The sequence below is a fragment of the Binatus sp. (SeqCode) genome (assembly GCF_035272065.1).
Classification (GTDB): Bacteria; Desulfobacterota; Binatia; order Binatales; family Binataceae; genus Binatus.
The window spans coordinates 1-56,567 of the sequence record NZ_DATEQZ010000033.1; the positions used below are offsets into that span (position 1 = coordinate 1).

Here is a 56,567-nt window from a genome sequence, read left to right on the forward strand (position 1 = left end):
GAGCCTCAATCTGATCACCGGATTTTCGCTCATCCCGATCCAGATGCTGAGCATGACGGGGATTGGAATTTCAGTGCTCGCTACGATGATGGCTGTCGTGCTCCTTGCGCATCGCGTGATCTACGGCCCACAAGAAGAGGGCGCGCTGTGGACGCTGTTCGCGGTCCTGTTCTTTTTCATCGGGATGATATTCCTGGCGCTCGGACTAATCGGCGAATACGCGGGGCGCATCTATATCGAAGTGCGGCGCCGTCCCACCTACATCGTACGCGCCGTGCATGGAGTTGACCGCGAGCAGGTCGACTCGGACGGCGACTGACGAGCAATCGTGGAGTCTGTGAAATCGGCGCGATGCGTCCTGTTCGCGTATCACGACATGGGCTACGCGTGCATGGAGGCGTTGCTGAAGATGGGCGCGCCGGTAGCGGCACTGTTCACGCATCGCGACGATTCGCATGAAGAGATATGGTGGCGGTCGTGCGCAGAATTGGCCGCGCGCCACGGTATCCCGGTGCATATTGATGAGAGCGTCGAAGCACTGGGCGCGAAGATCGGCGCGCTGAAGCCGGCCGTGATCTATTCCTTCTCGTACCGCCATCTGATTCCCGCGAGCGTGTTCGAACCGGCACCGCTGGGTGCATTCAATCTGCACCCGTCGTTGTTGCCGGCGTACCGTGGACGCGCGCCGGTGAACTGGATGCTCGTGAATGGAGAACGCGAGGCGGGCGTTACGCTCCATCATATGGTTGTGCGCGCGGATGCGGGCGATATTGTCGGGCAGCGTGCGGTCGCGATCGACGATAGCGACAACGCGCTGACGTTATATCGCAAGCTGGTGCCGCTGGGCGTCGAGTTGATCGAGGAGCTGCATCCGAAAATCGTCGCCGGCATCGCGCCGCGGCGAAAAATGGATATCTCGAAAGGTAGCTACTTCGGGCGCAGAAAGCCGGAGGACGGGCGAATAGTCTGGCAATGGCCGGCCCGAAGGATCTTTAATCTCGTGCGGGCCGTGACGCATCCGTATCCCGGCGCGTTCTGTTTCGTTGGCGGGCGAAAGCTGCTGGTATGGGAAGCGACAATTGGCGCGGAAAACGGAACGCTCGCGGCGCCGGGGCGAGTGGTGCGCGAAACCGCCGACGGCGCGATTGAGATTGCGGCCGGCGAGGGCAGCGTAATCGTGAAGACCGCGCAGTTCGAGGGCGGGGTCGAAGGCGTTGCGCGCGAGGCTCTTTCGGAAGCGGGGCGCGTCACGGATACTATTCAATTCGATTAGTTTCGCGGAGGTCACATGCGGGTTCTGATCACCGGCGGCGCCGGATTTCTCGGATCACATCTTTCGGATGCGTTCATCGCGCGCGGCGACGAGGTCTTTGTGCTCGACACCGGCTCGATTGCGAAGGTGCGTCACCTCCTGAACAATCCGCGCTTTCATTACGTGCACGATTCCGTGTTCAACCTCGAGTTGATCGACAGCCTGGTGTCGAAGGTCGATCTCATCTACCACCTGGCGGCGGTCGTCGGCGTCGAACACTACGTCGCCGATCCCTACGAGACGCTGAACGTAAACGTGAACGGCACGCAAAACGTGCTGAAGGCGGCCTACAAGCACAACAAACGGGTCGTGTTCAGCTCGACGTCGGAGGTATACGGGCGCAACCCCAAGGTGCCGTGGCGCGAGGATGATGATCGCGTGCTCGGCGCGACGAGCATCGACCGCTGGTGCTACTCCACGTCGAAGGCGGTCGGCGAGCATTTCTGTTTTGCGTATCACAAGCTCGGCCTGCCGGTTACGATCGTGCGCTATTTCAATGCGTACGGCCCCCGGCTCGACAAGGTCGACGTGGGCCGGCTGTTTACGATCTTCATGGGGCAACTGCTGCGCGGCGCGGACCTGACCGTCGTCGGCGACGGGTTGCAGACGCGATGCTTCACGTACGTAACCGACGCGATCGAGGCGACCGTGCAGGCGGGAGTGAATCCCGCAGCGGATGGACAAGCGATTAACATCGGCGTCGATGTCGAGACGACGGTGCTCGATTTCGCCAAGCTGATGCTCGAGTTGTTTGGGCCGACCAAATCGAAAATCAAGTTCGTGTCGCAAGAAGAAGTGTATGGCAACAGCTACGAGGACATCCCGCGCCGCGTTCCCGACAATACGAAGATGCGCACGTTGTTGAAGGTCACGCCGAAAGTGAACCTGCGCGACGGCGTGAAAATTTCGATGGACTGGTTCCGCAAAGAGATGGCTTCCTGAAGCGAGCCGTCTGCGCAATCGCTACGCTTGGAAGTCGCACTAAAAATCGACGTCGATACCCATCAGGGGCTCGAACTGGGCGTGCCGCGGCTGGCGTCGATGCTCGAGAGCGAAGACGTCGCAGCGAGCTTCTACGTCGCGATGGGCCCGGACAATTCGGGGCGCGCAATCCTGCGCGTGTTTCGAAATCGCGGATTCCTGTCGAAGATGTTTCGCACCAAGGCCGTCTCGATGTACGGTGCGCGCACGATCCTGTCCGGGACGATCCTGCCGTCGCGGCCGATCGCGCTGTCGTTTCCGGGAATTATCCGCGACCTGAAGACGCGCGGCTTCGAGGTCGGCGTGCATGGCTACGACCACGTGCGATGGCAGGATCATCTCGATGACATCGGCGACGCCGGGATACGCAACGAACTCGGCGACGCGTTCGAGGCATACCGCGCGATTATCGGTGAAGCGTCCAGGAGTTTCGCCGCACCCGGCTGGCGCACCAACAATGCGGCGCTGGTCGCGCTGGACGCGATGGGGCTCGAGTATCGCAGCGACACGCGCGGCGTCGCGCCGTACCGATGCGTCGTCGAGGGGCGAGTCCTCGCGACGCCGGAGATTCCGACCACCCTGCCGACGCTCGACGAGGTGATGGGGCGGCGTGAATTGCCCGATGACAGCGCCGTGCGCGATTTCTATCTCGGCTTGTGCAAGTCCGACGCGCTCAACGTGCATACGATTCACGCCGAGACTGAAGGCATGGGGCAGCTCGAGAGCTTCACCGCGTTGGTTCGCGCGCTCAAGCAGCGGGGTGCGACGTTCGTGCGGCTGCGCGACGCCGCATCGCGGCTGAATCGCGCTGAATTGCCGGCCTGCGAAGTAATTCGGACGACCTTGCCAGGCAGGGCCGGCTGGATATCGGCGCAGGGTCCAGCTCACACCGCCGAATGACGAATCGGCGCCGCTGTGTTATATCCCGATGACTACATTTCAATAGCAGGGGGTTCCCGCAATGCCCGCGCAAAGTCATTTTGCAGATAGTCCTCGCGAAGTCGGTCTCGATCCCGCAAAAGTCGAAGCGCTTTTCAATCGTGCCGAACGCGAAGTCAAAGATGGATTGTTGCCGTCGACGCAGATCGCAATCGCCCGCAACGGAAAAATCGGTGCGATGCGCACGGTCGGCCGCGCAGTCCAGGGTGGGAGCGAGAAGCCCGCGACCAACGAGACGCTCTACACGATCTTCTCGTGCACCAAGGCGATCATGTCGGCGGCATCGTGGATTCTGATCGGCGAAGGCAAACTGAATCCGAGCGAGCGCGTGGCGGAAATCATTCCCGAGTTCGGAACCAACGGGAAAGACCAGATGACCGTCGAGCAGGTGCTGCTTCACGTCGGCGGATTTCCGAATGCGCCGTATCCGCAGGACGAGTGGCTGGACAAGAGCAAGCGGCTCGAGCGCTTCGCAAAATGGCGGCTGGAATGGCCGGTCGGCAGCAAGTACGAATACCATCCCACGTCGGGCTTCTGGGTAATCGCGGAGATAATCGAGCGCCGCACGGGCAAGGAGTTTCGTAAGTTCGTGCAAGAGCGGATTTCGACGCCTCTCGGAATCCCGGATCTGCGAGTCGGATTGCCGCGCGAATATCAAAATCGCCATGCGCAGATTTGCTACGTCGGCGAGCCGTTGTCCGATGAGGAGCGCAAGAAACTCGGTCTGCCCGCGATGCCTGAAACCGAGGTCACCGAAGATGCGATCATGGGCTTCAACCGGCCGCACGTGCTGGAAGCCGGCGTGCCGGGTGGTGGCGGAGTTATGACGGCAGGCGACCTCGCGTTGTTCTACCAGGGATTGCTGCACAATCGCGGCATCAACGGCGCGCCGATCATCAAGCCCGAGGCGCTCAAGGACGCGCTGCACGTGCGCTCGGGCGACTATAAGGATCCGATTTTCGGCATCAAGGTTAACCGCGCGCTGGGAGTCGTCGTGGCTGGCGGTGACGGACTCGCGAACTATCGCGGGTTCGGCAAGACCAACTCGGCGCTGGCATTCGGTCACGGCGGCGCGGGTGGACAGATCGGATGGGCCGATCCGGCGACGGGGATTTCGCTCGGCTACACGACCAACGGCTTCGATCGCAACGACGTGAGACTGGGTCGCCGAGGCGTCGGGCTCTCAAGCCTCGCCGCGGTTTGCGCAGGGTAGGGGGTACGCTGCGGTTCAGTCGGCGAAGGGGTTGCGGACTACGATGGTCGCTTCGCGCTCCTTGCCGACGCCGATCATTGCGATTGGCACACCAACCAGCTCGCTGATTCGCTCGACGTAACGGCGCACGCTCGAGGGTAATTCGGCCAGCATGCGCGCGCCGGCCGGGCTCTCGCTCCATCCGGGCATCTCTTCGAAAATCGGCTTGGCGTTGATAAGCATCCGATGCGACGGCGGCATGTCGTCGTAGCGCTTCCCCTTCACGACGTAACCGACGCAGATTTTGACTGGGTCGATCCCGGTCAGAACGTCGAGCTTGGTTAGCGCCAGCGCCCACATCCCGTTGACGCGAGCGGTGTAACGGGCGAGCACCGCGTCGAACCATCCGATGCGCCGCGGACGCCCGGTGGCGCTGCCGAACTCGTCGCCCTCTTCGCGCAGCGAGTCCGCCAGATAGCCGCTGAACTCGCTGGGAAAGGGCCCCGCGCCGACGCGTGTCGTGTAGCCCTTGCTTATGCCGAGGACCGCTTCGAGGTTGCCCGGCCCGATGCCGGTGCCGCTGAAGACTGAGCTTGCGACGCAACTCGATGAGGTCACGTACGGATAGGTGCCGTGATCGATGTCGAGCATCGTGCCGTGGGCTCCCTCGAACAGCACGCGCTTGCCGGAATCGATCGCGTCGCTGACGAACGCGCCGGTGTCGCATAGATATGGGAGCAGCCGGCGGCGCGCTTTTTTCATCGCGTCGATCGTTTCGTCGGCCTTGATTGGCTTGGTCTTGAGCAACGCTTTCAGATACGCATTCTTCTCGACGATGTTGCGGCGGAGTTTTTCCTCGAAAAACTTGAAGTCGAGCAAATCCTCGAAGCGCAATCCCACACGCGCCATCTTGTCTTCGTAGGCCGGGCCGATTCCAAATCCGGTCGTGCCGATTGCGCGCTTACCTGCCCGCGCCTCGCGCGCCCGATCGATCGCGAGATGGTACGGCATCACCATGTGCGCGTCGTAACTGATCTTGAACAGGCTGTCGTCGGCGAGATGGCCGCTGCGCTTGAGCTCCGCGATTTCGCCGAGCAGCGCAATCGGATTTACAACCAGCCCGTTGCCGATTACGCAAGCCTTGCCCGGATGGAGTGCGCCTGCCGGCACGAGCCGCAGCACAAACTTCTTGCCGCCGACGACCAGCGTGTGAGCCGCGTTGTTCCCGCCCTGGAACCGGACCACCACGTCGGCATCGGCGGCGAGCATATCGACGATTTTGCCCTTGCCCTCATCTCCCCATTGCGTGCCGACCACGGCAACTGTCTTCATATCTCTCCCCCGACCGGCGTCAATTTCGCCGATCTCCGCGCGCACCTGTCGGTCTGAAATTTTCCGCGCGCAAACTAAATTCAGAGCTTGAGCAGCGACGCTGCCGTGATTGCGGGCAGCGTCTTGAGCTTGTCGAGGACGGCGCCCGGCACAGGTTCGTCCACTTCGAAGATGCTGAGCGCCGTGCCTCCGACGCGATCGCGGCCGAGCTCGAGGCCGCCAATATTTATCCCGGCCTGCCCGAGCATCGTGCCTACCGCTCCTACCACGCCGGGCACGTCGCGGTTGTGCAGCATCAAGAAGTAGCCCTCCGGCACCGCCTCGACGCGGTAGCCGTCGATCCGGGTCAGGCGCAGCGCGCGATTTCCCAGCACTGCGCCAGAGACTTCGTGCTCGCCGGCGCCGGTGCGCACCGTAAGCGTCAAGGTGTTGACGTAGTCGGTGACTTCGCGGGAGCGCGTTTCGACAATGTTGATTCCGCGCTCGCGCGCGATGAAGGGCGCGTTGACGTAGTTCAATTCCTCGTCCAGAAAACCGCTCATCAATCCCTTCAGAACGGCGGCGGTGATCGCGTCGGGCTTGAGATTCGCCGCTTCGCCGCCGAACGCGAGCGTAAGCTCGGTGGGCGCATCGGTGATCAGTTGCGCGGCGAGTCGTCCCAGTTTTTCACCGAGCGTGAGATGGGGTCCGAGTATTTCGAGCTCCTTGGTCGTAAGCGCCGGGATGTTGACCGCCTGCCGAATCGTGCCCTCGATCAGAAATTCTGCGACCTGATGAGCGATATCGACCGAGACCTGGACTTGCGCCTCATCGGTGGCGGCGCCTAGATGAGGCGTTGCGATCACGGAGTCGAGATGGAGCAGCGGATGGTCGGCGGGCGGCGGCTCCTCGACGAACACGTCCAGCGCCGCGCCGGCCACCTTGCCGGATTTCAGTGCCTCGGCGAGCGCGGCTTCATCGACGATACCACCGCGGGCGCAATTGATGATTCGCACTCCCTTTTTCATCTTCGCGAAGGCCGCGGCGCCGATAATGCCACGCGTGTCGTCGGTCAGCGGGGTGTGGACGGTGATAAAGTCGGCACGAGCGAAAAGCTCATCAAGACCTACAAGCTGAACTCCTATGCGACTCGCAGCGTCAGCCGTCAGGATCGGATCGTAGCCGATCACTTTCATCTTTAGTCCGATCGCCCGATCGGCAACGATCCGGCCGATGTTACCGAGGCCGACCACGCCGAGCGTCTTATTGCATATCTCGGCGCCGGTGAATTTGCCGCGCTCCCATTTGCCGGCGTGGATCGAGGCATCGGCCGCCGGGATGTGCCGCGCCAGCGCCATCATCATCGTGACCGCGTGCTCCGCGGTCGTGACGCTGTTGCCGGTCGGGCTGTTCATCACGACGATTCCGCGGCGCGTCGCCGCTTCGATATCGACGTTATCGACCCCGACGCCCGCGCGCCCGATCACTTTGAGCGACGTCGCGGCATCGATTACTTCGCGCGTGACCCGAGTGCCGCTGCGAATCAGCAGCGCGTCGTAGGGCGCGATTATTTTCGCCAGCTCGTCCGGCTTGAGGCCGGTTTTGATGTCGATTTGTAACTGCGGGAAGCGCTTGAGGACTTCGATCCCCTGCGCCGCAAGCGAGTCGCTTAGAAGGACGCGGAAGGTTTCCGCCATGTGCGTTTCAGATGCTCCGTGCCAGGCGTGCCTGAACCGCGGCGACGCCGGCGCCAAGTTCAATGTTTGCGCCGATCTGCTTGAGTCCCATCTCGAGCGCGCCGACCGCGATGAGCGCGTCGAACGGGCTCAGATGACCCATGTGCCCGATGCGCACGAGCTTGCCTTTCATCTGATCCTGCCCGCCCTGCACCGACACGCCGAGGCTGTCGCGCAGAAACTTGACCAGCTTGCCACCGTCGAGACCTTCGGGCACGAGGATGCCGGTGACGCCGGGTGCGGGGTTGTCGGGCGACAGCAGCTTCAGGCCCAGTGCCGCGGCAGCGTCGCGCGTGGCCTCGGCCATCAATGCGTGACGCGCGTAAACCTGCGGCAGGCCTTCGGCGTGAATCAGTTCGAGCGATTTGTTGAGGCCGAAGATCAGCGATACGGCCGCCGTCCATGCGGTGGTATGCTCGTCGCGCTGCGCCTTCAATTCCTTGAGCAGGTCGAAATAGAAGCGCGGCGTTTTGGTTTTCTTCGCGACGTCGATCGCGCGCGCCGACAGCGCGACCATTCCAAGTCCCGGCGGCAGCATGAGCGCCTTCTGGCTGCCGGTGACGAACGCGTCGACGCCCCATTCGTCCATCTTTTGCTCGAAGACGCCGACCGACGTGATTCCATCAACGATCAGCATCGCGCCGCGCTTGCGGCTGACCTCGCCGATCGCGGCCACGGGATGCACCGCGCATGTCGAAGTTTCGCTGGCCTGCACCAGCACTGAGCGCGATTCGGGATACGCCTTGAACGCATCTTCGATTTGCCCGGGCCGTGCGGCGCGGCCCCACTCGACGCGGACCTCGTGCCCGATCACGCCGAAGGCCGCGAGCAGCTTGCCCCATCGCTCGCCGAACTTGCCGCCATTGACGTAAATCGCGTGCTCGCCCGGTTGCAGCAGATTGACCACCGCCGCTTCCATCGCGCCGGTACCGGTCGATGCTAGCAGAATGACTTCGCCCGAGGTGCCGTACAGCGGCTTCATCCGATCGCGGGCTTGATCGAGCGTGGCGCTGAATTCGGGCGTGCGATGGTGAATGATCGGACGCGCCATCTCGAGCAAAACCTCGGGCGGCACCGGCGCCGGCCCGGGCGTGAACAAGTATTTTTTCATCTGCGGCATTTTCGACTACTCAAGGGCGCAACGGACTCGCGATTCCTAGGAACGAAACACTGAAAAAACCAAAAAAAAGGCTGGTGCCCGCGGATGCGGATCGCCAGACCCCGATTCGTCCCGGCTTTGCCGGGTCCCCGTCCTCATCACTTGGGATAACGGAGCCGATGGGCAGAGTCAAGGTGACGCGCCGCTCGCGCCGGTTTCGGGGCAACGTTGTAATGGCGTTGCGGCAATTGTTAAAGGTGATCACGCTCCGATGCCGATAGAATGTGAAATCCGCGACGGCTCCCTGGTATGGATCAAAAATCCGATCACCGGCGTGATTTCATACGTTGTCGATGTTCGCGGCAAGAGCTTTGCGTTCACGCTCGGCGGGCGCGAGGACACTGCGCACGACGCGCCGAATCTGAGCGCCGAGACGATTCGTCACGCGACCGAGGCGTGTCCCTTCTGTCCGGGTAACGAGAGCCTGACGACGCGCGAAGTTTTCCGGATGACGCGCGACGAAATCCCGGAATGGACGGGTGCGAAGGCGGAGGATGGCGCTGGGTGGGTTGTGCGCGTGATCAATAATCTGTTCCCGCGAATTCCTGCGGAGCTGACCGGGAATCGCAACGAGTCGTACATCGTGGTCGAAGATTCGCGTCATTTTATCGACGCGCCGCGATCGCAACTCGATCTGATTTTCACCGGCGCGCTCGGCGGCGGGCATTTCCTGCATTTGATGCAAGCCGACGCGCGCGTGATGCGCCTCGCGTTGCAGAATCCCGACGTTTGCTCGGTCGTGATCCGCAAGAACCAGGGGCGCGAGTCGGGCGCGTCGCAGCCGCATCTGCATCAGCAGATCATCGGATCGCCGGAGCCGTTCCCCGCCATGCTCGCAGAGGCGCGGGCCGAACGCGAGAATCCGCATCTGTGGCATGAGCTGGTCGCGCTGATGGAACGCCTCGGGCTCGTGATCGATCGCGGCGACTCAGTCGTCAGCTATGCGAGCCCGATTGGTTTATTCCCGCGCAGCTACGATGTGGTGATGCCGGACTTTCGGGGATTGCTATCGGAGCTGACGCCCAATCAGATGAAGCAGTTCGCGAATGCGATCTATCGCATACTGATGATCCTCGGGCCGCTGCCGCTCGACTACGAAATCCACCAGGGCGAGGGGCTGCCGCTGCACGCGCATATCAACGCGCGGCTGTATCCGTATTCGAATGTCGCGGGGACGCTGAATTTGCCGAGCACTTTGCTGCAGACGGCGGCCGCGATTCGCAATGCGCTGGGCAGGCATTCGGAGTGATGCGGACGAGGAACCGGTACCGGCTCCCCAATCGGCGCTATTGCGCTTTCCAGACTGGTTTGCGCTTCTCGAGGAAGGCGCGGACGCCTTCTTTGGCGTCGCTGCTCTCGCGGACGGAGCGCGCCATCTGGAGCATGTCGTCGTGCCATGCGTCGAACGTCTCGGACATGCATCGGCGGACGGTCGCTTTCATCGCGCGCAGCGAGAGCGGGGCGTTGGCGGCGATCTTCTCGGCCAACGCAGTCGTCGCCTCGCCGAGCTTCGCGTCGGCGACGACGTCGTGAACGATGTTCATGTGGCGGCCGCGCTCGGCGTCGAGCAGGTCGGCGGTGTAGAGAATCCAGGCAGTGTTAGCCGAGCCGCAGACCTCGATCAGCTTGCGCGTGAAATCGTACGGCACCATCAGGCCGACGCGGCCAAGCGTCATGCCGAGCTTGGCGTTGTCCGACGCGATGCGCAGGTCGCAATGGAGCGCCAGTTCGAGGCCGCCGGCGAGCGCGGCGCCCTGGACGGCCGCGATGGTCGGCACCGGAAAGCGCTCCAACCGGCCGAAAACGGATTCGAGGGAGGTCGGGTTGTGACCGCCGGTCGTCTCGTCCACTTCCTTCAGGTCGATTCCGGCGCAGAAGCTCGCGCCCTCGCCGCGCAAAAGCAGCGCGCGGATTTCGCGATCGTTTTCGAACTTACGGAACGCCTGGTCGAGCGCGTCGATGAGCGGCTGATTGAGGGCGTTGCGCTTCTCGGGACGGTTCAGGGTGAGAACCGCGTAATTCGGATGGTGTGTGACTTTTAAAACTTCCTCGGCCATGTCGGTCGCTCCTTGCTGATGTCGGTGTCGTCGCGAGCATCGCACGGCCAGTGCGCACCCATCAAGTGGCGCAGCGAATTGCGTCCAATTCGCGAATAGCCTTGATGTTTGCTGGGGTTTCAGACGCGAACGTTTCACGTGAAACGTTCCGGACAAAGAAGAGACGACTGCAAGACGCTCGATGCAGCTCTACTCATCGTGCCTGCATGTCCGCATCCCACATGCAGTGCGCGATGTTCAAATGGCGCAAAGAATTTGGGCAAGCTTCCGAAAAACCCTTGCGGCTGTTGGGTATTCAGACCCGAACGTTTCACGTGAAACGTCCTTTAGTTCAGGAGAACAAAACACGAATGCGGAGCAACCAGCTTCCTTTCGATGGGGCAAGCACGCCGGACTTAACACTATGATAGCTTTGGGCCAACTCCACGAAATCAATCGGGAATGACTTGGGGGGCCATGGACAAACCTAATGTCGAGTAGGTCACCGTGCCCATATGCCATCTATCGGCAACGGTGCTGGTCAATCTCCGTTATGTCTTATTTCAATTGTTGGAATTTTTTTCCAGAGCGGCGATATTTCGTTTCTGTACCAAGCTTTCTGCTCTTCCTCGTCGCTAGGTCGATAGTGCCGAATGAGCGCGCGCATCGCGTCTAGGGCGAATATCATCACAAAGTCAATCGTGGAATTGAATTCCGAGAGATCACGGAGCGGTCTTACCGCCGCTCCCGACGAGTCATGTGTTAGTATCCTATCTATAACATCTGCCGCGTGACTCCGTTCTGACCACTCACCGTAAAGCAGCCGGTACCAGTCAGCATGCTTAAGGTGTTGCGCCAATTTCATGATGCTCGTAGGGCCACCGTGCAAGCTGTACCAACTTGGATATCGGATTTTCTTCTCCGCGGTTTTGTATGCCTTCGCGACAGCTTTGTATTCTTCGCTCTCTAACATCTCGTCGATTTCGCGAAGGCGATCCGCCAACTCTTTCAGATCTGGAGTTTTCAACTCTGCCGCGTACGGACTGTCGGCTATGAACTCGCGCAGCTCTTTTGCCTCTACAGTGTTCGGGTCTTGCGACAGATAGAACTTTTTTCGTTGACGTTGGACTTGGAACCTATATGCGATAGCTCGTTCGCGCGTTTTAGCTTTGTCCTCGGTCAAATACTCGACGGTCAAGAGCGCCTCAAACATCGCCCGCAATTGCAACGCGGCAGTCGCAGGTGAGCACTCCGCGATCTGGATTTTTACGGAATCGAACAATTCAAGAAGATGCCGAAATACGAACAGTATGACCAAATCGTCATCATTTCCCGCTTGCCCTCGATTCGCGTATCGCTCAAAAAGCATTAGTCCACGCAGCAGGGTTTCCTCCAGCATGGGAACGACGGTCTTAAGAACAGGAGCGAGCTGCTCCTTCGTGTTCTGGGGCGAGTAAAGAGTCTCTGCGACTGTTGTTGGCACGATTTCGGCGGGACTTTACACGACGATGCTTAGCATTTTGTCTTTTATGAAGATGAACTTCTTTGGGGGTTTGCCGTCCAAGTGGCGTTTCACCGATTCGCTGTTGAGGGCGAGATTGCGTACGTCCGACTCGGAGGTGCCGGAGGGGACCTCGAAGCGGTCGCGGACTTTGCCGTTTACTTGGATGACTACTGTCACCATCTCGTCGCGTACGAGTTTTGGATCGAACTTGGGCCAGGGTTCCAGGTGGATTGAAGAGGGGTGGCCGAGGGAGCGCCAGATTTCTTCGGTGACGTGCGGGGCCATTGGGGCGAGCAATAGGATGAATGACTCGGCGGGGAAGCGGCCTAGCTCTTCGGGTTTTAGTTTTGCGACGTAGTTCAGGTGATCCATCATCGCGGCCAGGGCGGTGTTGAAGCGGAGGCGGTCGATGTGATCGGTCACCAGCTGGATGGTTTTGTGGGTGCGCTTTTGGGTTTCTTCGCTAGGATTGCCGGCGGGGGAGCCGGACTCGACGTAGCGGCGCATCATCGTCCAGACGCGGGTGATGAATCTTTGCGTGCCGGCGACGCCGCTTTCGTTCCAGTTGGTCGCTTCGTCGAAGGGGCTCATGAACAGCTCCCAGAGCCGAAGCGCGTCCGCACCGTACTTGTCGATCATCGCGTCGGGCGTGACGACGTTGCCCTTGCTCTTGGACATGCGCTGGCCGTCGCTCGCCCAGACGACGCCCTGGTTGCGCAAACTGGGGAACGGTTCGTCGAAGCCGATCAGCTCCTCGTCGAACATCACCTTGGTCCACATCCGCGCGTACAGCAGATGCATCACGGCGTGCTCGGCGCCGCCGACGTAGAGATCGACCGGCAGCCAGTAATCGACGGCGCGGCGATCGAACGGGCGCGCATTTTCGTGCGGCGAGGCGAAGCGCAGGAAGTACCATGACGAGCATGCGAAGCCGTCGAGCGTGTCGGTCTCGCGCTCGGCGGGGCCGCCGCACTTGGGGCAGGTCGTGTTGACGAACTCCAGCATGTTGGCGAGCGGAGAGCGGCCGGTGCCCGACGGCAGATAGTCCTTCATCGGAGGAAGTAGCACAGGCAGTTGGTCGTCAGGCAGGGGGACGATACCGTCGGTCTTGCAGTACACGATGGGGATCGGGCATCCCCAGTAGCGCTGACGCGAGATCAGCCAATCGCGCATCCGGTAGTTGATGGTCGCGCGACCGATTCCGTGTTTTTCAGCGTATTGGCATACCGAAGTGATTGCCTCAGGCGTCGTCTTGCCGTTGAGGAAGCCCGAATTGATCGCGAGGCCGTGATCGCTGAATGCGCGATCGGCTGGCGGAGCAGAGCCGTCGGCGGGTGCGGTCACGCGCGGGATCGGCAAGCCGTACTTCGTGGCGAATTCGAAATCGCGCTGATCCTCGCCGGGCGCGGCCATGATTGCGCCGGTGCCGTAGCCCATCAGGACGTAGTCGGCGATCCAGATCGGGATGTCTTTATCGGTGAAGACATTGTGCGCGTAGGCGCCGGTGAAGACGCCGGATTTTTCTTTGACTGTGGACATCCGCTCGATCTCGGTCTGGCGGCGCGCCTCGGCGACGTAGGCCTCGACCTTCGTGCGCTGCGCATCAGCAGTAATCTCGGCGACGAGCGGATGCTCGGGCGCGAGCACCATAAACGATACGCCGAAGACGGTGTCGGGACGCGTCGTGAAAAAGCGGACTTCTTTATCTTTGTGACCTGTGACCGGGAAGGCGAGCTCGGCGCCTTCGCTGCGGCCGATCCAGTTGCGCTGCATCAGCTTGATCGGCTCGGGCCAGTCGATGCCGTCGAGATCGGCGAGCAATCGATCGGCGTAGTCGGTGATCTTGATGTACCACTGCTCGAGGTCTTTCTTGGTGACGGGGTTGTCCGTGTGCCGCCAGCAGCATCCGTTGATGACCTGCTCGTTGGCGAGGATGGTCTGACACTTGTCGCACCACCATTGCGCGCCGTTGGCGCGGTAGGCGAGGCCGCGCTTGAGGAGCATCAGGAAGAACCACTGGGTCCACTTGTAGTACTCGGGCGACGACGAATTGATCTCGCGCGACCAGTCGTAGGCGCATCCGGAGATCGTCAGCTGGCGCTTGAAGTTGGCGGCGTAGCGCGGGACGGTTTCGGTCGGATGCGATCCTTTCAGGATCGCCTCGTTCTCGGCGGGCAGACCGAACGCGTCCCATCCCATCGGATGCAGCACGTTGAATCCCGCCATCCGCTTGTAGCGGCCGACGACATCGCATGGAACGTAGTTGTGCAGATGGCCGACGCTGAGGCCGGCGCCGGACGGGTAGGGGAACATCTCGAGGATGTAATATTTCGGGCGGCCGGGGTCCTCGCGGGTGAGGTAGAGATTCATCCGGTCCCATTCGGCCTGCCAGAAGGGCTCGATTTTTTTGGGGTCGTAGCGTTCGTCCATGAGGATTACAGAAGTCTAGCGTGATGGTGGGAGGACAGGAAGGAAATCACTTAATCTAACGTGAAACCCACCGTGGGTTTCACACTTCCTTGGGCAGGGGTGACCCCTGCACCCGGTGTTAAGAGAAGATGCGGGACTTCGTCCCTGTTAGGAGGTCTTTTGGCTGAAGTCGCGAGCGTCGAGAATATAAAGGACGTGGGGGAGGTTGGCGTGGACGATGTCGCGAATGTAGGTGAAGCGGCAATGTTCCATTACGGCGCGCGAGGCTTGGTTGTGCGGCAGGGTGAAGGCGACGATTCGATCGAGGTGCATCGTGTCGAAGGCTTGCTTCAGCGCGGCGCGCGAGATTTCGGTCGCGAAGCCTTTGCCCCAATGGTCAGAGGTGATTGCGTAGGAGAGTTCGATCACGTCGCGGCCTTCGACGACGGCGTGTTTGATTCCGCCGTAGCCGACGAAGTCGCCGGTCGGTTGCTCGCGGAAGGTCCTTAGGCCGAAGCCGTGCGATTTCCAGTGCTCGGCGGCGCGATCGAGGAAACTGCGGCTTTGATCTTCGCTGAAGGTCGCGCCGTCGGCGGACAGCGTCGCCATAACGCGCGGGTCGGCGTGCAGCTTGCGAATATCGGCGAAGTCTCCCGGGCCGGCGCGGGTGCCGAGCAGGCGAGGGGTGTTGAGTTGGTGCATTACAAGTTAGACCGCGAAGGGCAGAATCTTGAATCGCGGGGACCTAACCCCTTCCCCAGGTGGAAGGGGAACCAAAAATGGAGAGCCGGGATTCTTCGCCGAAGCGGCTCTGAATGACAGAGGGCCAAAGTATCGGTTACTTCTTGCGGACGATGGTGAGGCCGTCGGCGATGCCGAGTATCACGGCTTCGACGCGCGTGTCCTTGGCGATGAAGTCGTTGAGCTTGCGCAGCGCCTGCGTGTCGGCGTCCTGTTTCGCGTCGTCGACGATCGCGCCGTTCCACAGCACGTTATCGATCAGGATGAGTCCGTTCGGACGCATCCGCTTCAGAATTTCCTCGTAGTAGATCGCGTAACTCGTTTTGTCGGCGTCGATAAACGCGAAGTCGAAGGTATGCGAAGCTGGCAGCGCCCTCAGCGTGTCGGCCGCGGGTCCCAGTTTGAGCGTTATCTTGTTCGCGACGCCCGCCCGTTCCCAGTAGCGGCGTCCGACGCTGGTCCATTCTTGGTTAACGTCGCAGCACAGAAGCTTGCCGTCGGCGGGCAATGCACGCGCGACGCAGAGTGCACTGTAGCCGGTGAAGGTGCCGACCTCGACGGCTGAATGCGCGCCGATCGCGGCGGCGAGGAGGCCCATGAAGGTGCCTTGCTCCGCGGCAATCTGCATCGCGCTGATCCATCCCAGTTTCGCGGTCTCGGCGGCCAGTTCAGCGCGGAGCGGATCGCCGTTGTGCCCGTGCGCTTCGACGTACTCGTAGAGCTTCGGAGTGAGTGCGATAAATTTCGAGTGTCCTGCCATGCCATCTAAAATGGCAGGAAGCGAGCGCGCAGAAAAGCGTTCGGAGCAGAGTCTTGAATCGCGCGCGGAAAATCACCCTCACCCGCGCCTTCGGCGCGACCTCTCCCGCAACTAAGCGGGCGAGGTGCGCAGCACTGGCGTGGAACGCGACGTCCTAAGTTGACGGAATGAATTCCGTCCTACGTCCTTTCCCTTTCAGGGAGAGGGGAAGAGAGGGAGCGGGCAGGGAAACCAGAGCTTTTGAGGTCAGCGGCCGCCGAGGTAGGCGAAGTCGCCGTGCTGATTCACGGTCAGGGTGCCCGTGAAGATCGAGTGATGCTTCTGCGCGCGCATCGCGATTCGGTAAATCAGTTCAGATTCGCCGACCTCGAAAAACGCGTCGTCAGGCGACAGCACGTAGAGCTTTTCGCGATCGTCAGTGTCGGTGGCGCCGACGAACATCGCGCCGGAGGCCGTCAGCACCGGATCGCCCAACGACTCGAGCTCGGTGCCGAAGGGGGTCAGCTGTCCGCGCTCGATCCGCAAATCGAGCCGTTGCCGCGTGAGCCGAAAAATTGCGGGGATGCGAGCGCATCCGGCGAGCACGGCAGTGGTGCCGTCGGCCATCAAGCCGGGCCGCCCCGCCGACAAATAGGACACCGGACCGACGGAGGTGAGAGTGCCGGTCGGCAGAATCCTCGCCATCGAACCGCCGCTGTACAGGAACAGCGCGGCACCGGTTGGCGTCTTGGCAGTGAACGCGACCATTATCCCACGCGGAGCGGGCAGAGCAGCCGGCAATCCGAACGGGCGCTGATAGAGCGTGTGATTCGGTCCGTACTCGCCTTCGACCGCGAGCTCGGTGACGCCGCCGGTAACGGAACCCAGCAGGAGAGCCTGATGATGTTCCGCAGGCTTCGCGCTATCGCCGAGAAATCCGGTGAACACGACTTGGCCGTCGTCGCCAATTTGCAGGCTGCCGAAGCTCAACACGGCGAGCTCGTGACCCTGGTTGGTTTTTTCGCCGGCCTTGGCCATGCACGCGAGCTTGCCGTGCGAATAGAAGAACAGCGCGTCGCGGGCGTGCGGCACGGTCGATATGAAAGCGATATTTCCGTCCATGTCCGCGACGGGATAAGGGTCGCCCTTGAACGCCGGCGTGCAATCGCCGTGGAGTGCCTTGGGATTGAGGGCAGCGAGCATGCGATGGCTCGGCACCGCATCGGCATTGCCGATGAAAATATTCCAGCGCGGCTTGATGTTGGTGTCTTTGGGCTGCGTCTCGGCGCCGAAGATCACGCGTCCATCGGGCATCATTGAGGGCACGCCGACTTCGGTTACGACACCGCCGCCCGGCGACTTCATTCCGATACCGGTGATCAGCAGCGGTACGCCGTTGCTGTCGCTGGCATAGACTGCCTGGGTGCTGTCGTTCTGCAGATCGGCGCCGTTGCCGTTTAGACTCAGCGAAACCGCGTGCGCGCTCAACGGAGTGAGGAGCAGAATCGCGAGCGCGAGTGGCAACGCCCTGAAATTAAACATCTATCCCCTCAGCCGTAATCAGTAACTCGAATCTGAGGTCCCCATCAATCTTATAGTCGCCGGAGCTCGCCTGGTGCAATGCGAGAAAAACACCAGCCCGCGGCGGTCCGGTCAGGCTCTCAGAGTGCGATTGAATCCAGCATCGCGTGCATGCGGACCGGGTGCGTCTCGGCCCAGTAAATCCGGCCGCAGCCGGCGCACTCGGCGAATCGATCGTGGCTGGCGAAGACATAGGGCGGCACTCGCCGCGACACCAGATCACGCGCGACTGGAGTCAGCACGAGGTTGCATCGTGAGCATCGCGTTAGCGGTATCACGCGCGGGTCGAGACCGAACCGTCGGACAGCCTCGCGCAGTTGACCCCTGATGGCGTTGCTCTCGACGAAGAAGACGTCGGACGCGGTGCGCAGGCGCTTGTCGCGGGTCAGCAGGATCCTGTTGTCCGCGCGAGCGATGCGCAGAAGCTCGGCGCCGGTGAGCGACGCGTCGGCAATAACGTCGACGCCGAGCAACCGCAGCCAGCGCGCCAATCGCATCAGCATCCGGTCAACGGCGAGTCGGGGAGTTTCATCCATGGCGATGGACTGTAGTATATCACCGTTCGCGAAAGCGCAGTTAGAAAAAATATAAAGCGACGGTTTAAGTTTTACAGGGAGGCGCGATGAATGAAATTCAGGTTTCGTTTCGGTCCGGCGATTTGATCCTGGAAGGATTGCTCGCCAATCCGGGCGGCGACGCACCGGCGGCAGTGGTGTGTCACCCGCATCCGCTCTACGGCGGCTCGATGTACAACAACGTCGTCGACGCGATCCTCGCGGCGATGTGGCACGCCGGGTACGCGACCTTGCGCTTCAATTTTCGCGGCGTTGGCGCCAGCGAGGGTGAGCATGACGGCGGTCCGGGCGAAGTCGATGATGCGATCGCGGCGATGGCGTTTCTGCTCGAGCAGCCGGGTGTGCGCAAAGAGGGGGCAGTGATGGCGGGGTATTCGTTCGGCGCGATGGTCGCGGTGAGCGCGGGTTACGAACGCGCGGAGATCGGGCGAATAGTCGCGGTGGCGCTGCCGCTGGCGATGGCGGACGCACGAATTCCCGGCGGCGCATCGAAGCCCATATTGCTCGTGTCAGGCGATCGCGATTCCTACTCGCCGGTCGCGGGGTTGCAATCGCTCACGTCGAAAATCGGTGACGGGGCGCGACTCGAGATCATAGCCGGCACCGATCATTTCTTCGGCGGGCGCGAAGCGGAACTGTCGCGCGTGATCGCTGCCGCACTGGCAACCTAGCGTCCGGCGGAAATCGCGGGAGCCGCGCGGCTCGTCTCCCAGATGGCGTAGAAGGGATCGTCGGGATGCGCCTTCGCGATCGAAATTATCTGCGCGATCGTCGCCTGCAAGTCGCCGTGATTCATCCGATCGAGCGCGGCGAAATTGTCGAGCTGGTGAAAATAAATCATGTAGTTCACCAGCACCGCGTTGTTGAGCGGCTGCTTGTCGAGGTCGAAGCGCTCGAGTCCCGATAGCGAGGGTTCCAGCGCAGCATAGTTGGCCTTGATCGCGGTGAAAGCCGCCTCGCGACGCTTGTCGAGCTGCTCTTTCGGCAGGTCCGCCATATAGATGTCGAGCAACCGTGCCTGCTCCTGGAGCAGGAAGCGCGCGAATTTCATGTCGCTCTCCAGGATGCATCGCGCGGCATTAGTCGAGGGCGCCGACTCACCGTCCGTCGCCGCGAAAAAAGCGACCGCGCCCGCGCTGCCGACATAGTTGGCGGCCGATTCGTCGAACATCGCGTCGCCCGCCAAGTAGTACGTGCGATGGAACAACTCGTGGATAAGCACTCCGGCCAGCTCGACGCGGTCCAGCTTGAGCAGATTCGTCAGCAGCGGGTCGTCGAAAAACCCGAGGCTCGAGGATGCGACCGCCGGCCGCACCAACGTGTCGAGACCGTCCGCCTCCAGCGCGGCTGCCTCGGCGGTCGCATCGCTCTCGTCGAAATAGCCGCGATACGGCACGCGGCCGACAATCGGGAACCACCATGTGTACGGCTTCAACGAGTCGTGCGGCGCGGCCATCACGACGTGGATGACCGCGCTTTTATCCACGTTGGCGTAGCTTTCATACGCACCGCCGACGTCCAGTCCGAGGTTTTCGGCGGCGAACTTGCGCACCGCGAGCACGGTCTCGAGCTTCGCGCGAATGTCCGGTGGCAGGTCGCGGTGCGCGAGAGCGTCGTCGATCGGCTTGCGGTTCCACAGGATTCGCCCTTCCTCGTACGCGGCGCGCGCGATGTAACCCGCATAGCATCCGCTCAGCAGAATCGAGGACAGGATCAGTGCTGTGACGCGCACCCGGTACGCCGCCTGAAGATGCGCACGCGCCGGCCGCCCCACGTTTCGTACTCCGCCGGCGTCAGCCCGCCACGAGGCGGTCGCTGTTTGCCATCGCGGCGTACTGCAATTCGAATAGCCGGTAGTAAAGTCCGCGCTGCGCGAGCAGTTCGTCGTGCGTACCGCTTTCGCGCAGCACGCCTCCGCCGAGCACCATGATTCGATCGGCGCGCTCGATGGTGGATAGCCGATGGGCGATTACGACGGCAGTGCGCTCGGCCAGCAACTCGTTGAGCGCGAGCTGGATCAGGCGCTCGGTCTCACTATCGACGCTCGAGGTCGCTTCATCCATCACCAGGATTCGCGGGTTGTACGCGAGCGCGCGCGCGAACGACAGCAGTTGCCGCTGACCTGCTGACAGGTTGGCGCCGCGCTCGCGAATCTCCTCTGCAAGTCCGCCGGGCAATCGCTCGACGAAGCGCAAAGCCTGCGCGCGCCGGAGCGCATCGCGCACTTCCGACTCGCCGAGCTCGAGCCCGAGCCGGATATTCTCCATCACGTCGCCGGCGAACAGGAACACGTCCTGCTGCACGTATCCGATTTCGCGGCGAAGCGCGGCGAGGTCCCACTCGCGGACGTCGACGCCGTCAACCAGGATCCGTCCGCTGGTCACGTCGTATGAACGATTCAGCAGCTTGATGATCGTGGTTTTGCCCGAGCCGGTCGGGCCGACGATCGCGATCTTCCGGCCGGCCGCGACGGTGAAGCTGAGGTCTTTCAGAATCGGCTCGCCAGGGCGGTACTCGAAATTGACGTGATCGAACACGATCGAGCCGCGCGAGACCGCCGGTCGCTTCGGCTGCGCGGGAAGTGCAAGCGCCTGCTCGCCTTCCATCAGCGCGTGGATTTTTTCAACCGCTGCCAGAGCCGATTGGAGCGCGCTGTACTTGGTCGAAATATCGCGCAGCGGCATGAAGAACTGCTGCGCGTACTGGATGAAGGCGACCAGCGTGCCCAACGTCACCAGGTGCCGGATCACGCTGCCGCCGCCGATCCAGAGAATTACCGCGACGGTGATCGAGCTGAGCGCCTCGACCGAGGAGAACTGTGCGGCCTCGTAAACGTTGGCCATCATCTGCACGTCGCGCGAGCGCAGGTTGAGCGTGTCAAACTCGCGGCGGCTTTCGCGCTCGCGTGTGAAGAGCTGCACGATCATCATGCCGGCCAGCGATTCGGACAGGTAGGCGTTCAACGCCGCGAGGCGATCGCGAATCTGGCCGTACACGATGCGCGATCGAGAACTCAGAAAATAGATCACGAGCGTCAGCGGCGGAATCGCGCACAGCGCCGACAGCGCCAGCCGCGGACTCAGGGAGAACATGATGGTCACGATGCCCGCCAGCGTCATCGCGTCGATGAAGATCGTCAGCGAGCCCGCCGAGAACATGTCGTTGATCGAATCAATGTCGGTCGTCATTCGGCTGACCAGCCTGCCGACCGGCGTGTGATCGAAGAACGACATAGGCAGACGCTCGACCTTGCGGAAGAGCGCCATCCGAAGGTCGGAGAGGCTGAACTGCGCGACCATCATCATCAGGTAAAATTGCGCGTAGAACGCTGCGAACTCGCAGATCACCAGCAGCAGGTACAAAGCGCCCATCACGAACAGCCCATGTCCGCCCGATGCGCGAAACAGGATTGCGAGCCATGCGGGAGGCGGCGCTCCATGCGCGCCCGACAGAAATTCGTCCACCGTCAGCTTGATGACGTACGGCTGGGCGAGCAGGAAAGCGGTGTCGAGCGGCATCAGAAATGTCGCGAGCCAGAACAGCCCCTGGTAGGGACGGATGAACTGCCACACCCAACGGACGAGGCCGGCATCGTAGATTCTGGCGAGCGGATTTTCTTCGACGACCTGCATTTCAGTAGCGGCTCAATTCCTCTTCGAGCAATTGGCGATGGAACAGCTCCGCGTAAATTCCGCGGCGGCCCATCAATTCCTCATGCGTGCCGCGCTCGGCGATCTCCCCCTCTTCGAGCACGACGATCTGATCCGAGTCCCGTACCGTCGACGCGCGATGCGACACCACGATCGTAGTGCGGCCCTCGACGCTCTTCTCCAGACTCTCCAGCACCACCTTTTCGGTTTCGGTGTCAACGCTCGACAGCGCGTCGTCCAGCGCAACGATCGCCGGATTGTAGGCGAGCAGCCGCGCGATGGTGACGCGCTGTTTCTGCCCGCCCGAGAGCGCCATTCCGCGTTCGCCGACAATAGTGTCAAGGCCATGCGGCAACACCGCGATGTCCGGCTCGAGTCCCGCGATTTGCGCGGCACTCCGGATCTCACCGAGTGTCGCGTCGGTCTTTCCGAACGCGATGTTGCGCGCGAGCGTGTCGGTGAACAGCGTCGGCTCCTGCGGGACCATTCCCACTGTCCGTCGCAGCGCGCCGAGCGGCATCTCCTCGACATCGCGCCCGTCGAGCAGGATTCGTCCTTCGGTCGGTTGCAGCAGCCGCGCCAGCAGCTTGACCATCGTGGATTTTCCCGACCCGGTGCGGCCGACGATCGCGAGCTTTTCGCCCGCGCCCACTTTGACGTTGATGTTCTTGAGCGCGTACGGAATCTTCCCGTTCGCTCCGTTGCCGTTGTTCGCCAGGTAGCTGAAGGAGACGTCTTTCCATTCGACTGCGCCGTTAATCTCGAGCTTGAGGTCTTCGCCCGCGACGCTGTCGGCACCGCGCGCGCTGAAAATCTCGTCAAGCCGCTTCATCGACGCCTTGCCGCGCTGATAAATCGACAGCATCCATCCGAGCGAGATGGTCGGCCACGCGAGCTGGCCCAGGTAGCTCAGGAAGGCCACGAGCGAGCCGAGCGACATCTTTCCGTTGATCACCAGCGACCCGCCGTAAATCAGCACGATCATCGTCGAGCTGGCCGCCGCGCAACGAATCATCGGCATCATTGCACCGCGCGTGCGCGCCAGCGCGAGACCTTGTTCGTTGTAAGAGTCGTTGATCTTGCGGAACAGTCCGGCCTCGTGCTCCTCGAGCGTGTACGCTTTCACGACTGGAATCCCGGCTAGGCTCTCTTGCACTTTCGAGCCGATAGCAGCCAGCCCCTCCTGCACCTTCAGGCTGCGCATCATCATCGTGCGCATCAGCCAGCGGATGGCGACGAACAGAACGAGGTAGGGAATGATCGCGATCAGCGTGAGGCGCGGATTGAGCGAACTCATGAACACCAGCGCGAGGCCGTAAGTCAGCGGGGTGTTGGAGACTGACAGCACGAACATTCCCACCATCATGCGCACCGCGGTCAGGTCGTTGATCATGCGCGACATCAGGTCGCCGGTCTTGAACTTCTGGTAGAAGTCGGTGCCTAGCGTCGTGAGATGCTCGAACAGATCGTTACGCAGGTCGTATTCGATATCGCGGCCGACATTGAAAATGACGAAGCGCGAGAACCAGCGGACCGTGCCGAGCATCAGCGCGAAGACGATCATCATTCCCGCGTAATGCGCGACGAGGTCGGGCCGATGCTTGTCGGTCGCGTTGATCGCGTCGCGGATGAACAAGGGAATGATCATCGCGAGCGTAGCGTTCGCGAAGGTGCAAGCTATCCCGAATACGTAACGCAACCAGTAGCGTCGCGCGTAGGAAAACAGGCGTCTCATGGGCTGACGGTTAAATTATCAGGTCTGTGGCGCGATAGAAGTGGCTGGGCACCGAAGTTTCAACCGCACGAGACCGCAAGCGGCCTATATCCCGGTGCGCGATTTCAGCCGGCGTTCGTAGAGCTTTGCGTATTTCAGAAATACGTAGAACGCCGCCGCCATCGCCGCGTATAATCCGCGTCCGCCGTCGCGGAACCCGCCGCGGACAACGTAGAAGTTAAAAAAGCGCCACGCCGGATTCGCAATCATCTTGAATGGCGTCAGCGCGTTCGGCTCCTGCTCCATAGCCGCGCGAGAGCTGAACCGGTTGATCGTCGCCACATGATCCGCGATATCGCGGTAGCTGAAATGCAAAATCGGCTGGTCGAGCCGCTCGACGCGGCCCTCGACGACGACCTTGTCATGCGGATCGCGGCCGCCGATATGCCCGCGCTCCCGCCGGAACAGCCGCACAGGAGTGTCGGGGTAAATCGCGTGCGAGTAGTAATGCTGAAGATGGTACAGGATGCGTCTAATTCGGTATCCGTCGGCGGCTGCGGGCGACGACACGGCGCGGATAATCTCGTCGCCGAGATCGTGCGTCGCCTGCTCGTCGGCATCCATCAGCAGCACCCAGTCGCCGGTCGCGCGATCGAGCGCCATCTGCTTCTGCTTCACGTAGTTGGTGAACTCATGCTGCACGACGTCGGCGCCTAGGCCGCGCGCAATCTCGACTGTCTTGTCGGTCGAGAAGGAATCGATGATGATTTTCTCGTCGCAGAACCACGCGCTCTTCAGGCACTGGCCGATCAGCGCCTCTTCGTCGCGTGTAATCGTGATCAGCGAAATCTTTGGCCGCTCTGACATCCCGTGAAAAACTAAGACGCGTGCTGCGCTTCGGTTCGATCGAGTCCTTCGATCACTTTCGCGGCAATTGACTTGAACGCCGCGCTAATCGGATGGGCCGGGTTGGCCGCGACGATCGGGCTTGCGTTGTCTCCGCCCTCGCGCAGCTCGCGCACCAGCGGCAGCTCGCCCAAAAATGGCACGTTGAGGGAATCCGCCAGCCGCGCGCCGCCGCCGTGCGCGAAAATTTCGTGACGATGATTGCACTTGCGGCAAAGGTAATAGCTCATGTTCTCGACGACGCCGAGAACCGGCACGTGAACTTCCTCAAACATCGCGACGCCGCGCTTGACGTCGAGCAGCGCGATCTCCTGCGGCGTCGTCACGATCACGCCGCCGTCAAGCGCCACGCGCTGCGTAATGGTTAGTTGCGCGTCGCCCGTGCCGGGCGGCAGGTCGAGCACCAGGCAATCGAGCTCGCCCCACTCGACGTTGAACAGAAATTCCGTCTCGAGCTTGGTGACCATCGGCCCGCGCCAGATGACCGCCGTCTCGTCGTTGATGAACAGGGCCATCGAAATATAGCGGATGCCGTAACGCTCGAGCGGAATGATGCGCCGCTCGGGCGTGAGCGTCACGGCCTTCTCGACTCCAACCATCATCGCCACGCTCGGTCCGTACACGTCGGCGTCCATCAGCCCAACGCGCCATCCCAGCGCATGCATCGCGAGTGCGAGATTCACCGCGACCGTCGATTTGCCGACGCCGCCCTTGCCGCTGGCAACCGCGACGATATGCTTGACGCCCGTGATCGAGCGCGGCTGTGCCATGCCCGCGGTGGCCCTCGGCGCGGTCGCCGCGGGCTGCTCGAGCTGGACGTTGACGGCGGGTACTCCCGGCATCGCCGCAACGGTCGCCTTCACATCCGCCACAATTTTCTCGACGACTTCGGGTTTGGCCGACGCCATCGTGAGCGACACGGTCACGCCTGCGTACGCGACTTCGATATCCTTGATGATCCCGAACGACACGATGTCGCGGGTGAAGCCGGGGTATTTTACTTTCTTGAGTTGGGCGAGGATTTCATTTGGACTCGGCATTGTGCGGATCGGACCTGTCGATGGTTTCGATTAGGATGCGGCTGCGCTACCAAAGCGCGACGCCCATGTTATCATTCCGGAACCGCCGGAAAAACGACGGGCCGAACGCATCGGGAGTTCTGAAAAAGTGAGCAAAGAAGGCGCCGCCGCACCGCGAATCCGCTACAGCGCCACCGGCGGCGAAGTCGCCACGCTCGCCGCGCGCGACCTGTCGAGCGGACTCGCGGCGATGCTCGGTTCTGAGGTCTCGTCGTCCCCGGATGCGTTGATACCGTCAACCGAAATCAGAATCGACCTCGGCAGCTCGACTTCCGCACCCGCATCGCCCATCGGGTTCGAAGGCGACGGCTTCGACATCTCACGCGCCGACGGATTGATCGTAGTTCGTGCTGGAACAGAACGCGGACTAGTCCACGCGGCGTCGAACCTGCTCGAAAGACTCGGCGCGCAATTCCCGCCAGGCGTCGCGCCATTGTATCCGCGAATCGAAAGTGGCCGCCTCGCCGCGCTGGAACCCTGGCGCGTCACGCCCGCCTTCAGGCGGCGCGCATTCATCTCCGACATCATGACCTGGAACTACAACTTCCCCGACCGCCTCGACTTGCATCTTCACCACGACCGCGAATTCATCCCGTGGATGGCGCGCCGCGGCATCAACGCGTTCTCGTACATCCGCCACGCGCACGACACGCGCCTGAAGATCGACGAGGTAGCACCGCTTCTGCGCGAGCGCGGAATAGGCGTCGAGTACGGCGGCCACGTCCTGCAACTTCTGCTGCCGCGCGATCGCTTCGCCGAGCACCCCGAATATTTCCCGGCCGGCGACGACGGCGTTCGCGCCGCGAGCGGCAATCTCTGCGTCTCCGATCCCGACGCCATCGCTCTCGTCCGCACGGGCGCGCTAGCCTACGTTCACGACCATCCCGAGAACGAGCTGCTGCACATCTGGGGCGCCGACGTACGGCGCGGCGCGTGGTGCCGATGCGGCAAATGCCGTGAGCTGCCACCGCAGCTCCAGTATATGGAGGTCGTCAACGCAATAGCCGGTGCGCTCGCTGCCGACTCCAAAGCTCCGCCAATCGCTTATCTCGCTTATCATGACACCATCGATCCGCATCCCGGCCTGAAGCCGCTCGACAACGTGTGGTTCGAATGGGCGCCGCGCGAGCGATGCTACAGCCACGCGATCGACGAGCCGGCCTGCGAGATCAATCCGCGCTACCTCGAATCGTTGAAACGCTACATCGACATCTTCAACGGCCGCGGCCACATCTTCGAGTATTATGCCGACGCGATCCTGTTCGGCGGCCTGGGCTTCGCGACCCCTGCGGTAGTCGCGTCCGACCTCCGAGCCTATCGGCGGTTGGGTATTACGAGCATTTCGTGCCTGACTTTCGGCGCCTACAGCGTGATGGCTTATCCCGTGAACCTGGAGGCATTCGTCCGCGGATCGCGGGATCCGAATTTCGAGCCTGACGCGAGTTTGGTCGACACGTCGACCGGGCGCCATCCGCGATACTCTACTGAAATGGCTGCGGCCTACCACGCCGTCGAGCGCGCATCGAAACTGTGCCTCGACTATGCCGACGTGATGCACCCGGTGATGCTGCCCGAGAAGGCCGTGCGCAAACGCAACGAATTGCGAGAAGCCGCGTTGACGTTCAACGAAGCGATCGCCGCGGCCGACCAGATCGTGTCGAGCCCGGTTACTTGCCTCGCGGATGCCGAGAAAGATCTCTGGCGCTACAGCAGCGACGTGCTGGCTGGCCTGTGCGACTACCTGGGAGCGCTCGAGCAGACCGGTGTCCATCGCAAGATTTGGGGCGAGGCGGCAATCACGAGAGTCACAGATGCCATCGAGCGCATCCGCGGCATCGATCCTGAAATCAAAGGCACGTGGGGCGCATACGATTTCGAATGGATTCGCGAGATATGGCTCGGCGCACTGCAGCGCGGGCTCGATGGAGACGGGAAACCGGCGGAGGAACTGTTCTGATGGATGCTGACAACGGATTTGTATTGTCGCCGGAACTGCGCGCGCTTCGCGACCAGGTGGGGAAAATCATCCGCGAGGAAATTATCCCGATCGAAGCGCGATGCGATCCCGACGCACCCGAAATTCCCGAGGACGAGTACTGGCGGATCGCGCGCAAGAATCAAGCCGCCGGCATGTGGTGCATGGGCGCGCCGCGCGAATATGGCGGCGGCGGGCTGGGCACGTTCGACATGTGCGTGCTGACCGAGGAAATGGCGCAGCATCGCATGGGACTCTACAACCCGGGGTGCGGGGTCTTCGGGCGCACGCCGCCGCCCGTGATCTACGCGGGCACCGAGGAACAGAAACGCACCTACGCCGGCGGCACGATCAAGAATGCGTGGCACACCTTCTTCGCGATCACGGAGCCGTCGGGCGGTTCCGATCCGGCCGGCGCAATCCAGTGCAAGGCGGTTCGCCAGGGTGATACCTACGTCCTCAATGGCACGAAGATTTTCATCTCGCATGCGCATGAGGCCGAATGGGGCGTCGTGTTCACCCGCACCGACGCCAAGGCCGGCCGCAAAGGCATCACCTGCTTCATAATCAAGAAGGGCACGCCGGGATTCACGCCGCGGCCGATTCGCACGATCCGCACGTCGGCGTTGCCGAATGAAGTCCAGTTCGAGGATTGCGTCGTGCCGATAGAGCAGCGGCTCGGGCCCGAGGGCGAGGGATTGAACCTGTGCCTCGATCTGCTGACGCGGCTGCGCTTTCCGTACTCGGCGTGCAACGTCGGAGTGGGGGTGGCGGCGCTCAGGATGGCGATCGAGCACGCCAAGCAGCGCAGCACTTTCGGCGAACTGCTCTCGAAGCGGCAGGCGATCCAATGGATGCTCGCGGACTCGGAGGTCGAGCTGCGCGCGGCGCGGTGGCTGACGTGGGAAGGCGCGTGGAAGGCCGACCGCGGCGAGGACTTCCGCACCGAGGCGTCGATCGCGAAGCTCTATTCGAGCGAGGTGCTCGGGCGCGTGATCGATCGCGCCGTGCAGATCCATGGCGGCTACGGTGTCAGCAAGGAGTTTCCAATCGAGCGGTGGTATCGCGAGGCGCGAATCCGCCGAATCGGCGAGGGTCCCAGCGAGGTGCATCGGATGGTGATCGCGCGCTCGCTTTTGCGATGAGGATCAAACGATGAGTCTGCCGCTGGATGGAGTCCGCGTGATCGATCTCGGACAGGTTTACGCGGCGCCGTATTGCACGCTGCAACTCGCAGCGATGGGTGCGGATATTATCAAGATCGAACCGCCCGTCACGGGCGAAGTTTTGCGGCGGCCGGAATTGCCGCCGGGCGGCGCCGGTTACTCGTTCCTGATGCTCAATGCGAACAAGCGGTCCGTGACCATCAACCTGAAGAATCCGCGCGGGCAGGAAATCGTGCTGAAGCTGCTCGAGGACGCCGACGTGCTCGTCGAAAATTATCTCGACGGTGTGATGGAGTCGTTCGGGCTCGCCTACGAGCAGATCGCCGCGCGGTTCCCGCGGCTGATTTACGCGTCGGGCAAGGGCTACGGCTCCGACAGCAGATACGCGAAGCTTGGCTCGATGGACAACACGATCCAGGCGTCGTCGGGGTTCATCAGTATCACCGGCTTCCCCGACCGTCCGGTGAAAACCTCTGCCACGTTTATCGACATGGGAACCGGCAGTCACATGGTGAGCGGGATTCTGGCCGCGCTGATACATCGCGGAAAGACCGGCAAGGGACAGCATGTCGAGGTCGCGATGCTCGACGTGGCGATTCCCGCATTGACCAGCGCGGTTGCGCCCGCGCTGCAAGGGATGAAGTTCAAGCGGCTGGGAAATCGTCATTGGGGCGCGTGCCCGACCAACGTATATCCAGCGCGCGACGGCGAGATCCTGATCTTCTGCCTGACGGAAGCGCATTGGCGCACGCTGGCGAAATTGATGGACCGCGAAGAGCTGATCGCCGACCCGCGATGCAAAAATCACGGCGCACGGCTGAAGATTGCCGACGAACTCGACGCGATTGTCTCGGAATGGACGAGCGCGCAGCCGCGCGACGCGATGGTCGAGGGACTGATCGAGGCGGGAATTCCCTGCGCGCCCGTGCGCACCGTCGAGGAAGTGATCGCTGATCCCGAAACCGCGCAGCGTCGAATGCTTATCGACAGCGATTATCCAACCCGCGGTAAGATTCGTGTCGCCGGCACTCCTATAAAGATGTCCGACGCGCCCGAGGGCAACACACCGATGAGAAGACCGCCGGAGCTTGGCGAGCACAACGCCGAAGTGCTCGGGTCGATCGGAATAGGCGCCGATGAGCTCGAACGCCTGAAGCGCGACGGAGTCGTCTGAGCGGATGCGGGTTGTGCGATTGGTGGTGGAGCGGGGTGGGGTTGCTCGCGGGCGGTTTCGCGCGGCGGTGCGGCGGGCGGCGGTGGCCACATTAGCAGTTGCGGTCTCGAATGCGCTCGTCAGCTGCGGGCCGATGGAATCCACCTACTATCCCTTGAACCAGACGGGCACGCCGGCGGAAGTCGGGAAGCGGCCGCTCGAGTTGTCGTCGTCGGAGTTTGCGGCGGACCTGGTTACGCCGGCGGGAATTCGCGTCAAGACCAACGGGCAGTACAAGACCGAGGATGTCCGCAAGGCGGCTGCGGTTGCGATCGATCGCTACTGGGGCGAGGTGCGCGCGTGCAAGGTTGGCGTCGAGCGGCCGGGCGACACGGACGTCGGCGATCTCGTCGAAGAGTTCCCGCGGCATCTGGCGGTTGAGATTTCGGATAACTGGAAGGTGGTCGAAGGTCCTACGACGCATCGCAGGATGCAGGCGTTCCCGTCGCTCGCGCATCCGGGCACGTGGTCAACGGCTCGGCGCCAGGAGGACGCGCTCTATATAGTGGTCGTCCCGGAACTGAACGGGCTTGGCCCGCAGATGGTCAATGAGCTGAATCTGTGGCTGATGAAGAATGCGAATGTGCCGCCGACGGCGGACTTGCTGAGTGCGTGCGCGTCAGTGGCCTGCGTTAGATTCAACTACAACAACGCGCCGTCGCAGGTTTGGAATGAGTGTAAGGAGTAGGGGAAGGGGAAATCACTTAATTTAATGTGAAACCCGCGGTGGGTTTCACGCTTCCTTCGGCAGGGGTGACCCCTGCACCCAGTAGTAAGAAAGATGCGGGACTTCGTCCCTGTCAGGAAGTTAGGGGGGAGGATCCTGACCTCTCTTTGTCCGAGGAGAGGTCAGGAAAAAGGGCGGCATCCCTCCTGACATGGACACAAAAGGGCTGTTGCTTGACTGTTTGGGGAAGAAATGGCACTCATAGTGTCAATACTTTGCCGACCTGGACGACGTCAATGCGATTGGAAAATCAATGGGAGCTGGCGATGCCGGGTGAGCGGTCGGCGGGTGCCGTGAGTTATCGTATGTTTGGGATGACGCAATCCTACTTCACGCGCAAGCTCACCGGTCATCTCGATTACAAGGCTATCCCGTATCACTTGCGGCGATTCGCGCGCGCGAATCGCGCCGCGCTAGACGCAGTGCTCGAGCGTGCGGGGATTCGCGGGTACTTCCCCGACAATCTCGATCAGGCGGGCAAGGTGCCGAGCTACGAGAAGCCGCCACGGCCCGCATTGAACCGACCGTTTGGACCGCCGTGGGAAAGAGAGGGAGCCGTCCGATGAATGACGCATCGAAGTCGATGCAGGCCGTCGAGCCGCTCGCGTGGCAGGTGGTGGCGCTGGTGGGCATCCTGAATTTGTTTCGCGGCAGCATCCACACGTTCCTGCCTGACGGCGGCGCGGGGGTGATCGCGGGCTTCGACCTTAGCCACTCGCGCCAGACAATCGTGTTTTTGTTCGCGGTGATGGGGGTCGAGCAGCTTTCGATCGGAGTCGTGGATCTGATCGTGGCGTTTCGCGCACGATGGCTCGCGCTACCGACGCTGTGGTTCCACACGCTGGAGCAGTCCGCGGCGGAAATAATTTTCGTGTTCTACAAACCCGCGCCCGGGCGTCCGCCCGGCATGATCGGGGCGCCGCTGACGCTTGCGGTTCTGTGGCTCGTGCTTGGATGGATTTACTGGCGGCGAGCGGGCGCTGCGCGCCAAACGGCGCCGGCGCTTCGAGCGCGTTGACGAAGTCGGAAGATCGGGAGGCGTCGATGCGAATTGGAACGAGGGGCCGGGTCGCGATCGTGGCCGTGATCGTGGTGGCGGCGGTTGGTTGGGCGCTGTTTCAGCGTTATTGGTACTACATCCCAGGCATTATGCTCAGCATCAGAAATCCGATCGAGGCGAACCATCCCGTGACATGGGAGAGCGGACCGGCAGTTGCGGCCGCTCCGCCAGAGCAGCGTCCGCCGAACGTGGTCGTCATTCTTGCAGACGATCTCGGATTCAACGACATCACGGTCAACGGTGGCGGCGTGGCGGAAGGCGCAGTGCCGACGCCGAATATCGACGCGATTGCGCACGAGGGCGTGTCGTTTGCGCAGGGTTATGCGGGCGACGCGACTTGTGCGCCGTCGCGCGCGGCGATTATGACGGGGCGGTTTGCGACGCGATTCGGGTTCGAGTTCACGCCTGCACCGGTGGCATTCGAGAGATTGATTTCGATGTATGACTACGGTCTGCATCAGCCGATATTCCACAAGGAGTTGGTGAGTCACGAACCGCCGGTCGCGCAAGAGGCAGTGCCGACGAGCGAGATCACAATCGCGCAACTGCTCAAGACCCGCGATTACCACACGATGTTTTTCGGCAAATGGCATTTGGGCGAGACCGATGCGACGCGGCCGGACAAACGCGGCTTCGACGAGACGCTCGGTTTCCTGGCGGGCGCGTCGATGTATTTGCGCACGAACGATCCGGCGGTTGAGAACTCGGTGCAGGATTTCGATCCGATCGACAAATTCCTGTGGGCAAATCTGCCGTTCGCCGTGACGCGCAACGGGAGCCATCGGTTTTATCCGTCGGAGTACATGACTGATTATTTGGACGACGAAGCGGTCAAGGCGATCAACGCCAATCGCAATCGGCCGTTTTTCATCTATCTCGCGTTCAACGCGCCGCATGTTCCGCTGCAGGCGCTGAAATCGGACTACGACGCCTTGCCGCAAATCAAGGATCACCGGCTGCGCGTGTATGGGGCGATGATTCGCGCGCTCGATCGCAACGTCGGCCATGTGATGTCCGCGCTGAAGGAAAACGGGCTCGACCAGAACACGCTGGTGATTTTCACCAGCGACAATGGCGGCGCGAATTACATCGGGTTGCCGTATATCAACCGGCCCTACCGCGGGTGGAAAGCCACGTTTTTCGAGGGCGGCATCCATGTGCCGTTCTTCATGAGATGGCCCGCAAAAATTGCGGCGGGCACAAAATACAATCTGCCGATCGCGCATACGGACATTTTTGCGACCGTCGCGGCGGCGGCAGGCGCCCCAATGCCGACCGATCGGGTGATGGATGGCGTCAACGTGATTCCGTTTGTGACGGGGGCGAGCACGGGAAGCCCTCACCAAACGCTTTACTGGCGCTCGGGAGCTTACAAGACGCTGCTCGATGGCGAGTGGAAGCTGCAGGTCGCGGCGCGTCCGGACAAGATGTGGCTGTTCGATTTGAAGACGGATCCGACCGAGCACAATAATCTCGCGGCGAGCCAGACCGACAAGCTCAAGGAGATGGTGCAAGTGCTGAACGGAATCGATCGGCAGCAGGCCAAGCCGTTGTGGCCGTCGCTGCTCGAAGGACCGATCGACATCGATCATCCGCTGTCGTTCCCGCAGCATCCTGATGATGAGTATGTCTGCTGGTCCAACTAATTCTGCGGGAGGTGCGCTTTGAAGATATTGAGAACTCCTGATGAGCGATTTGCCAATCTGCCGGATTTTCCATTCACCCCGCACTACTGCGAGGTCAAAGATTCCGACGGCACCGCGGTGCGAATCCACTACGTCGACGAAGGCCCGCCGGGCGCGAATCCCGTGCTGCTGATGCATGGCGAGCCGTCGTGGTTGTACCTCTATCGCAAGATAATCGCGAGTCTCGCCGCGCGCGGGCATCGCGTTGTCGCGCCGGACCTGGTGGGCTTCGGCCGTTCGGACACCTGCCGAGCAATCCGACTACACTTTTGAGCGGCACGTCCGATGGATGGCGGCGACTCGACTCACGGACATCACGCTCTTCTGCCAGGACTGGGGCGGCCTGATCGGACTACGGCTGGTGGCGGCGTTCCCGGAAAAATTCGCGCGCGTGGTGATTGCGAATACCGGGCTGCCGACCGGGGAGGAATTCAGCGCCGCGTTCCAGCAATGGCTGGAATTCAGCCAGAGCATACCCGCGTTGCCGGTCGGGCAGATTGTGGGCAAGGGATGCCGGCGGGGTTTGAGCGAGGTCGAGCGGGCCGCGTACGACGCGCCGTTCCCGGACGAATCGTTCAAGGCGGGTGCGCGCCGCTTTCCGGCGCTGGTCCCGATTACGCCGCAACACGGATCGGTGGCAGAGAACAAAGCCGCGTGGAAAGTTCTGGAGAAGTTTACCAAGCCCTTTCTGACGGCGTTCAGCGATTCGGATCCGGTGACGAAAGGAGGCGAGGTAATTTTTCAGCAGCGCGTTCCGGGAGCCAAGGGACAGAAGCACGTGACAATTGCGGACGCGGGCCATTTTCTGCGGGAAGACAAGCCGGACGAAATCGCGGATTTGATCGACAAGTTTATCGCGTCGACGAAGTGAATTTCACCGTCCTTCTCAGTTCACGAAACTCCGCGTCTCGAGCGTCGTGAATGGTGACTTAACCTATGGCCGTGACCTCGCCGCCGCTGCCGGATGATCGGGCTGTGTGGTTGCTCGGCGATTTGAGGACTTGCGCTTGCCGCGGCGATTGGGGGCGGCACAGCGTTAGGGTCGGGCGATCGGGCGTCGGCCGAAACGGTGGTCGAAGGCGACGTAGTATTGGACGAGATGGCAGAGGCCGGGGTCTTGTCGGCCGAGTGACCACGGATGGTGCGCATCGTTCCGATGCTCCACGCAATGACAGGGACCAGGACTACCGCGACCGCCGTGGCCGCCGCGATTTGTCTCCATCTTAATTTCAGCAGAGCCGTAGCGCTCAGGAGAGCATTGGTGGCCGTGGTGCTCGTGGGTGGTGCGGCTATTTCGTTCTCGGACCTTTCGAAGTCGCTTATGAACCGCGACACGACCTTCCGGGCGTCGAGGCCGAGAAAAATTGCGTAGCGCTCGAAGAACGGCAGCAGGTAAAGCTGATCAGGGATTGCGTCGTAGCTGTCGCTCTCGATCATGCGGACGTAGTAGGCCGGAATGTTTGTCTGGCTCGCCACCTGCTCTCGCGAGAAACCCCGATGCTTGCGGGCCTCGGTCATGAGTTGGCCGAGCGACTGGTCTACTTCGAGACCCGACGATGCATCGTCGCATGGCGATAGGGGCGCGACACCGTCGCGGGGTTCCGTTTCTATAGATGTAGCGGCGTCGCTGCGTGGACCGTGCCGGGCCGCGATTTCGTCCGGCTCGTCGCAGACGCGGTCAGAGTCGCTCAGGCAAACCAGATTGTCCGGAGCTGCGAGAGCGTTTGAATCGTCCCTGGAGAAAGTACCAAAGAGGTTCCTAACAACGGACATCCTCCACCTCCTCGACCCGCACAACTTCAGCCGACCCAAGTCCGCTGTCGCCCACCAGAATACTGCCACAAGCGTAAACCAATCTAAAGTACGGAGTTAGAAATTACTCATTCAGAGAAGGAGTTAGTGAGTGGCGAAGCCGGAGCGATGACTCGTCGGACGCAATATCTCACGACCGATAGAAGTAGATTCTTGCTACATGAGAAACAGTTTCGAGTAGAAAGACCAGAGATAGGACGGCAAGTGAGAGAACCTGCAACGATATAGCTATCATGTGTCCAACGACTCGGTAAGTGAACAAGACTTGTCTTGAACCTGAATGCTGAGGAAATCCGATCGAATCTGTGGTGGGGTCCCTGTGGCGACCGATTCTTACCTTCGTGCGACCGAAACTTGGTTGCTTAATTCACGAGGAAGTGACATTCATAGTGCCAATAGATTACAATCGCCATACGAGCCAAGTTCGCGCTCTTCGGCAGAGACAGGAGTGAAGGGATGAAAGTTGAGAACGCAGTTTATCCGAGCGTCGAGGGAATACAGGCGTTGGGGCGGGATAAGTCGCCGGCCAAGATCGCGATGCTAAACCTGCTCAAGTTCCGCGAGAAGGCGGTGTACAAGGACGGGCGGGCCGACAACATCTCGGGCCGCGAAGCGTATCTGCGCTACGCCAACACGATGACGAAAATTGTCGAGCGCGAGGGCGGCCGGATCTTGTTCACCGGCAGAATCGCGGGCCTGGTGATCGGAGAGGTCGAGGGCATGTGGGACGTCGCCGCGATAATGGAGTATCCGTCGCGCGCGGCGTTCCAACGCATCGTGACGCTGCCGGAAGTGGCGGAGATCGGTGTGCATCGCGAGGCCGGGCTCGAGGGGCAGCTATTGATCATGACGGAGAGCATGTAACGTCAGGGGCGCGGTTGGGAATGGCGCAGCAGGCACGGGCGAAAGCTGAAAGCGTCGATGGACGATTAGTCCGGAAACACAACAATCGGCGGCGGATTGTCGCGGCGATGCTCGAGTTGGTGCGCGCGGGCGAGATCTCGCCGGGAGCGGAGGAGGTCGCAGAGCGGGCCGGCGTGGGCCTGCGCACGGTGTTTCGGCATTTCGACGATATGGACAGCCTGTATCGCGAAATGGCCGAGGCGATGCGCAATGAATTGGAGCCGATCGTTGCCGCTTCGTTCGTCTCTCGCGACTGGAAGGACAGGCTCGGTGAAATGATCGATCGGCGCGCGCGCCTGTTCGAGCGAGCGATGCCGTTCAAGAACGCAGCCGACGTGCACCGCCATCGCTCGTCCTTTCTGCGCAAGGACTACGAAACAATGAGAAGCGCGGAGCGTGCTGCGCTCGAGGACGCGCTGCCGGCGGCGTTCAAGAACGACAAAAGATTTATCGAGGCGCTGGATCAGGCGTTGAGCTTCTCGACGTGGCAACATTTGCGGCGCGATCAGAAGTTGACGCCGGCGGATGCGCGCCAGACTGTAGAATACACGGTGCGCGCGTTGGTCGGCGCGGCCAGGAAATAAAGCCGGGCGCCCTGGTCAGAGGGCGCCCATCTGCTTGAGGGTTTTCTCAGCTTCCGACGCGACGTTGGGATTCTTCGCGCTGTCGGCGAGCGCAATCTTCAGATACTTGAGCGCGTCGTCGCGCTGGCCGGTCTGCGCGAGCAGTTCTCCGATTCTGAGCGCAGCGAAAGTGTTCTTGGGATCGATCTCGTACGCCTTACGATAGTAAACCAGCGCGTCGTCGGTCCTTGGCGGTGAGAAGGACATGTACGCCTCGCCGATATTCAGATAGGCGCTGACCTGATTGGGCTGATACTTGACGAGCTTTTGATAAACCTTGACGACGTTGGTGAAGTCGGAGCGCGAGTTGTAGTAGAGACCGAGATAGATGTACGCGTCCTCGTCAGCCGGAGCGATGTCGGTGGCCTGCCACAGCAGCTTTACAGCGGCGTCGCTATCGCTCATTTTGATCGCGGCATCGACGAGCGCGCGGGCCTTGGTCGCATTGGCGTCCTGGGCGCGCGCGGAAAATGGAAACGATGCGAGCGCAAGCATCAGGGCGGCGACGAGAGTCAGTGATTTCAGCGCGGTTCGATCTCGCATGGCTTCAGGTCGTGCACAGGAATTCGCATCTAAATGGTGGCATGAAAGGCGCGCGCTGCAAAGGTATCATGTGTGCGCGGCAGGCAACTGCTTCGAGATGAGAAAGGAAATTCCGACAGAGCGATGAAGACGCATCGGTTCATAGTCAACGGGCTCGCGCTCAATTGCCTTGACTACGGGGGCGAGGGCAAGCCGCCGATCCTGTTTCTGCATGGCGGTTCCGCGCACGCGCATTGGTGGGATTTTGTCGCGCCGGCGTTCGTCGGCGATTTTCACGTGCTGGCGCTCGATCAACGCGGGCATGGCGAGAGCGAATGGGCGGATGAATGGGCGTACGCCTCGCGGCATTATGTGTCGGATCTGGACCAAGTGATCCGCACATGGGGATTCGGCGCGCCGATCCTGGTCGGGCACTCGATGGGTGCGCATAACGTGCTCGCGTACGCGGCAGAGCACAGCGACAAATTGCGCGCGATCGTGGCGCTGGACCCGCCGCCGGACTACACAGAGCGCGCGGTCGAATTTCTCCAGTCGGTCGCGCAGAAGCCGGCGCGCCGATACGAATCGCTCGACGAGGCGGCGCGGAATTTCAAGGTCCTGCCGCGCGAGACTCTGGCAAAGAAGGAAATCCTCGAGCACGTTGCGCGGCGGAGCTTCAAGCAGCACGGCGACGGCGCGTGGACGCACAAGCTCGATCGCCGCACGATGATCCGTGAACCGTCGCGAGTGTGGAAGTCGTTGCATCGCATCGCATGCCCCGCGCTAATCGTGAAGATCACGAAGAGTCCGCTGCTGGACCGCGAGGTCGCGAAGAAAATGGTCGCGCAGCTGGAAAAAGGGCGGCTGGCGGAGGTCGATGATTCGTATCATCACGTGATGCTGGACAATCCGTCGCGGCTTATCGAAGTGATTCGCGATTTCGTCGACGATCTCAGATGACGGCGCCGCACAGCCATCTGCTCGAAGGCTCGCCGCGGCTGCATTACCTGGAGTGGAACGCTCACGCGTCACGCACGATCGTTCTGCTGCATGGCAACTCGGCAAATGCGTGGTGGTGGGAGCCAGTGGCGCGCGCAATTGCGCCGGCGTACCGGCTACTCGCACTCGACCAGCGTGGGCATGGCGACAGTGAATGGGCGAGGCCGGCAGCGTACTCGCCTGCGGATTACGCAAACGACATTGCGAGGTTCGTCGCGCACGTATCGGCGAATGCGGAGAAGCCGGTGGTCGTGGGACACAGCATGGGCGGGCTGAACGTGCTTGCGTTCGCACGGAATCATCCGGAGAGCGCGCGCGGCGCGATGGCGATCGACGTCGCAGTCACGTCAACCCGCGGGCGGGATCGATATTTGCGGCGGCTGAAAGCGCTGCCGGTGGTGACTTATCCCGATCTTGCGACGGCGAGGGCGCGTTTTCGGCTGATGCCGAATGAAGGCGGAATCCCCAAAGAAATACTTCATGAGATCGCGGAACGGAGTCTGGCGCGGACCGATGAAGGGCGGTGGACGCTCAAGTTCGATCGCGACAGGTTTCTCGGCGGCGACGGTCTTGAGGTGCTCGAAACGATCAGGGAAATCAGGATTCCCACGATGCTGGTGCGCGCCGAGCACAGCCGCATCATGACGGCGGAGGGGGCGGAGCATGCGCGCGCCTCGAATCCGAGTACGCGGTTGGTCACGATTGCCGACGCGCATCATCATGTGATCCTCGAGAAGCCGGAAGAGGTTGCGCGCGTGATCGAGGAGTTCGCGGCGAGCTTGTAGCGCTAGAGATCGCGCTCCATCTTCCGGTGCGCGATGCCGGCCTCGTCGAATACGCCGCCCACCGGGTTGAATCCTTCCTTTAGATAGAAGCCTTCGGCGGTGAGTTGCGCGTGCAGGATTGCTTTGTGGAATCCGCGCGTGTGCGCGCGATCGACCAGAAAGCGCAAGATGTGGGCGCCGACGCCGGTTCTTCTAAACTCAGGCAAGACGGCCATTCGGCCAATCTTGACTTCACTCGCGCCATGCTCAAGCATCCGCCCGCATCCGATGGCGACTCCGTCGAGGATCGCGAGCGCGTGAAACGCGTGCGCGTCGTCGGTGTCCAGTTCGATTTCTTCGGGTACGTGCTGCTCTTCGATAAAGACGCGCCGGCGAATCGCGTGAGCGCGCTGCATGTCAGCGGGCGATTCGATCGCAATCACTTTGAGGCGCGAAGGCTCATGCACGAGCGATTGACTAGCGCGCGATGGGCGAAGCGTCAAATCCACTTCGAGCCGAAAGCGGGCATGTGCTACGCTCCTGAGCCATCTAGGAGATCGAGATGCCGCAATTGTCCGAGACGGTATTGGCGCCTGAACTGGATGGCGGGCAATGGATTCAATATGGCCCGGTGAGCATCAAGGCGTTGCGCGACAAGGCGATCGTGCTGGTCGACTTCTGGGACTACACCTGCATCAATTGCATCCGGACACTGCCGTACGTGGTGGCGTGGAACAAGAGATACGCTCGGAGCGGGCTGCTAGTTGTCGGGGTGCACGCGCCGGAGTTTTCTTTTGCGCGCGAGGGATCGCACGTGACGGAAGCTGCGGCGCGATTCGGTTTGGAATACTCAATTGTGCTCGATAACGAATACGCAATCTGGCGGGCTTACTCGAATCGGTTCTGGCCCGCCAAGTACCTGGTCGATGCGAAGGGACGCATTCGCTATTACCATTTCGGCGAAGGCGCGTACCAGGAAACCGAAGTAGCTATTCAGGGATTGATCCGCGAACTGAATCCGGGCGCAAGCCTGCCGCCGCCGATGGAGCCGGTCCGCGACAGCGACCGCCCCGGCGCGGTCTGCTATCGCGTCACGCCGGAGTTGTATCTCGGTCACGCGCGCGGACAGTTCGGAAATTTCGCGGGCGTGGTTCGTGACCAGCCGCATGATTATCGTGACGCCGGACCGCACGTCGAGGGCATGAGCTATCTCGCGGGCCGATGGCGCGTCGAGCAGGAAAGCGCACGGAGTGAAGCGCCTGGCGCTGCGATTTCGCTCAGGTACACGGCCAAGGATGTGAACCTGGTGATGACGCCGCCTGCCGGCGCGAGCGTACGCGCGGAGGTTACGCTCGAAGGCAGCCAGCGCGCGGGCGACGACGTGAAGTTCGAAGGCGAGCGTGGATTCGTCACGGTGGACCGGCCGCGGATGTACAGTCTCGTGGCGAATGAGTCGGTGGTTTCAGGCGCGTTGACTATTCGAGCCGAGGTGGCGGGACTGGCGGTGTACGCATTCACGTTCATTTCGTGCGTAGTCAATTGAGCACGACTATTATTTGAAATAAGGCGGGAGGGCGAATTCCCGATGACAAAGCCGAGCGAAAAGGCGAGCGACGAAGAAATTCGCGAAGCCGCGAGAAGGATCCTGACGGCACGGTACGCGATCGCGCTTACGGGCGCGGGGATGTCGGTCGAAAGTGGAATACCGCCGTTTCGCGGGCCGGGCGGGCTGTGGACCAAGTACGGTGAGCCGCCGATGAACGGGTTTCAGCGCTTCATGGCCGACCCGAAAAAGGCTTGGGAAGAACGGCTCAGCAAGCGCAATGACGAGCTTTACAAACCGCTCACGGTGGCGAAGCCGAATCCGGGGCATCTCGCGCTGGTCGAGATGGAAGAACTAGGGGTGCTGCGCTTTGTGATTACGCAGAACGTCGACGATCTGCATCGGCAGGCCGGGCAGAAAGCGCTCGCGGAAATTCACGGTAACTGGACTTTGATTCGATGCCTCGATTGCAGGACGCGGTTTCACGGCGACGCGATCAGCCTCGAAACACTGCCGCCCTCATGCCCGCGATGCGCAGGATTGTTGAAATCGGACACGGTTTCGTTTGGCGAGCCGATTCCGATCGATGTGCTGAACATGTGCGCGGAGCATTCGGCGAAGGCGGACCTGGTGCTCGTGGCAGGAACCTCGGCGACGGTTTACCCGGCGGCGGGATTCGCCCTCGAAGTGAAGCAGCGCGGCGGAACGTTAATCGAGGTGAATCTGTACGAATCAGAGATCACGCCGATATGTGACGTCAGCCTGCGCGGCGGCTCGGCGGAGGTGCTGCCGCGGCTGGTAAGGGCAGTCGCGGAGATGAGAAGAGAAGCGCTGTCGTAGAAAACGCGGGAACGTGAACTTTATTTTGATGAAACCCGCCGTGGGTTTCATGCTTCCTCGGTCAGGGGTGACCCCTGCACCCGCTGTTAAGACAAAGATGCGGGACTTCGTCCCTGTTAGAAGGGGTTTGGACGATTCAGTCGGGCGCTTGCCTGGATGTAGTCGTCGGAGGGCTTGGGCGTCGGAGAACTGGGGCGCTGGCGGAGGAGGAGCATCTCGTCGGTGCCGTCCAGCGAGGTTGGGTTGCTGGTCATCATTATGTCGAAGCGGTCGCGCTTGGTCGCTGGTAGTGAGTCGAAGAGCGCGCGCCAGGCGATCAGGTACTGGGGCATGTCGGGGTCTCTTTGCGAGACGATAGGGATTGTGCGGCGGCTGTAGAAGGCGACGTCGTAGTTGAGCGCATTGAGATAGCCGACCGGACTGTTGTCCACGACCTTCATTGCACGGTCGGTGAAGTCCTTCAGCGAGAGGGTGTTGGCGATGGCCGGCACGACAACGACGTTGACCGCAACGGTGACGAAGACCATCGCGGCCGCGATTGCGAGCACAGTGCGTTCCACAAGCGGGCGGGTGACGATCAGGCGTACGCCTAGTACGACGACCAACAGCGGCAGCGCGAGCGCGAGCATCCAATGCTCGCCGACGGTTGAGATCAAGATGCGCGTGAAGGCGGGCGCGCGAATGCTGGCCGCTTGCAGCAGGTTGGCGACCTCGCCCGGCGAGGCGACGAGCATCGCCAGCGTGACCAGAGCAGCGCTGCCAAGCATCAACATTGCGAAGCCGGAGAATCGCGCGATCCAGTGGACGTAGGTGCGCGCGGGCGCGGGACGCATGATGGCTTGTCTCACATAAATTGCGATGATCGTGGCAAAAGCGGGATACATGCACAGCAGGTACACCCCGCGCTTGCTCTGCGGGAGGTTGTAAAAGATCAGCACCGCAGTGAACCAGACGAAGATGTATTTGAGGCGCGGGTCGACTGCCAGCGGTGCGCGCGCGGCCTGGACGCCGACGATTGGCAGCAGAATCGTCCACGGCATGAATCCGGCGAAGAGCGCGAGTTCCATGTAGTAGAAGGGGTGGATGTGGCCCTCGTGGAAATCGCCGCCGCCGGAGAAGCGGAGCAGGTTTTCGGTGAGAATCTGCTTACGAAAAAACTCGGGACCGCCTTCGATCAGCGCGGCGAGGTACCATCCGCCGGCGAGAACGAGCACGACGAGCGCGCCGCGCACGAGATTCATCTCACGCAGCAGAGTCCATCGTCTTTCAAGCGCGATCCAAATCAAGGCGACCAGGCCCGGAAGAATCAAGCCGATGGGGCCCTTGGTCAAAACGGCGAGCGCGATTGCGACGTAGAGGAGCATCCGGCGGCGCGTCATCCCCTCGGCCATGAGGAGGAATTCGAAAAACGCGACCTCCATGAAGAAGGTCAGCGTCATGTCGACGCGAGCGCCGGTGGCGGCTTGCAGGTACTGAAACGTGGTGCCGAGGATTAGCGCGGCGATGAGGGCGGTCACGTCGTCGAACAGGCGGCGCACGTAGAAATAGCAGACGATCACGCCGGCAATGGCGAGTCCGGCTGACGGCAGGCGCACGGAGAATTCGTTTACGCCGCCGGCCACGAGCGAGACGAGCGCGGCCAGCCAGTGCATCAGCAGGGGCTTGGAGGGAATCTCGACGCCGGCGCGCTGCGGCAAAAGCACGCCGCCGCCATGGACGATGTCGAAGACGGTGACAGCCTCGCGCGGTTCGCCCTTGGTGTAGAGAGGGTAGCCGCCGAGATTTACGAGGTCGAGAGCGACGCCGAAGATCAGGAGGATAGGCCATGCGTGGCGCGGCTCAGCGATGTAGTTGAGCCAATCGGGAGGGGCGGCAGCCTCGGAATCGTCGCGCGCAGTCTCTTCAGGGAGTTTCAATTTGGAATGGGTAGGGGAAACCTAACCCCTAACCCCTTCCCATGTGAGAAGGGGGACATCGAAGAGGAGATCGGACCGAGGCAACTAAAGCTAGTATTCGGTTTTGACGCGGGCGCGGCCGATATCGTCGTAGAGATAGACGTCGGACGGATTTTCGTCGCGCGTTTTCTTGTGCGAGCCGTCGCAGAAGGGCTTGTTCTTCGAAAGTCCGCACGCGCAGATATAAATTGGCAGCTCGGTGCCTTCGGGGACCTCGTAGGGGGAGTTCTTTTCGTGCCTGACCATTCGGGCCATGGTTAATTCCTCGCGTTGAGTTCTATTGCAGGGCGTCTTTGGGTCACTTAAGACCAGCCGAGTCGCAGAGTCAAATGTCTATGCGACAATTACTCGGTGCCGGCGTTGTGTTTCAGGTATTCGAGGATTGACTCGCGCTCGTCGGAGGTCAGGGGGGGCATGCCGGCGGCTTGGATCTTCACTTCCATCATCGTGACCTGCGTGTCCCACATCGAGGCCGTCATTTCATGGGGATTGTACGGCGCGTGGCAATTGCCGCATCGCTCGACGTAGAGCTGCGCGCCGGGGCTGCTCGCGTCAGGGAGCGAGGGGGGCTTGCATCCCGTAAGGACAATGGCGAGGAGTGCGAGCGCGAGAGTGGCGCGCGGAATTCGTCTAGCTCGGCGGGATGCGCGCATTGGGGAAGCGGAGGGCAAGCTGGGCGCGGATGGAGCCGATAAGGGCACGGCGGTCATTGTCGTCCAGCGTTACCTTTCGTTCGGATTCGGGGCGAAGCCAGATTGGTCCGCGCCGCATTTCGTCGGTTTCACTGCGTGGCAGCAGATGCCAATGCACGTGCGGTTCCGAATTGCCGAGACATTCGTAGTTCATCTTCCACGGCTTGACGACGGCGGCGATGGCTTCGGCCACCAGACACATTTCGTCGAACAGCTCGCGCGCGGCGTCGGCGGGCATGAGGTAGAGCTCGGTCGCGTGGAGTTTTGCGAGCATCACGCAGTAGCCGCGATAGAATTGCTGGTCGCCGAGGATCACGTAGCAGCTACTCAGCTCGGCGACGAAATCGTGGAAGGCGCCGGCCTTGATGCGATCGATGATCGCGCAGATTCCGCACGCGGGCTTCGCGGATGTCATGCGGGGTCCGCGGCGGGGACTTCGACGAGCCTGATGCTTGCGCCTTTGAGGAGCTGCTCGACGGTGTGGAGCTTGTAGGGGCGTGCATAGTACACCGTGCGGACGCCGGTATTGATGAGCACCTTGAGGCAGTGGATGCACGGAGTGTGCGTGACGTAGATGTCGGCATCGCGGATGGCGGCGCCGTTGCGAGCCGCTTGCGAGATCGCGTTGATCTCGGCGTGGATGGTTCGATAGCAGTTCTGCTCGATTTCGCCGTCGGGCGTGCGCGATTCGTAGACGAGGCATCCGACCTCGGTGCAATGCGGTAATCCCGCTGGCGAGCCATTGTAGCCGGTCGCGAGGATGCTGCGGTCACGAACGATGACGGCGCCGACCTTGGCGCGCAGGCAGGTCGAGCGCTCGGCGACCTCACGCGTGATCGTCATGAAGTATTGATCCCAGCTCGGGCGATGGGGCTTCGTATGCAGGTTCGGTTTGTTCGAGATGTCGGCCAATGCGGCTCCTCAGATTTTCGAGCGGACGATTTGGCGCAGCATCTCGTCGTAGTGCGGTGCGTGATGGATTATTTCCTGGCTGTGATCGCTCGGCTGCGTCGGCGGAGGCGCCTCGGGTTGCACAAACGAGAGCGGCACCGGGCTGAACGTCACGATGAACAGGGCGACGGTAGCCCAGGCGGCGAGAGCGCGACGCGGATTCAGCGGAGTGTCGCGATCGACGGTGGACGGATGTCCCAGTCCCAGAGCCACCGACAGGACAGCCCATAGCAGCCAGCCACCCCAGAAACTCATCCCGAGCGCGAGCGGCACCAGCACCATCAGCACGCACGAAATGACGAACAGCACGGAGATCGTTCGATGGCGGCGCGGAAACAGCGCGTAAATTACGTGGCCGCCGTCGAGCTGTCCGACGGGCAACAGGTTCAGCGTGGTGACGAACAACCCGAGCCATCCCGCGAAAGCGATCGGACTGAGATTCACGTTGACGGTCGAAGGATCGACGCCCAGCACTAGGTGCGAGAGACCGAGGAACAGGAGCGAGTTGCCGAGCTCGAGGCCGCCGGCGGATTTGTCGAGCGGCGTCACGTCGGAAAGATAGAGGCCGATGATGACGGCGGGTATCGCGAGCATTACGCCCGCCCACGGGCCGGCGGCGCCAATGTCGAACATTACCCGGCGAGTGCGAGCCGGCTCGCGCATCCGGATGAATGCGCCGAAGGTCCCGATGATAAAGAGCGAAGGCGGCGCCGGGATGAAGTAGGGCAGGGAGGCGTCGACGTTGTGGTAGCGCGAAGTCAGGTAGTGGCCCATCTCATGCGCGAAGAGAATCATCATGAGAGGAATCGAGAACGAGAGGCCGGAACGCAAGGCGGCGATGGCGAGAAACGGATGCCAGAAGGAGACTTCCTCGCCATTCATGTACGCGCCGGCGGTGGTCGTGGTCAGGAGTGTCAGCAAGAGCAGCGCGACGTTCAACGGCGGGACTCGCGGAGCGTCGAGCTCACGCGCGCCCGGTTCTGCCGGCGCGGTGTATCGCGGAATTTCGGTAAGGACGGTGGGAGTGCCCTTGTGTGCGACTATTTCATCCATGATTAAGTGCGGCCCGCGGCCGCGACGAGCGATACCGATGAGCCGGGTCCGGCGGCGAAGTGCGCGGCAGCGTTGCCGTTGCGCACCGCGACTTCGAGCAGGCCGAAGCTCCCGAATATTGCGAGAGGGGCACCTTTGGGCGCGTCACCATAAGCGTCAAGCATTCGCATCGCCGCGCCACGTTCGATCCTAACTGAAAGGGATTTGTGGCGAAAGCGAGAGCCGAACTGCTTGGCCGCTCGGCGATCGATATTGCTCACCAGGTTGCCGAAGCCGTCCACATAGATCACTTCACCGCGCACCTCGCGCGCCGACTCCACGGGACGCGGCAGATCGAGCTGAACGATCGAAGGCGGGCGGAGCGCGGGCCCGAGCGCGGAAATCGAAGTGCCGCGCCAGAGATACGCCGCGGCGGGCGCAAAGATGTCGCGGCCGTGGAAAGTAGCACTGACACTGGTAAGACGATGGCGGGGCGAAGTCAGTTTCACAATTCGCTTGATGCCGGCCTTGTTCGCCGCCAGCCATAGCAGGCCGTTGTCTGGGCCGACGAAGCGGGCGCCGGCGCGAGTCTCGATGGCGATCGGTGCACGCGCGGTGCCGACGCCAGGATCGACGACCGCCAGGAAGACCGTGCGCGGAGGGAAGTAGTGCCAGGACTCGCGCAGAGCGAGCGCGCCAGCGGCGATGGATTGCGCCGGGATGCCGTGGTTGATGTCGATGACGGTGGCTCTGGGAGCGATCGACGCGATGACGCCCTTCATCGCACCGACATAGTGGTCGCGATAGCCGAAGTCGGTTATGATTGCGAGCGGAAAAGAGTTACGCGCGGGCGTCGGCATAACGGACAGTAGACGCGAAACAGCGGCGTCGCGCAATTTCTCCATCAAACATCTGTCAGAGCAATGAAGCGCAACTTTCTGCCGGGCGGCTGGCGAGGACAGGGTGGCGCAGTGCTGCTCACGGCGGTCGTAGTGGGCACGCTACTGCGTTTTTTTCGCCTCGGCGCGCGCGAGCTGTCGATTGACGAGTCGCTTTCATGGGCCGAGTCGTCAGGACGGAGCGTCAGGGACGTCTTGCTGATTCAGCATCAGCTGGATTCGGGCAAGTTCCCGATTTGCGAACTCGCGCAACACGCCTGGATGCTGACTTTCGGCGAGAGCGAGGCGGCGATGCGGGCGTTGCCAGCACTGATCGGGTCGCTGTCGATCATGCTGGTGTTCGTCCTAGGCGTAGAAGTCATGCTGGCGGTGTGCGGGGGCCCAGAACCCTCACCTGCCGAGCTGCGCTCGGCCGCCTCTCCCGTGAAAGAACGGGCGAGATATGAAAAAGGCCGCATCTACATGGTGGCGGCGGTGTGCGCGCTGCTGTTTGCGGTTGGGCTTCCGTCGGTGGAAATCGCCCGCCAGGCGCGAATGTATTCGATGATGCAGGCGTGGATTCTGGCGCAGGTGATTTTTCTGTTACGCGCACGGCGGTTGGGAGGACCGGCGAACTACACCGGTCTTACGATTTTTTCCGCGATTGCAGTGGCCACCAACTTTACTGCGGCGCTTGTGATTGCGGCCGAGGCGTTGTGGCTGATCTATCTACGACTTGCCCACGCACAAAGCGACGAAAAGGCGCGAAGCGCGGAGCCATGGCTGATGGGGGTCGCAATCGTTGCCGCGATAGTGTTGCTGCTGCCCTTTTTCGCCGGCCTGCGATATGGAGTCGAGGGCGTGAAGCGGGGCGACTACGAATGGATCAAGCCGCCGGGGTCATGGGAGCCATTGGCGACATTCGAGAGCGGGCTGGGTAGTTGGCCGTTCCTGTTGTTCGCGCTGTTCGCGATCGTGGGCGGATTTCAGCTCTGGCGTTCGCGTCGAGATTTGGCAATGCTGCTGATCCTCTGGATCGGGCTGCCGCCGATTGCTCTGTTGGCTGGATCGTACCTCGTTGTTCCGATGCTCGTGACGCGCTACGTGATATCCTCTTTCGTTCCCATCTTTATACTCACTGCGATAGGGATTGAGTATTTGCCTTCGCGAAATTATCGTACGGCCGCGATCGTCGCGATAGGAATTCTCTCTATATTGCGAGTGTCGCTGGACTTGAGGCAGGGAGACCATCGCTGGCGCGAAGCATGTGAGATAGCACTGGCTAATGCGGGTTCCCAGCGGCGCGTCGGCGCATATCACGAGTACTATGTCGTTAGCTACTACATTCCTGCCGCGCAGCGGGATAGAGTGCAGGTGGTTCGGATTCCATTTCACGGAGATGAACGCGCAGCGCCGCGCGTGATCGTCGTCTCGCCGACGGTGGCGCCTCCACAAGTCGCCGAGATTCGCCGGGAGTATCCGATCGTCGTGGCAAGGTTCAAGAATGTGGTCGTTGTGTTGCGTCCTGAGGCGGGCGTGCAGAATGCTCCGAATCTCTAATCGCGCGGTGCGACCGAGACGTAACGGTTGCCGCTTTCATAAAAGCGCCATCGCTTTGACGCCCAGCGGCCGGCGTAATCGACGTTGATCCTGGGCGAGCGGCCGATTCGTCCGATGGGAAGTTCGGACCGTTCGAGGTAGAGCCGTCCACCGCATAAGTCCCGTCCGTAGTCGGCGCCGGTAATAGCCAGTGCATTAGTCAGTTTGCCGGGTCCATTAGTCAGTTCTTTGGAATCCGGCGGTTTACGCCGGCGCCGCGCCATCAAAGCGATACCTCGTAACGGTTCGATTGCTCGAATCAGTACCCCGTGCGGCTCGCCATCGGCAGTAGTCACAAGGTTCATCGCCCAACTGATTCCGTATAGCAAGTACACGTAAGCATAGCCCGGTGGCCCGTACATCGCGGCAGTCCGTTTAGTCAGACCGCGCGCGCTATGCGCCGCAAGGTCTAGCGGGCCGCGATAGGCTTCGACCTCTACGATGCGGCCGGCCGCGATGCCGTCGGCGGTGCGATGCACCAGGACTTTGCCGATGCATTCGCGCGCGACGAGCAGAACGGGTCGTGCGTAAAAGTCGCGCGTCAGCTTTCGCGATGCGGTCATCGCGAGGTTTTACTGCAATCGGGGAAAGCAGGGCAATTCGGGCGTCAGAGTGTAACTGTACTTTCGTCCGCGCCACGTAAAGTTGCCTTGCGCAGGGCCGAACACCGCTCTCGCGGTGGTGGATTTCTGGTTGTCTTCGAGGCTGTTGCTGTCGATCGGAGCATAAGCGAGGAAGTGGTTTGAGCCTGCGGTGAGAGCGGGTTCGAGAGGAGGTTGGAAATTGAGCTTGTCGAGGCCGGGTTTCGGCGCCCAGCCCTCAGGCGAGCCATCCGGTACCCTCACGAAAGACCATTGCAGCACGGAGCCATTTGCGAGCAGCGTCCATTGGCGGCTCTCGACGGCACCATGATTGATTCGAAGCTCCTCGACGCCGGGCGGGGCCGTGGCGAGTTGATCACAATGTTCCTGCGATTCGCGGTTCGGCTGGCTCGCGTCTCTTCGAAGCGCGGTTTGTTGTTCGGCGTAGGCCTCCATCTGCTGCTGAGTAGGGGTGTTCGCGGAACTCGACTTTGCCCCAAAATGAAAGCATCCGGCGGACGCGAGAGCCAGGCATCCTACGATCAGCGCAACAATGGCTTCATGGAACGAACGTCTAGACAAGCGTGCGGCGGCGTCCCGAAAACGGAGAGTCATACGTGAGAGTTTTTTGATCGAGGGCAACGAAGTCAATGGGGAAGTGCGCTTGTATTCGCGCGAGATCTACTGCAGGCGAGTCGCCAGGGCTCAATTGACAGTATGCAGGTCCGCACCTAGACTCGGCTCCGAGCGGGTGTAATTCAGTGGTAGAATGCCAGCTTCCCAAGCTGGACGTCGCCGGTTCGACCCCGGTCGCCCGCTCCATTCTTTCGCTTGTAAATCCGAACAGTTAGCGGCACGGCGCGAGAATCGCGAAGATCGCGACAGCTCGCTATCACCCACGTATCACCGAAAATGCGCGGATGACCGCGCCTTAGTGCCGCCGCGCGAGGCGCTTGCCGCGAGCGCGTTCGGAACACTGTGCACGACCGTAGCGATCGAAGCGGTATTTCGTCTCATCCGTCGCCTGGGCGAGCGAAAAGCTCGTCACTGGTTCTCGATAGCAATAAACCCCGAAAGGTTCGTGGAGCCTCTAACGGCTGACGCCGGCGCGAGCGCCGGAGAACTCGATGGCGGAGAAAGTACAAGTGGGCTAGAACCCAGCCGCGCGGAGAGCCGCAGTAGAGGCGCTGAAGCGACGGAAGTAGGGGGGCACCACATGGCGTTCAGCGCGCATCGCATAGCGCGTCGGCTGGTCGTTAGCCGGGCAACGAGTAACGGCCGCTAGGCAGCGGCGCGAAACCATGTGAAGGGCAGCGCGGAGCCACCGCGCAAAGCCACGGGCCCGAGCTACGTGCTCTAGTCCGCGATCAGCGGACAGGCTCTCACGACTCGCAGCAGAACTCGACAGCGAGCAATTCGCCGGGCCGTGGATCAAGAGTCTCTTTAGCCGAAGGCCTGCCCACTTGGGACACTTGCGTTCCAAATCTCAGGATGCGCTCGCGACAAGCGGCTCGCGCAGAACGGCGATAAGGGGGATAGTCGCGCGATTCGCGAAGCGAGCGTGCATCCTTCAAAGGCAAGGCGAAGAACTCAGCTTGCACGTACCGACATACTGCTCGCCGAATGCCGCCTCTCCCTGAGCGGAGAGTTTCTTGCCGTTTACTTTTCCGCTGATCATGAAAGACCCAGTGGCGGATGAGCACTCAAAGGAGCTCGAAGAACTGTCGAACGATGGCGACTTGGAAGAGCCCGTTGGATCACATGCGCAGCCCCAATCCATACTGGAAAAAAGGAAATCGAAGAAATTGGATGCCCCCCGGTCACAAACTCGTCGCACTCGGTAAACGATGGACCATCGCTAACCACCCAGCTGCAATTGTAAGATTTACCCGCCAGCTTAGCCTCGCAGTTGCCGCCCGCTTCTGCGTAGGGCGAACGGGCAAACAGGCCCATCACAATTGCCGAAAACACTGCGACTGCCGCCACACCGGTTGGTCTTTGCATGAGTGCTTTCCTCCGCGGCTCTTATCTCACCCTGACGGCGTCGCGTCAATCGTCTTTTTGGCGTTCGCGATCTCCTACCGCGCGTTGGGAGCGAATCTACCGTCTTCGTAGCGTCTCGCGACAATCGCTCGTGCTCGGCCCTCCGAAGCGTACCGTTCGTACACAGCGATCTTCGATTCAAGCTTTGCGGACTCCGGCATGAAAGTGCCGTCGAAGTAGCGCCAGGCTCTTCGCGCGCGCGCGCGTCCGCCCGCACGACCGCGCGGTGATGGTGCGCGCATCGCTTGAGCGAAACCTTCGATCGCTTTTCCGATGACAGCGCGATCTGCGCCGCTCCAACGATCTGCGCCGCGAGAATTTGAAGCTGGCGCTCGCCTTCAAGCCGCGCACGAAGTTCCGCGTGCTCGCGCCGCATGCTGGAATTCTTGCTGGTCGTGTCAGCGCTACGAAATCGCGCGCGGACTGGAGGGGAAAAGAAGGGAAGAAACGGGAAATAGGAAGCAAGAAAAGATTGCAAGGGATTGTGTACCGGCGCTACGCTGCCAACAAGCGGTGGCAGCGAGGTTTTCGCGAAAATCGGTTCGGCGAGTTACCAAGCTGGACGTCGCCGGTTCGACTCCGGTCGCCCGCTCCACTCATTCGCGGTTCTTTAGTTGCTGTCTGTCGCCGAGCCCGTAGACCATCGCGGTCTTGGTGGTGCCGAGTTTGATCCATTCCGCGCAATCGAGCTGCACCCTTTTATAGAACTCTTCGGAGAGCTCGATGGACTCCTTGCTCACCTCATCAAGCCGATCGAACTTGCACTGAAAGGCGAACTCGCCCGACAGTGATTTTTCCAGTGCGCGGCTGCGCCATATCGCGATGGTGGTCTTGCCTTTGAAGTGGTGCCCGAAATGGATGATGCCCATCGTATTCTGCACTTCTTCGACCGCTACGTTGTTGACCAGCATCATTTTGGTTCTGGGCCGTATGTCTATGCGCTTGAGAGTCGGAAAGGCGCGGGCGATGTCCTCGATGCCGCGATCGAGTTCAATGTTAGGCGACGTCAGGACGCATCCGTGAGAATAAACGCTGCGCATCCCGCCGAGGCGATCGCGCTCGAGCAGCAACTCCTCTTTGAACTTGACTTCGTCGTGTCCACCCAATTGCGGACGCACGTCAATGGCGGCGGCGTTTCTTAAGCTCGGGCGCGCGGTATTTGAAAGTCAGCTCGTGGCCGGGCCGGGGCCATCCCTGGTCGTAAAAGGTGCGCTTTCGCAGAATGAAGTGGTTGTTGTAGAGGTCAAACTGCGGAGTGTCGTAGAAGAGCACTTCCCGAACCTGGCTGTCGAATCCGCGGTCGTCGACATCCACCTTGAGGTGGAGCTTCTTAAGAGTCTTTGACGCTGTCTCCCAAAACTCGAGAGAGCCGTTTTTGCTCGTGAATCGATCAGGTTGCAGCAGAATTTTGTACTCGCGGTAGTGAACCACATCGCCCGCGAGATGTTGAGTTTCGGGATGCTTACTTATGTGCTTGTCCATTCAGAGCACCGTACTACGACGAAACTAAAATTTCCAGATGACATTGAGCGCGGCGAAGTTCAGAAGGTTCGTCGAGTAATGCCCTTGCAGTGTCTCGGCCAACGGACCGCGACCGCGCGTATTGCTGTAAGGGCCTGGACCAGCATCCATCAACTCCCACGTGGCGCCGGCCGTTAGGTCGCGGTTGATCTCATACTGGATGCCGGTGCCGTACCGCAACTGTCGATCGAGAGGCAGGACCGGATTACGATTCGCCCTCGAAACCGGGGAACTGTCGTACGCGAATCCCGCAGACCACAGCCATTTTTCACCGATCCGAAGTTGCTGCCCGATCGCGATCTGACACGTGTTCGAGAAGTGCAGGTTGGCGGTCAGAGTCCTTTGGTTTTTGCCGGAGATCCCGACCGGAAACTCCCCGAACTGCGTCCAGTTCTGCCATCCGACGTTACCCATCAGACTCCAGCTGGGTAGGACATCATAGACCGCGCTCGCCATTACTTGCTGCGGCTCCGTCAAAGGGACATTGATTTTCACCCCGCCGAGTCTCTGGCGAATGCGGCTCGCAACCGGACCGAGGCCGGTGACGTGCGGTCGAAAGCCGAATTTGTAGTCTTCCGGTGACTGATAGGTGAGCCCGATGCGAAGTTTGGAAATCGGCCTGAGCAATATGCCGACCTTAGCGCCGAACGCCTCATCCCACGACTCCATCGCGAGGCCACCATCCGGCACGCCTGGACGAACGTTGTTAATCTTCGATTGAAATGTGAAACGCCCAACCCCGAAGCTAAAACCTGTGCCTACTGACAGCCAGTTGTTTACGTCGTAGGCGATTGTCGGGTTGACTTTGCCAGTGATGAGTGACGCCTCCGTTATGTAATGGCGTCCAACCCACGTCTTGCCGTAGTCTCCGCCAAGACCGTAATCTGAAAAAACCGCCACGCCGAGTCGCACCCGCTCGGAGAGCTTGTGGACATAGAAAAACGAGCCGAGCGGAAAAAACACGCCGGCATTGCCGCCGCCACCACCCGAGGTTGTCGTTTCTGGAGCAACGTCGAAATTGGTCGAGGGCAAGAGCACGCCCGGAGCAGTCAGCAGTTGCGAGCGGTCGAGTAGAGTCATTCCGGCGGGATTCGAAGCTGCGGTCGAAGCGTCCTCTGCAATGGCCGCTTGTCCGGCACCTGCTGTGCCAGAATCAGTTGGATACAGCTCAATCCCGGCACCTCGCGCGGACGTTACAAATGCCAGCAAAATAACTGCCGCAAGAGAAATGGCCTTATGAACCTTGCGCGACACTGTCCCCACAATCACCTCCGGCCAGGGTTCGCCATTGTGCTGCACTCTTAGGTCCTCGTCTTTGGGCTGCGCCCAATGCGCCGTTTATTTCGACATGAGTACCTTGCCAGTTGTGCTATCAATGTTGAAGAGCCAGAAGGCCGTCACGTCCTCCTCGAGGATCATTGCGACCATGCCGACGCCGGGTGCAAAAAAGTTGTAGCCCGTGTTCTGTGTGTGAGCCGGACCAACTTTGCCTTCGCACTTGACGCGGAACATTACCGCGGGGAAAGTGCCAGCGGGCACCGTCACCTGATAGGTACCGACGTACGTGTAGGTGCCGTTGATCGATCCCGAGTATCTCTGGTCGCTGGGGTCATCCAGATAGTTCACCGCGACCTGCTGGGTATAGGTTCTCGTTTCTCCCGGTTGCATGCCCTTGGGCACAAACGGATTGGCAGGAGTCGTGACGACTACCACGCCTTCGCCCGAGTCGGTGAGGGCGGCCATAATGATGTCGCCCTGGTCCGTCTCGCGCATGAAGCCCGCTAGCGTTGGAGTCATCTGAAACCGCCAGGCCTTCTTTCCGCCGGGGCGCCTGGCCTTCCAGAGCCCAAGCGTCTGAATGGTCCCGGCGTGGGGTCCCGCGACGACTTGGTACTGTTGTGACTTATCTTGAAGCGGGAAGTAAACGGACGGGTCGCTTATGGGGCTGCTCGGCAACGCAGCGCCGACGACTCCCGGCCCAAGTTGAGCCGTTATATTTTGCTGATCCTCAGGCGGCAAAGGCAGCACGACACCTTGGGCGCGCGCCGATCCCGAGGCGAGCAGGAGGAGACCGAGCGCTGCAGTCAAAAACGTTCGCATTTGGGTTCCTTCCTCAATTTAGATAACGACGGTGGCATTCAGCCTCAAAAGCGACGTTGGATCAAGCCATCGTCATCGCGCCCCTATCAGTTAGCCAAACCGCTCTGGACGAAGACGCTCCCTTTCGGTCCGATTCGGACGCATTCGGCCTGTCCGTTGTAGTCGGGGTTGCAAATCGCCTTGTCAGCGGCGGGACATTTGAACAAACCCGGTTCGATCTGCTCGCACTTGTTGATATCGAAGTGTAACTCGGTCTTCGCCAGCGCCGCTTGCTGTGTCGCGGATGGTTCGGACGAGGAGCATCCGGCCAATGCGAGCATACCTATCACTACCATTGTTGAAATCGCGCGCTTAGCAATCTTTTCTGCATTTGAGCTTGAAGTTGGATTCGCCATTGAACTGTCTCCCGCGTTTTCTCACGCCGATGTTGGACTGCTGGCGGCCCTGAGGGCCGCCAGTTGTGAAGGTCATGTGAGTTACTGGCCAGTACCTTTGCTCGCCGCCTCTGCCTCCGCCATCTTTTTCGCCATCTCAGCTTTCACCGCGTCAAGGTTGAAACTCGCGCCTCGCTGCATCGGCGGGTAATCGAGGAATGTCTTGAGTTCCTTGCCCATCAACTGCTGGACGAACACAAAGCGCCAGAACTCGTACTTGAACCAATCGAAGTACTGCTGCGCGCCGTCTTTGGTTCCATTGTTGGGCCAGCCAGTCCGCTCGAAGGGATCCAGGCGAAGGTTGGTGATATAAGGCACGTCCGGATGGGCCTTAACACCCAGCCAGCCATCGGGCTGGTCGATGAAACGAAACTTATAGTCGTCGATGCGTACCGCACCGACAGTGCTCTCGCCGAGGTAGAAGATTTCGTGACGCGTGGACGGCCCTTTGCCGGTGATGGCGGCCGTCTGGTCGTAGCCATCCAGATGGTTCTTGTAAGTCCGGTCGCCGATCGTCTTGCCCTTCAGCAATTCTTCTGTGACGTTCGGATTGCCGGCCACGGACACGAAGGTCGGAAGCCAGTCCAGGCCGGAGAAGATGCCGTTCTGCACGGAGTCCGGCGGCGTGTGTCCAGGCCAGCGAAGGAGGCATGGCACGCGGAAACCACCTTCGAGGACTGTTCCCTTGGACTGCGCGAACGGCGTCTGACCGCCGTCAGGCCAGGTGAAGACTTCGGTGCCGTTGTCGGTGGTGAAGACCACGATGGTGTTGTCGTCGACCCCCATGTCTTTGATTTTCTTCATCATCAGGCCGACGTCGTCATCGAGTTGGGCCATGCCGGCTTCCTCTTCCGACCAGCCATTCTCTGAGTTGCGCATCGCTTCATACTTCGGGGAGAGATGCGTGACGATGTGCATGCGCGTCGGGTTGAGCCAGACGAAGAACGGCTTGCCGTCCTTTTGGGCCTTGTCGATGAACTTGATGGCGAGGTCGCGAATCTCGTCGTCCACCGTTTCCATCCGTTTCGGATAGAGCGGGCCGGCATCCTCAATCTTCTGTTTGCCGATCTTGCCCCAGCGCGGCATTACTGTCGGATCGTCCGTGTCGGTCGCCCAGGAATGAACCATGTTGCGCGGGCCGACGACATTCAAAAGGTTCTGCGGATAGTCGGGGTGGGCCGGGTCTTCCATCGCATCGAGGTGATACAAATAGCCGAAGAATTCGTCGAAGCCGTGAACGGTGGGCAGGAACTCATTGAGATCGCCAAGGTGGTTCTTGCCGAACTGGCCCGTGGCATAGCCCATGGACTTAAGTATCGTGGCGATGGTCACCGCTTCCGCCGGTATGCCGATCTTGGCGCCGGCCTGGCCGACGGTGGTCATGC

Annotated in this window: 53 protein-coding genes, 1 tRNA gene and 2 pseudogenes (1 of these 56 running past the window's edge); 23 read left to right on the forward strand and 33 right to left on the reverse strand. The window is 61.2% G+C overall.

Annotation, left to right across the window (positions count from 1 at the left end):
- The 5 genes and pseudogenes from VJX68_RS05190 to VJX68_RS05210 form a co-directional block, all read left to right on the forward strand.
- Positions 1–319, forward strand: a pseudogene (locus tag VJX68_RS05190) (glycosyltransferase); the annotation flags it as partial.
- 9 nt (positions 320–328) lie between these two features.
- A complete protein-coding gene (locus tag VJX68_RS05195) occupies positions 329–1,273 on the forward strand; it encodes a formyltransferase (RefSeq protein ID WP_324094598.1) in 945 nt (314 codons plus the stop codon).
- Between the two features lie 15 nt (positions 1,274–1,288).
- Positions 1,289–2,254, forward strand: coding sequence for an NAD-dependent epimerase/dehydratase family protein (locus tag VJX68_RS05200; RefSeq protein WP_324094599.1), 966 nt, complete (start codon positions 1,289–1,291; stop codon positions 2,252–2,254).
- Positions 2,255–2,281: 27 nt separating this feature from the next.
- Positions 2,282–3,193: a polysaccharide deacetylase family protein gene (locus tag VJX68_RS05205; protein ID WP_324094600.1), complete on the forward strand. Its 912-nt coding sequence runs from the start codon at positions 2,282–2,284 to the stop codon at positions 3,191–3,193.
- Positions 3,194–3,254: 61 nt separating this feature from the next.
- The gene (locus tag VJX68_RS05210; RefSeq protein ID WP_324094601.1) at positions 3,255–4,445 is read left to right on the forward strand and encodes a serine hydrolase domain-containing protein; all 1,191 of its coding nucleotides are present in this window, start codon (positions 3,255–3,257) and stop codon (positions 4,443–4,445) included.
- 15 nt (positions 4,446–4,460) lie between these two features.
- Here the strand turns inward: VJX68_RS05210 and VJX68_RS05215 are convergent, their stop codons facing one another.
- The 3 genes from VJX68_RS05215 to VJX68_RS05225 all read right to left on the reverse strand — a co-directional run bounded on the left by VJX68_RS05215 (position 4,461) and on the right by VJX68_RS05225 (position 8,591).
- The gene (locus tag VJX68_RS05215) at positions 4,461–5,756 is read right to left on the reverse strand and encodes an adenylosuccinate synthase (protein ID WP_324094602.1); all 1,296 of its coding nucleotides are present in this window, start codon (positions 5,754–5,756) and stop codon (positions 4,461–4,463) included.
- An 80-nt stretch (positions 5,757–5,836) separates the two neighbouring features.
- Positions 5,837–7,432, reverse strand: a complete 1,596-nt coding sequence (gene serA, locus VJX68_RS05220; protein ID WP_324094603.1) for a phosphoglycerate dehydrogenase — start codon at positions 7,430–7,432, stop codon at positions 5,837–5,839.
- A 7-nt stretch (positions 7,433–7,439) separates the two neighbouring features.
- Positions 7,440–8,591: a pyridoxal-phosphate-dependent aminotransferase family protein gene (locus VJX68_RS05225; protein ID WP_324094604.1), complete on the reverse strand. Its 1,152-nt coding sequence runs from the start codon at positions 8,589–8,591 to the stop codon at positions 7,440–7,442.
- Between the two features lie 250 nt (positions 8,592–8,841).
- Here VJX68_RS05225 and VJX68_RS05230 point away from each other — a divergent pair, with 250 nt between their 5' ends.
- On the forward strand, positions 8,842–9,879 hold the full coding sequence (locus tag VJX68_RS05230; protein ID WP_324094605.1) for a hypothetical protein: 1,038 nt from the start codon (positions 8,842–8,844) through the stop codon (positions 9,877–9,879).
- A 37-nt stretch (positions 9,880–9,916) separates the two neighbouring features.
- On the opposite strand, the gene VJX68_RS05235 is transcribed toward VJX68_RS05230, so the two are convergent.
- The 7 genes from VJX68_RS05235 to VJX68_RS05265 form a co-directional block, all read right to left on the reverse strand.
- Complete coding sequence (locus tag VJX68_RS05235; RefSeq protein WP_324094606.1) at positions 9,917–10,687, reverse strand: enoyl-CoA hydratase/isomerase family protein; 771 nt, start codon at positions 10,685–10,687, stop codon at positions 9,917–9,919.
- Between the two features lie 520 nt (positions 10,688–11,207).
- Positions 11,208–12,065, reverse strand: a complete 858-nt coding sequence (locus VJX68_RS05240) for a DUF5677 domain-containing protein (protein WP_324094607.1) — start codon at positions 12,063–12,065, stop codon at positions 11,208–11,210.
- Positions 12,066–12,164: 99 nt separating this feature from the next.
- A complete protein-coding gene (gene leuS / locus VJX68_RS05245; protein WP_324094608.1) occupies positions 12,165–14,600 on the reverse strand; it encodes a leucine--tRNA ligase in 2,436 nt (811 codons plus the stop codon).
- 147 nt (positions 14,601–14,747) lie between these two features.
- Positions 14,748–15,281: a GNAT family N-acetyltransferase gene (locus VJX68_RS05250; protein WP_324094609.1), complete on the reverse strand. Its 534-nt coding sequence runs from the start codon at positions 15,279–15,281 to the stop codon at positions 14,748–14,750.
- A 136-nt stretch (positions 15,282–15,417) separates the two neighbouring features.
- Positions 15,418–16,080, reverse strand: a complete 663-nt coding sequence (locus tag VJX68_RS05255) for an O-methyltransferase (RefSeq protein ID WP_324094610.1) — start codon at positions 16,078–16,080, stop codon at positions 15,418–15,420.
- Between the two features lie 246 nt (positions 16,081–16,326).
- On the reverse strand, positions 16,327–17,601 hold the full coding sequence (locus VJX68_RS05260) for a DUF7453 family protein (protein WP_324094611.1): 1,275 nt from the start codon (positions 17,599–17,601) through the stop codon (positions 16,327–16,329).
- Between the two features lie 119 nt (positions 17,602–17,720).
- Positions 17,721–18,176: a Mut7-C RNAse domain-containing protein gene (locus VJX68_RS05265; RefSeq protein ID WP_324094612.1), complete on the reverse strand. Its 456-nt coding sequence runs from the start codon at positions 18,174–18,176 to the stop codon at positions 17,721–17,723.
- Positions 18,177–18,262: 86 nt separating this feature from the next.
- On the opposite strand from VJX68_RS05265, the gene VJX68_RS05270 reads away from it, so the two are divergent.
- Positions 18,263–18,886, forward strand: coding sequence for an alpha/beta hydrolase (locus VJX68_RS05270; protein ID WP_324094613.1), 624 nt, complete (start codon positions 18,263–18,265; stop codon positions 18,884–18,886).
- On the opposite strand, the gene VJX68_RS05275 is transcribed toward VJX68_RS05270, so the two are convergent.
- The 5 genes from VJX68_RS05275 to VJX68_RS05295 form a co-directional block, all read right to left on the reverse strand.
- The gene (locus VJX68_RS05275) at positions 18,883–19,989 is read right to left on the reverse strand and encodes an aminopeptidase (protein ID WP_324094614.1); all 1,107 of its coding nucleotides are present in this window, start codon (positions 19,987–19,989) and stop codon (positions 18,883–18,885) included. The two genes, VJX68_RS05270 and VJX68_RS05275, sit on opposite strands and share 4 nt — an antisense overlap.
- Positions 19,990–20,008: 19 nt before the next feature.
- On the reverse strand, positions 20,009–21,847 hold the full coding sequence (locus tag VJX68_RS05280; RefSeq protein ID WP_324094615.1) for an ABC transporter ATP-binding protein: 1,839 nt from the start codon (positions 21,845–21,847) through the stop codon (positions 20,009–20,011).
- A 1-nt stretch (position 21,848) separates the two neighbouring features.
- Positions 21,849–23,600 (reverse strand): ABC transporter ATP-binding protein, encoded by a 1,752-nt coding sequence (locus VJX68_RS05285; RefSeq protein WP_324094616.1) that lies wholly within the window; start codon positions 23,598–23,600, stop codon positions 21,849–21,851.
- A gap of 84 nt (positions 23,601–23,684) precedes the next feature.
- Positions 23,685–24,446, reverse strand: coding sequence for a glycosyltransferase family 2 protein (locus VJX68_RS05290; RefSeq protein WP_324094617.1), 762 nt, complete (start codon positions 24,444–24,446; stop codon positions 23,685–23,687).
- An 11-nt stretch (positions 24,447–24,457) separates the two neighbouring features.
- The gene (locus VJX68_RS05295) at positions 24,458–25,525 is read right to left on the reverse strand and encodes an Mrp/NBP35 family ATP-binding protein (protein WP_324094618.1); all 1,068 of its coding nucleotides are present in this window, start codon (positions 25,523–25,525) and stop codon (positions 24,458–24,460) included.
- A gap of 127 nt (positions 25,526–25,652) precedes the next feature.
- On the opposite strand from VJX68_RS05295, the gene VJX68_RS05300 reads away from it, so the two are divergent.
- The 8 genes and pseudogenes from VJX68_RS05300 (at position 25,653) to VJX68_RS05335 (ending at position 34,261) form a co-directional block, all read left to right on the forward strand.
- A complete protein-coding gene (locus VJX68_RS05300) occupies positions 25,653–27,521 on the forward strand; it encodes a DUF4838 domain-containing protein (protein ID WP_324094619.1) in 1,869 nt (622 codons plus the stop codon).
- The gene (locus VJX68_RS05305; RefSeq protein WP_324094620.1) at positions 27,521–28,684 is read left to right on the forward strand and encodes an acyl-CoA dehydrogenase family protein; all 1,164 of its coding nucleotides are present in this window, start codon (positions 27,521–27,523) and stop codon (positions 28,682–28,684) included. Before VJX68_RS05300 ends, VJX68_RS05305 begins: the two co-directional genes overlap by 1 nt.
- A 10-nt stretch (positions 28,685–28,694) precedes the next feature.
- Complete coding sequence (locus VJX68_RS05310; protein ID WP_324094621.1) at positions 28,695–29,879, forward strand: CaiB/BaiF CoA transferase family protein; 1,185 nt, start codon at positions 28,695–28,697, stop codon at positions 29,877–29,879.
- Between the two features lie 82 nt (positions 29,880–29,961).
- A complete protein-coding gene (locus VJX68_RS05315; RefSeq protein ID WP_324094622.1) occupies positions 29,962–30,606 on the forward strand; it encodes a hypothetical protein in 645 nt (214 codons plus the stop codon).
- Positions 30,607–30,881: 275 nt separating this feature from the next.
- On the forward strand, positions 30,882–31,211 hold the full coding sequence (locus VJX68_RS05320; RefSeq protein ID WP_324094623.1) for a hypothetical protein: 330 nt from the start codon (positions 30,882–30,884) through the stop codon (positions 31,209–31,211).
- Positions 31,208–31,663, forward strand: coding sequence for a hypothetical protein (locus VJX68_RS05325; RefSeq protein ID WP_324094624.1), 456 nt, complete (start codon positions 31,208–31,210; stop codon positions 31,661–31,663). Before VJX68_RS05320 ends, VJX68_RS05325 begins: the two co-directional genes overlap by 4 nt.
- Before the next feature lie 26 nt (positions 31,664–31,689).
- Positions 31,690–33,351 carry a sulfatase-like hydrolase/transferase gene (locus VJX68_RS05330; RefSeq protein ID WP_324094625.1) on the forward strand — a complete coding sequence of 554 codons (1,662 nt, stop codon included), beginning with the start codon at positions 31,690–31,692 and terminating at the stop codon, positions 33,349–33,351.
- An 18-nt stretch (positions 33,352–33,369) separates the two neighbouring features.
- Positions 33,370–34,261: pseudogene (locus tag VJX68_RS05335) on the forward strand (haloalkane dehalogenase).
- A gap of 20 nt (positions 34,262–34,281) precedes the next feature.
- Here VJX68_RS05335 and VJX68_RS05340 read toward each other — a convergent pair.
- A complete protein-coding gene (locus VJX68_RS05340; RefSeq protein WP_324094626.1) occupies positions 34,282–35,163 on the reverse strand; it encodes a helix-turn-helix domain-containing protein in 882 nt (293 codons plus the stop codon).
- A 495-nt stretch (positions 35,164–35,658) separates the two neighbouring features.
- Here VJX68_RS05340 and VJX68_RS05345 point away from each other — a divergent pair, with 495 nt between their 5' ends.
- Together VJX68_RS05345 and VJX68_RS05350 are read left to right on the forward strand one after the other, a co-directional pair.
- Entirely contained in the window at positions 35,659–36,066 is a 408-nt protein-coding gene (locus VJX68_RS05345; protein ID WP_324094627.1) for a DUF1330 domain-containing protein, read from the forward strand.
- Between the two features lie 20 nt (positions 36,067–36,086).
- The gene (locus tag VJX68_RS05350) at positions 36,087–36,689 is read left to right on the forward strand and encodes a TetR/AcrR family transcriptional regulator (protein WP_324094628.1); all 603 of its coding nucleotides are present in this window, start codon (positions 36,087–36,089) and stop codon (positions 36,687–36,689) included.
- Positions 36,690–36,704: 15 nt separating this feature from the next.
- Here VJX68_RS05350 and VJX68_RS05355 read toward each other — a convergent pair whose 3' ends face one another.
- A complete protein-coding gene (locus tag VJX68_RS05355) occupies positions 36,705–37,271 on the reverse strand; it encodes a tetratricopeptide repeat protein (protein WP_324094629.1) in 567 nt (188 codons plus the stop codon).
- A gap of 123 nt (positions 37,272–37,394) precedes the next feature.
- Between VJX68_RS05355 and VJX68_RS05360 the strand changes: the two genes are divergently transcribed.
- Together VJX68_RS05360 and VJX68_RS05365 are read left to right on the forward strand one after the other, a co-directional pair.
- Positions 37,395–38,210 carry an alpha/beta fold hydrolase gene (locus VJX68_RS05360; protein ID WP_324094630.1) on the forward strand — a complete coding sequence of 272 codons (816 nt, stop codon included), beginning with the start codon at positions 37,395–37,397 and terminating at the stop codon, positions 38,208–38,210.
- On the forward strand, positions 38,207–39,034 hold the full coding sequence (locus VJX68_RS05365; protein ID WP_324094631.1) for an alpha/beta fold hydrolase: 828 nt from the start codon (positions 38,207–38,209) through the stop codon (positions 39,032–39,034). Before VJX68_RS05360 ends, VJX68_RS05365 begins: the two co-directional genes overlap by 4 nt.
- Positions 39,035–39,036: 2 nt before the next feature.
- Here the strand turns inward: VJX68_RS05365 and VJX68_RS05370 are convergent, their stop codons facing one another.
- Positions 39,037–39,480, reverse strand: a complete 444-nt coding sequence (locus tag VJX68_RS05370) for a GNAT family N-acetyltransferase (RefSeq protein WP_324094632.1) — start codon at positions 39,478–39,480, stop codon at positions 39,037–39,039.
- A 95-nt stretch (positions 39,481–39,575) separates the two neighbouring features.
- Here VJX68_RS05370 and VJX68_RS05375 point away from each other — a divergent pair, with 95 nt between their 5' ends.
- Both VJX68_RS05375 and VJX68_RS05380 read left to right on the forward strand, forming a co-directional pair.
- Positions 39,576–40,556: a redoxin family protein gene (locus VJX68_RS05375; RefSeq protein WP_324094633.1), complete on the forward strand. Its 981-nt coding sequence runs from the start codon at positions 39,576–39,578 to the stop codon at positions 40,554–40,556.
- 42 nt (positions 40,557–40,598) lie between these two features.
- The gene (locus tag VJX68_RS05380; protein ID WP_324094634.1) at positions 40,599–41,396 is read left to right on the forward strand and encodes a Sir2 family NAD-dependent protein deacetylase; all 798 of its coding nucleotides are present in this window, start codon (positions 40,599–40,601) and stop codon (positions 41,394–41,396) included.
- A 116-nt stretch (positions 41,397–41,512) separates the two neighbouring features.
- On the opposite strand, the gene VJX68_RS05385 is transcribed toward VJX68_RS05380, so the two are convergent.
- The 7 genes from VJX68_RS05385 to VJX68_RS05415 form a co-directional block, all read right to left on the reverse strand.
- Complete coding sequence (locus VJX68_RS05385; protein ID WP_324094635.1) at positions 41,513–43,312, reverse strand: ArnT family glycosyltransferase; 1,800 nt, start codon at positions 43,310–43,312, stop codon at positions 41,513–41,515.
- Positions 43,313–43,402: 90 nt separating this feature from the next.
- Positions 43,403–43,606: a CDGSH iron-sulfur domain-containing protein gene (locus VJX68_RS05390; RefSeq protein WP_324094636.1), complete on the reverse strand. Its 204-nt coding sequence runs from the start codon at positions 43,604–43,606 to the stop codon at positions 43,403–43,405.
- A gap of 89 nt (positions 43,607–43,695) precedes the next feature.
- A complete protein-coding gene (locus tag VJX68_RS05395) occupies positions 43,696–44,004 on the reverse strand; it encodes a c-type cytochrome (protein ID WP_324094637.1) in 309 nt (102 codons plus the stop codon).
- Positions 43,982–44,458, reverse strand: coding sequence for an HIT family protein (locus tag VJX68_RS05400; protein ID WP_324094638.1), 477 nt, complete (start codon positions 44,456–44,458; stop codon positions 43,982–43,984). Before VJX68_RS05400 ends, VJX68_RS05395 begins: the two co-directional genes overlap by 23 nt.
- Positions 44,455–44,955 carry a deoxycytidylate deaminase gene (locus VJX68_RS05405; protein ID WP_324094639.1) on the reverse strand — a complete coding sequence of 167 codons (501 nt, stop codon included), beginning with the start codon at positions 44,953–44,955 and terminating at the stop codon, positions 44,455–44,457. The genes VJX68_RS05400 and VJX68_RS05405 overlap by 4 nt, the downstream gene beginning before the upstream one ends.
- 9 nt (positions 44,956–44,964) lie before the next feature.
- Complete coding sequence (locus VJX68_RS05410) at positions 44,965–46,047, reverse strand: site-2 protease family protein (protein WP_324094640.1); 1,083 nt, start codon at positions 46,045–46,047, stop codon at positions 44,965–44,967.
- A 2-nt stretch (positions 46,048–46,049) separates the two neighbouring features.
- The gene (locus tag VJX68_RS05415; RefSeq protein ID WP_324094641.1) at positions 46,050–46,886 is read right to left on the reverse strand and encodes an SAM hydrolase/SAM-dependent halogenase family protein; all 837 of its coding nucleotides are present in this window, start codon (positions 46,884–46,886) and stop codon (positions 46,050–46,052) included.
- Positions 46,887–46,949: 63 nt separating this feature from the next.
- Here VJX68_RS05415 and VJX68_RS05420 point away from each other — a divergent pair, with 63 nt between their 5' ends.
- Positions 46,950–48,464: a glycosyltransferase family 39 protein gene (locus VJX68_RS05420; protein ID WP_324094642.1), complete on the forward strand. Its 1,515-nt coding sequence runs from the start codon at positions 46,950–46,952 to the stop codon at positions 48,462–48,464.
- Here VJX68_RS05420 and VJX68_RS05425 read toward each other — a convergent pair.
- Together VJX68_RS05425 and VJX68_RS05430 are read right to left on the reverse strand one after the other, a co-directional pair.
- Positions 48,461–49,066: a DNA-3-methyladenine glycosylase gene (locus VJX68_RS05425; RefSeq protein ID WP_324094643.1), complete on the reverse strand. Its 606-nt coding sequence runs from the start codon at positions 49,064–49,066 to the stop codon at positions 48,461–48,463. The genes VJX68_RS05420 and VJX68_RS05425 overlap by 4 nt on opposite strands.
- Before the next feature lie 9 nt (positions 49,067–49,075).
- Positions 49,076–49,540 (reverse strand): hypothetical protein, encoded by a 465-nt coding sequence (locus VJX68_RS05430; protein ID WP_324094644.1) that lies wholly within the window; start codon positions 49,538–49,540, stop codon positions 49,076–49,078.
- A 291-nt stretch (positions 49,541–49,831) separates the two neighbouring features.
- Between VJX68_RS05430 and VJX68_RS05435 the strand changes: the two genes are divergently transcribed.
- A tRNA-Gly gene (locus VJX68_RS05435) sits at positions 49,832–49,906 on the forward strand.
- A gap of 1,817 nt (positions 49,907–51,723) precedes the next feature.
- Here the strand turns inward: VJX68_RS05435 and VJX68_RS05440 are convergent.
- The 6 genes from VJX68_RS05440 to VJX68_RS05465 form a co-directional block, all read right to left on the reverse strand.
- Complete coding sequence (locus VJX68_RS05440) at positions 51,724–52,245, reverse strand: hypothetical protein (RefSeq protein WP_324094645.1); 522 nt, start codon at positions 52,243–52,245, stop codon at positions 51,724–51,726.
- Position 52,246: 1 nt separating this feature from the next.
- Positions 52,247–52,609, reverse strand: coding sequence for a hypothetical protein (locus VJX68_RS05445; RefSeq protein ID WP_324094646.1), 363 nt, complete (start codon positions 52,607–52,609; stop codon positions 52,247–52,249).
- 24 nt (positions 52,610–52,633) lie between these two features.
- Complete coding sequence (locus VJX68_RS05450) at positions 52,634–53,947, reverse strand: OmpP1/FadL family transporter (RefSeq protein WP_324094647.1); 1,314 nt, start codon at positions 53,945–53,947, stop codon at positions 52,634–52,636.
- Positions 53,948–53,986: 39 nt separating this feature from the next.
- Positions 53,987–54,445, reverse strand: a complete 459-nt coding sequence (locus tag VJX68_RS05455; protein ID WP_324094648.1) for a hypothetical protein — start codon at positions 54,443–54,445, stop codon at positions 53,987–53,989.
- Between the two features lie 389 nt (positions 54,446–54,834).
- On the reverse strand, positions 54,835–55,083 hold the full coding sequence (locus tag VJX68_RS05460) for a hypothetical protein (RefSeq protein ID WP_324094649.1): 249 nt from the start codon (positions 55,081–55,083) through the stop codon (positions 54,835–54,837).
- Positions 55,084–55,224: 141 nt separating this feature from the next.
- Positions 55,225–56,567: the 3' portion of an arylsulfatase gene (locus tag VJX68_RS05465; protein WP_324094650.1), read on the reverse strand. The gene runs 298 nt beyond the window's last position; 1,343 of the gene's 1,641 nt are visible here — the last part of the coding sequence; the start codon falls outside the window, past its right edge; its stop codon occupies positions 55,225–55,227.

What these genes read in the sequence shown, in the direction of transcription:
- VJX68_RS05375 (WP_324094633.1), top strand. Translation starts at nt 39,576, where the DNA reads ATGCCGCAATTGTCCGAGACGGTATTGGCGCCTGAACTGGATGGCGGG.
- VJX68_RS05350 (WP_324094628.1), top strand. Translation starts at nt 36,087, where the DNA reads ATGGCGCAGCAGGCACGGGCGAAAGCTGAAAGCGTCGATGGACGATTA.
- VJX68_RS05390 (WP_324094636.1), bottom strand. Translation starts at nt 43,606, where the DNA reads ATGGCCCGAATGGTCAGGCACGAAAAGAACTCCCCCTACGAGGTCCCC.
- VJX68_RS05235 (WP_324094606.1), bottom strand. Translation starts at nt 10,687, where the DNA reads ATGGCCGAGGAAGTTTTAAAAGTCACACACCATCCGAATTACGCGGTT.
- leuS (WP_324094608.1), bottom strand. Translation starts at nt 14,600, where the DNA reads ATGGACGAACGCTACGACCCCAAAAAAATCGAGCCCTTCTGGCAGGCC.
- VJX68_RS05345 (WP_324094627.1), top strand. Translation starts at nt 35,659, where the DNA reads ATGAAAGTTGAGAACGCAGTTTATCCGAGCGTCGAGGGAATACAGGCG.
- VJX68_RS05260 (WP_324094611.1), bottom strand. Translation starts at nt 17,601, where the DNA reads ATGTTTAATTTCAGGGCGTTGCCACTCGCGCTCGCGATTCTGCTCCTC.
- VJX68_RS05215 (WP_324094602.1), bottom strand. Translation starts at nt 5,756, where the DNA reads ATGAAGACAGTTGCCGTGGTCGGCACGCAATGGGGAGATGAGGGCAAG.
- VJX68_RS05285 (WP_324094616.1), bottom strand. Translation starts at nt 23,600, where the DNA reads ATGAGACGCCTGTTTTCCTACGCGCGACGCTACTGGTTGCGTTACGTA.
- VJX68_RS05210 (WP_324094601.1), top strand. Translation starts at nt 3,255, where the DNA reads ATGCCCGCGCAAAGTCATTTTGCAGATAGTCCTCGCGAAGTCGGTCTC.
- VJX68_RS05365 (WP_324094631.1), top strand. Translation starts at nt 38,207, where the DNA reads ATGACGGCGCCGCACAGCCATCTGCTCGAAGGCTCGCCGCGGCTGCAT.
- VJX68_RS05430 (WP_324094644.1), bottom strand. Translation starts at nt 49,540, where the DNA reads ATGGAGGCCTACGCCGAACAACAAACCGCGCTTCGAAGAGACGCGAGC.
- VJX68_RS05265 (WP_324094612.1), bottom strand. Translation starts at nt 18,176, where the DNA reads ATGGATGAAACTCCCCGACTCGCCGTTGACCGGATGCTGATGCGATTG.
- VJX68_RS05200 (WP_324094599.1), top strand. Translation starts at nt 1,289, where the DNA reads ATGCGGGTTCTGATCACCGGCGGCGCCGGATTTCTCGGATCACATCTT.
- serA (WP_324094603.1), bottom strand. Translation starts at nt 7,432, where the DNA reads ATGGCGGAAACCTTCCGCGTCCTTCTAAGCGACTCGCTTGCGGCGCAG.
- VJX68_RS05295 (WP_324094618.1), bottom strand. Translation starts at nt 25,525, where the DNA reads ATGCCGAGTCCAAATGAAATCCTCGCCCAACTCAAGAAAGTAAAATAC.
- VJX68_RS05410 (WP_324094640.1), bottom strand. Translation starts at nt 46,047, where the DNA reads ATGGATGAAATAGTCGCACACAAGGGCACTCCCACCGTCCTTACCGAA.
- VJX68_RS05305 (WP_324094620.1), top strand. Translation starts at nt 27,521, where the DNA reads ATGGATGCTGACAACGGATTTGTATTGTCGCCGGAACTGCGCGCGCTT.
- VJX68_RS05225 (WP_324094604.1), bottom strand. Translation starts at nt 8,591, where the DNA reads ATGCCGCAGATGAAAAAATACTTGTTCACGCCCGGGCCGGCGCCGGTG.
- VJX68_RS05320 (WP_324094623.1), top strand. Translation starts at nt 30,882, where the DNA reads ATGCGATTGGAAAATCAATGGGAGCTGGCGATGCCGGGTGAGCGGTCG.
- VJX68_RS05380 (WP_324094634.1), top strand. Translation starts at nt 40,599, where the DNA reads ATGACAAAGCCGAGCGAAAAGGCGAGCGACGAAGAAATTCGCGAAGCC.
- VJX68_RS05230 (WP_324094605.1), top strand. Translation starts at nt 8,842, where the DNA reads ATGCCGATAGAATGTGAAATCCGCGACGGCTCCCTGGTATGGATCAAA.
- VJX68_RS05270 (WP_324094613.1), top strand. Translation starts at nt 18,263, where the DNA reads ATGAATGAAATTCAGGTTTCGTTTCGGTCCGGCGATTTGATCCTGGAA.
- VJX68_RS05240 (WP_324094607.1), bottom strand. Translation starts at nt 12,065, where the DNA reads ATGCTGGAGGAAACCCTGCTGCGTGGACTAATGCTTTTTGAGCGATAC.
- VJX68_RS05395 (WP_324094637.1), bottom strand. Translation starts at nt 44,004, where the DNA reads ATGCGCGCATCCCGCCGAGCTAGACGAATTCCGCGCGCCACTCTCGCG.
- VJX68_RS05455 (WP_324094648.1), bottom strand. Translation starts at nt 54,445, where the DNA reads ATGACTCCAACGCTAGCGGGCTTCATGCGCGAGACGGACCAGGGCGAC.
- VJX68_RS05250 (WP_324094609.1), bottom strand. Translation starts at nt 15,281, where the DNA reads ATGCACCAACTCAACACCCCTCGCCTGCTCGGCACCCGCGCCGGCCCG.
- VJX68_RS05280 (WP_324094615.1), bottom strand. Translation starts at nt 21,847, where the DNA reads ATGCAGGTCGTCGAAGAAAATCCGCTCGCCAGAATCTACGATGCCGGC.
- VJX68_RS05445 (WP_324094646.1), bottom strand. Translation starts at nt 52,609, where the DNA reads ATGGACAAGCACATAAGTAAGCATCCCGAAACTCAACATCTCGCGGGC.
- VJX68_RS05415 (WP_324094641.1), bottom strand. Translation starts at nt 46,886, where the DNA reads ATGCCGACGCCCGCGCGTAACTCTTTTCCGCTCGCAATCATAACCGAC.
- VJX68_RS05290 (WP_324094617.1), bottom strand. Translation starts at nt 24,446, where the DNA reads ATGTCAGAGCGGCCAAAGATTTCGCTGATCACGATTACACGCGACGAA.
- VJX68_RS05325 (WP_324094624.1), top strand. Translation starts at nt 31,208, where the DNA reads ATGAATGACGCATCGAAGTCGATGCAGGCCGTCGAGCCGCTCGCGTGG.
- VJX68_RS05460 (WP_324094649.1), bottom strand. Translation starts at nt 55,083, where the DNA reads ATGGTAGTGATAGGTATGCTCGCATTGGCCGGATGCTCCTCGTCCGAA.
- VJX68_RS05330 (WP_324094625.1), top strand. Translation starts at nt 31,690, where the DNA reads ATGCGAATTGGAACGAGGGGCCGGGTCGCGATCGTGGCCGTGATCGTG.
- VJX68_RS05310 (WP_324094621.1), top strand. Translation starts at nt 28,695, where the DNA reads ATGAGTCTGCCGCTGGATGGAGTCCGCGTGATCGATCTCGGACAGGTT.
- VJX68_RS05360 (WP_324094630.1), top strand. Translation starts at nt 37,395, where the DNA reads ATGAAGACGCATCGGTTCATAGTCAACGGGCTCGCGCTCAATTGCCTT.
- VJX68_RS05355 (WP_324094629.1), bottom strand. Translation starts at nt 37,271, where the DNA reads ATGCGAGATCGAACCGCGCTGAAATCACTGACTCTCGTCGCCGCCCTG.
- VJX68_RS05420 (WP_324094642.1), top strand. Translation starts at nt 46,950, where the DNA reads ATGAAGCGCAACTTTCTGCCGGGCGGCTGGCGAGGACAGGGTGGCGCA.
- VJX68_RS05400 (WP_324094638.1), bottom strand. Translation starts at nt 44,458, where the DNA reads ATGACATCCGCGAAGCCCGCGTGCGGAATCTGCGCGATCATCGATCGC.
- VJX68_RS05255 (WP_324094610.1), bottom strand. Translation starts at nt 16,080, where the DNA reads ATGGCAGGACACTCGAAATTTATCGCACTCACTCCGAAGCTCTACGAG.
- VJX68_RS05340 (WP_324094626.1), bottom strand. Translation starts at nt 35,163, where the DNA reads ATGTCCGTTGTTAGGAACCTCTTTGGTACTTTCTCCAGGGACGATTCA.
- VJX68_RS05425 (WP_324094643.1), bottom strand. Translation starts at nt 49,066, where the DNA reads ATGACCGCATCGCGAAAGCTGACGCGCGACTTTTACGCACGACCCGTT.